Here is a 57,671-nt window from a genome sequence, read left to right on the forward strand (position 1 = left end):
CGAATTTCGGCTGCTTGGCGCCATATTGGCACAGTGACATGAACGCGTCCTGAACCATGGGCCTCGGGACAAACCCGGAGGAACCCTAGCCGGTTCCGTGGGTTGGCGGGGCGGAATGTGGCGCCATCGTGGCGGGTGAGGCCCCGCGATCGGGGTGAGACAATGGTCTAGCCGAAGTTCTGCTGCAAATTGTCGCGGATTTCGACTAGAACCAGCCGGGGACGCGGGGGCAACCGCTGCTAGCTAGTGTGATATCGGTCGGGACGCCGTCCGGAACCGACGCATTAGGGGATAGGTTCGAATGATGAGTGCTATGTTGGCCGCTGGGGCCCTGGCCGTGCTGGCGGGGCTCGGAGCGATCGCCTGGGGAATTCCGGTCAAGGAGTTCAGTGTCGGCAACACGCTGATCCTGTCGGGCACCCTCGGCGTCTGCAGCGGGCTCATCCTGTTCGGCCTGTCGGCCGTGCTGAGCGAGCTGAAGGTCATTTCTCACCGGCTGCGGACGCGCAATCCGTCCGAGACCGAGGCCAGGACGCTGCAATTGCCGGGCGCTCTGACCAAGCCTGAGCTCGACACGCCGCCGGTCCCGCCGTCCGAGGACATGTGGCGCGAGGGCGGTTCGCCGCGGCCGAGGCCGCGGATGCCGGACCTTTCGGGACCTTTGTCGTCTGCGCCGCTGTCGCCGCCTCCGATGTCGTCGGCTCTGTCGGCGACACTGCGCGCCGCGAGCGTGGAGGAGGACGCGGACGAGCCGCCGGCGCAGCCCGCCGAACGGCCCAGGCGCAACCTGCTGTTCGCCTCGAGCTCGCGACGCGAGCGGGAGCGTGCGGACAAACGCGCCGCAGAGCCGATGCCGACGGATTTCCGCTCGCCGTCGCTCAGCGAGCCGCCTGCCATGCCGATCGATGAGCCCGCGCCGGAGCCTGCTCCGCCAGCTCTCGACGACAACTGGTCGCGACCCGAGCGGACGCGCGCCTCGGACTCCTTGCGGCCGCCATTCCCGCGCCGCCTGACGCGCGCTGCGCCGGCCTTTGTGGAGCCTGAGCCCGCACCGGTACCTGAGCCGCAGGAAACGGAGGCGCCGGCAGCGAGCATCATCAAGTCGGGCGTGGTCGACGGAATGGCCTATTCGCTCTATTCCGACGGCTCGATCGAAGCCCAGATGCCCGAGGGCATGATGCGCTTCGCCTCGATCGACGAGCTGCGCACCCATCTGGAAGGTCGCGCCTGACGCACGTCAGGGTGCTTAGACTGGCATATCGGACACAGTACTGAGGCGAGGACAGACTTCTCAAGAAGAAGTCCTCACCTTATTGTCATTTTGCCAGTCATTCGCCCATATTGCTTGGAGAATTGACAGACGACGCCGGGCACTCGCACGGGTGATACTTGCGAGTGAAAGTCAGTGCGCGACAGGGGGAGTTGGGGTTTCCATGACCGAAGGGGCCGGCAAGAGCTTTATCGATCTGACGGCCGACATCGTGTCGGCCTATCTCAGCAACAATCCGACGCCAGCGGCCGAGATCCCCTCGCTGATCAGCCAGGTGCATGCGGCGCTGACCCGCGTGGCCGCCGGACGCAGCGAGCCGGCGCCTGAGCCGGCGCGGCCCGCCGTGCCCGTGAAGAAGTCGATCCATCCGGACTATCTGGTCTGCCTCGAGGACGGCAAGCGCTTCAAATCGCTGCGCCGGCACCTGCGCACGCAGTACAACATGACGCCGGAGCAATATCGGGACAAATGGAACCTGCCGCCCGACTACCCCATGGTGGCACCGAACTACGCGGTGACACGTTCGCAGCTCGCGAAGAAGATGGGCCTGGGCCAGCAGCGTCCCGAGCGCGAGAAGTAGCTGAAGAGATCAGGACGCCGCTGCGAGCGCCTCGCGGGCGTCCGAGCGGATGCGTTCGACCATCGAGCGCAGGCCGTTGGAACGCTGCGGCGTGAGGTGCTCGCGGAACCCGAGCTCATCGAACACGGCAGGCGCATCGATGGTCAGGATTTCCTGCGGCGTGCGCCCGGAATACAGCGTCAGCAGGATCGCGATCAGGCCGCGCACGATGTGCGCGTCGCTGTCGCCGAGATATTTCAGCACCGGAACGGCGCCGCTGTGATCAGGATGTTTGGACAGCCAGACCTGGCTTGCGCAGCCCTGAACCTTGTTGGCGGCGGAGTGCTCGTCCTCCGGCATCGGCGCCAAGGTGCGGCCGAGCTCGATCACATAGCGGTAGCGGTCGTCCCAGTCGTCCAGCAGGGCGAAATTGTCGCGGATATCGTCGATCGTCATGATGCTCTTCAGTCCCGTCCGAGCCCCTCATATAGGCGTTCGGCGCGACGAAAGCGACAGCCGGTTCCGGCCATCAGGGCGTCGGCGGCAGCTGCCACTCGGTGCTGAGGTCGTCCGCGGAGAGCGTGTCGGCAGGAGCCTCGTTGGCGGGAACCTGCTCGGGGATTGCGGCGTCGATCGAGCCGGTATGGTCGTTGCGGCGCTTGTCGAGGCTGGCCGGCTTCACCGGACCGATGAACTTGTCGGCGGCGCTCGGCTTCTCGGCTGTCTCGGGCTTGTCCGTGATGATCTGATAGATCTTGCGCGCGCCTTCCTCGGCGCGGTGGCCGATCACCGTGGCGGCCTGGCCGCCGACCTCGCAGGCCTGTGGCTGGCGCTTGCAGAACTGGCTCATGTCGGAGACGGCCGCGGTCGCGGCCTGCACGGCTTCGTGCGCATTGATCTGCGGCAGCTTGTCGGTGTCAGGACTCTTCTCGCGCGGCAGCAGCACCAGCACGAGCCCGAGCCAGAATGCCATGCGAAGCAGAAAGAACATCACGCAACCCCGACCGTGCTGCTGACCCCGCGTCCGTCCTCATTCGCGCAACCGGGATCGCACCTCTCTTGTTCTATGTCGCGACTGCTTGCTGTGGGCTTAATTGGTTGAGAATTAGCAAAGCGGACTCCCGAACTTTTTTCGGCGTAAATTTTTGGTTGGCGCGAACCGCATGCGGCGTGCAACCGGCTGTAGATCGCCGCGCTTTCGCAACTGCAGGCGCGGCCTGAAACGATGCATTCACCATCCCGCCCGAATGCCGTGCCTGCCGCAGTCTGGCCCTTAGCGTTCGCTTAATGCGAGTCTGACACGGTGGCCTTCGACGACAGGGGGCGTCCCGGCGCGTTCTCTCTCTTTGTTGAGAACGACCGACAGGCCGAGGCGCGAGAGCCGTGAGTGTGTTGAGTATCATCCGCGATTGTCTTGATGCGTTGCTGCATCCATCGGCTCGAACTGATGCGATGACGCGCGCGCGCCATCGCGCCTTCATCGCGCCACGGCTGCTCGGCAGCCTCGCCGCGTTCGCCGTGTTTCCCGCCTATCTGGCGATGCGCGGCGCACCGAGCGCGCTCGAGGTCGGCGCGCTGACCTGGCTGATCGCACCCATTCTGTTGTCCTGGTATCTGTCGCGCACCGGACGCTACGAGAGCGCCTGCGCGCTGTCGTCGTTGGCGCTGTCGGCTCTGATCATGGCGGTGTCGATCGAGACCGGCGGTATCGAATCCTTCGCCGCGGTGTGGCTGATCGTCGTGCCGCTGGAGGCTGCGTTCTCGGCCTCGCGCCGCGTCGTCGTGTTCTCTGCCGCGCTCGCACTGTCCTGCGCGCTGCTGTTGATCCTGATCGGCCATCTCGGCTGGCTGCCGAAGCCCGAGACGAACCCCGCCTTGCGGACCGCGCTGCTCGCCTTCGGCGTTGCCTCGGCCACGCTCTACGCGGCCGTGCTCGCCTTCGCCGCCGACACGCTCGCACGCACCAGCGTGACGTTGCTGTCGATGGAGGAGGAGCGTTATCGGCTGCTCGCGCGCAACATGAGCGATGTGATCTCGCGCCATCGCCGCAATGGCGCGGTCATGTTCATTTCTCCCGCGGCGGAGGCGCTGCTCGGAACACCGATGGCGCAACTCCATGGTCACGGCCTGTTCGAGCGCGTTCACGTCGCCGACCGGCCGGCCTATCTCACGGCGCTATCGCAGGCGGCCGGGGGCAGTGAAGCCTCGAGCGTCGAATTCCGGCTGCGGCGCGATGCGCCCGGCGAAGGCCGCGGCTCTCATCACGGCGCCGACTTCATCTGGGTCGAAATGCGCTGCCGGCCGCTCGACTATGCCGCTCAGACGCCGGCCGGGCCGGAGCATGAGGTGGTCGCGGTCATGCGTGACGTGACCGATCGCAAATTGCAGGAGCAGGCCCTCGAGCTGGCGCGAAGCGCAGCCGAGCGCGCCGACGCCGCCAAGACGCGATTCCTCGCGACGATGAGCCATGAGCTGCGTACCCCGCTCAACGCCATCATCGGCTTCTCGGAAATGCTGATGCAGGAGCAGGTGCTGGTGCTCAACGCGGCGAGGCGCCGCGAATACGCGCAGCTGATCAATGATTCCGGCCAGCATCTGTTGTCGGTCGTGAACGGCATCCTCGACATGTCGAAGATGGAGTCCGGCAATTTCGAGCTGACGCCGGAGCCGTTCGCGCCGCGTGCCGCGCTGTTCAACTGCTGCAATCTGCTGGCGCTGCGGGCGCGGGAAAACGGCGTCGATCTCTCGGCGGATGCGCCGCACGATCTGCCGCTCATCACCGGCGATCCGCGCGCCTTCAAGCAGATCGTGCTCAACCTCGTCTCCAACGCCATCAAGTTCACCGAGCGCGGCGGCCGCGTCGCGGTGTCCGCCGGTGTCGATGGCGCGCGGCTGCTGTTGCGAATCACCGACACCGGTGTCGGCATCGCCGCTGACGATCTCAAGCGCATCGGCGATCCATTCTTCCAGGCGGGCAAGACCTACCAGCGTCGTCACGAGGGAACCGGGCTCGGGCTTTCGATCGTCAAGAGCCTCGTGAACTTGCACGGCGGCGAAATGTCGATAGAAAGCAAGCTCGACGAGGGAACGACGGTCACGATCGCTCTGCCGATCAATTGCGTCGCCGAGGCGAGCACTGGCGCCACTGTCACGCCGCTGTCGCCCTCGCGGTCCGCCCAGGCCGGGCAGGTGATTCAGGTGAAGAAGAGTGCCTAGACGAGCTGCAGAGGATGATTCGGCGCCGCCGCGCCGCCGCAAGCGTGCTGCTGCCGCTGCCGCGGTGGTCGAAGCTGCCGACGAGCGCGGATTTCTGATGCGCGCCATGCTCTACAGCCCCAAGGATCTCCTGGCTGGTCTTTTGGCCTGCGCAGCGGCCAGCGCGATCATCGTCAACGCCGTGTTCCTGCAATCGGGGCCGCATCCGGCGCCGATGTTCGGTTCCATCGTGACCATTCCGCCGGTCCTCACCAGTTCCAATCCGATGCCGCGCCCACGGCCGGCGGAGGCGATCTCGCCGTTCGATCCGAAGGTGATCGAGACCCGGCCGCCTGAGACCCGCGCGACGGAGCCGAAGGTGCCCGAACAGCGAACGGCTGATGCGCGGACCGACCAGAAATACGCGGATCCCCTAGCTGATCTGGTCCGATCGGTCAGCGGCGGCCAAGGCAACACGCCGCGGCCGCAGCCCACGCAGCAGGGCGGCAATGCCCGCCGGGTCGCGGCCGTTCAGCGCGCGCTGACCGAATATGGCTATGGCCAGCTGAAGCCGACGGGCATGATCGGCTCCGACACGCAGACCGCGATCCAGAAGTTCGAACGCGAACGCAAGCTGCCGGTGACGGGCCAGGTGTCGGATCGCCTGGTGCGCGAGCTCGCAATTGTCATCGGTCACCCGATCGAATAGAGCAGGCCGGCGGCTGCGCTTGGCAGCACGCATTCACCTGGCTGAACCATCATGCGGTTGAAGACGAGCATCTGGGTCAGCGCCTATCTGCGCCGCTGCCAGTCGGCCGGCGTGTTCGGCGCCATCAGCCATCGCGGCGCGGAGGAGGCGGGCGCCGTCTTCATCAAGGTCGCGCTGATGGATCGGACCGCTCAGCTCTACGTTCCGGCGCCGCAGACCGTCTATGAGGACAGCCGGCCGTTCGAACGGCTGTTCGTTGCCGCCTCGCCGCAGCCGATGCCGGAGTTCGAGGTCGACGAACGGCTGCGCAAGGAGCTGCGTTTCGATCCCGACGCCTGGATCGTCGAGACCGAGGACAAGCAGGGCCGCCACTTTCTCGATCTCGCGCCGGAGCAGCTCTAGAGCATGATCCGGAAAACCGGAAACCGGTTCTCCGAAAAGATCATCTTCCAACACTAGCGCGCGTCAGCGTTTGAAGCCGTCCGTGCCGGTGCGCACGATCGGCTTGGCCGGCGAGGGCGTGCCGGTCCGCGCGCTGCCGCCGCGCACATGCTGCCGCTCATCGTCGTACAGCGCCGCGCGATGTTTCGCGCGCATCGCCGCGACGGCCGAGCCGCGCCACGCCGCCAGCATGACCAGCGCCGCGCGCTCGCTCAGGCGCTCGTAGAAGCGCGACAGCCGGAACACCGTCTGAACGGATTGGCCCATCTCGGGCTTCAGGAACAGCAGCACGCGCTCGAACACCGGCGCGGGCATGCCCAGCGCCTTCGCGGCGCAGGCGAGCGGCTCACCGCCTGAATCGTTCATCACCTCATGGGTGATGCGCGCGGGCAGGATCAGGCTCTCGCCGAGCTCGATGGTGAAAGTCTCGACGTCGGCGTTGAAGGCGGCCATCTCCAGTGCCTCGATCGCGTGCCGGGCGCGATGCTGCGGGATCGGCGCGGCCGGCTTCAGCGGCGCGGTGGCGAGGTTCTCCAGGATGGCGATACGCTCCTTCGAGGCGGCGCGCAGGAACATCTCGCTGAGCTCGGCCGCGTCCTTCGGCTGCATCGCGAGCCCTGCAGGCGCAGCCTCGCCGCGCGCGGGCGCCTGGGGGCGAAGGGCAGGCGGGATCAAACCGGCGAGCGGCAGCATCGCTTCGTCCTGCGCAGGACGCAGCCCGAGCCTTCTCAGGATCTCGATCGGTGTGCCCGGATAGATCGCAAGACGCGCACGAACAGCCGCGCGGGTCGTGTCGTCGACATCGTCGATGAGCCGCGACACCAGCTCGACGAATTGCCGCTCCTCATCGGCCGAATGCGTGCTCGCCTGGACGTAGAGGTCGGTCAGCACGCGCAGCAAGGTCGGCTTGATGTCGACGCCTTCGCGACGCGAGAGCGTCAACAGCCCGTCGAAGCCGGGAAACAGCGATGATCTTGTCATGTCGGGTACGCAACTTCGGCAATCGTTGCGCCGATTAGACTCCAGTTGTTTTAATGGGCCGTTAAGGAAAACAATCGGTGAAGATCGGCCGAATTTTCCCGGTGAGACAAAGGCGCAACGCCAGCGTGCCATTTGCGCGACGTCTGCACGCGATCCGTGTTCCATGGCGCTGCATTAAGATCCTCTTAACCACGTCCTGATCTTAATCGACCCGTTCGATGATCTCGCCTTGGCCTCGTCACGCCGCCGGCCTGATCTTCGCCGCGTTGGATGCCGCGTCGTCTGTCAGTGCGCTGGGCATTCGTGATCGTCAGTTTTGCGTGCTCTCTTGCCTGCGAAGTTCGGGCAACGGGGAGTTGGGGGGTAAGAACTTCGGGCACGAAAGAGAGTAGACATGGCGACCATCATTGAATTTCCGGCGGACATTGCGCGTCGCGCGCGGCCTGCCGTGACCGGCGCGCCGCAGGAGGGCATGGGAACGATCCTGATTCTTCCCGTCGTTCGGATCGAGCGCGAGAGCACGACCGACGATCGCGACCCCCGCGAGGGCGCCGCTCCGAGCCGACGCCGACGTCGCCGCTGACCTCAGGGGAATGGGAATGCCGGACGTGATGGTTCGGGTCCGGCGAGCCGCTCCGGCCGTCGCACTCATTCTTTCCAGCGGACTGCTCTGCGCCTGCAGCGGCGGCGATTTCGGCCGCACCCGCGCCGACATGCGCAACGACGACATGCACAAATGGATCGGGGCGGAAGCCACCGCCAGCGTGGGCGTCGCGCCATCGCAGTTCCAGCTGACCGACAACGAACGCCAGCTGCGCGATCTCGCTTATCCGCTGATCGAGCCGCCGCATTCGCGTCCCGCCTGGAAGGCCGTGTTCGGCGACTATCAGCCGTCGGCCTCGCCGTGGCGCCAGAAGGTCGTGTTCGATCGCACCGCCTATGGCCGCGCCCTGATCGACGAGCCGCACCGCTCGCATGCCTCGCGTTATGCGCAACTGACCGACGACGTCCGCGACGACCTCACGCGTTTCGAGCCGTTCTTTGCATCCGCCATCCGCGTGATCGATCTCGATCGCAAGCGCGACGCCAGCATGAAATTCATGACCGAGCTGTCGCCGCGCGAAAAGGCCGACGCGGTCGCCCGCATGCAGGAGAACTCGCTGATCGTGCAATGGGTGCAGATCTGCCTGGAGCAGCGCGTCTCGTCCTACCGCTGGGCCCTGGAGCGCCTGGTGCTGCAGGCGCCGGACGGAATGGCCGCCGAGGCCGATCGCCTGATCAATGAGCTTGCCGCCCAGACCGCCAATCCGCCGGTCGCCGCGCGTCCCTACATCCAGCGGCCGCTGACGACTCGTGGATGATTGCAGGCCTATTGGCAGTCACTCCGGCCTGAGCAGGCGGAAGGCCTCCTCGAGCAGATGCGGCGTGTGCTTGCCGGTCGCATCGCGACAGGCGCGCTCGAAATAGTCGTCGAGCGCCGGCCGGAAGCGTGGATGCGCCGTGTTCTCGATGATGACCCGCGCGCGCTGCTTCGGCGACAGGCCGCGGAGGTCGGCGAGCCCGCGCTCGGTCACCAGGATCTGCACGTCGTGCTCGGTGTGGTCGACATGCGTCACCATCGGCACGATGCAGGAGATGGTGCCGTTCTTGGCGGTCGACGGCGTCATGAAGATCGACAGATAGGCATTGCGGGCGAAGTCGCCGGAGCCGCCGATGCCGTTCATGATGCTGCTGCCGCGGACATGCGTGGAGTTGACGTTGCCGTAGATGTCGGCCTCGATCATGCCGTTCATCGCGATCACGCCGAGCCGCCGGATCACCTCGGGATGGTTGGAGATCTCCTGCGGCCGCAGCACGATGCGGTCGCGCAGGAATTCGATCTCGCGGTTGAACTCGATTGCGGCCTCCGAGCTCAACGACAACGCCGTCGCGGAGGCCAGATCCATCCGGCCGGAGCGGAGCAGGTTGAGCATGCCGTCCTGGAGGACCTCGGTGTAGGCGGTCAGATGCGGGAAGGGGCCTTCGTCGAGCCCGGCCATCACGGCATTGGCGACGTTGCCGACACCGGATTGCAGCGGCAGCAAATTGCGCGGTAGGCGGCCCTGCTTCACCTCGTGCGCGAAGAATTCGAGGATATGCCCGGCGATCGCGTTGGAGATCTCGTCCGGCGCGGCGAAGGTCGTGTTGCGGTCCGGTGCATGGGTTTCGACGATTGCGATCACCTTGTCCGGATCGCAGCGATAGGTGGTCTCGCCGATGCGGTCGCCCGGCGCCACGATCGGGATCGGCTTGCGGTGCGGCGGCAGGCGGGTGCCGTAATAGACGTCGTGCATGCCGAGCAGCGCCGGGTTCATCCACGAATTGACTTCGATGACGACGCGGTCTGCCAGATCGAGCCAGGTCTTGTTGTTACCGATCGAGGTCGATGGGATCAGCCGCCCGTCGGGCATGATGCCGGAGCATTCGATGACCGCGACGTCGAGATGGCCGAGAAAGCCGAACCACACGAACTGCGCGACATGGCTGAGATGGAGGTCGATGTAGTCGATGCTGCCGGCGTTGATGCGCTGGCGTGTGATCGGATCGGACTGATAGGGCAGGCGAAGGTCGATGCCGTTGGCCTTGGCGAGCGCGCCGTCGAGCTCGGGGGCGGTCGAGGCGCCGGTCCACACGCCGATGCGAAACGGCTCGCCGCGCCCATGCGCCGCTTCGATGCGGCGCGCCAGCGCCAGCGGCACGGCCTTCGGATAGCCGGAGCCGGTGAAGCCGCTCATGCCGACATGGCTGCCGGGCTTCACCAGCGCGGCGGCGTCGTCCGCCGACATGATCTTGGCGCGCAGCGCCTGCGACATCACTTGCGATGAACTCATTCTGCCAACTCCGTGCGCGATCGGTCAGACCGCAAGTCCCGCGCTGTTTAAGCTGGGCCTCCCGACGGCGGTTTGACAGGGGTCAAGGCCCGGCGTGCCTCTGTGCGGGTTACGGCCCTGCAAGGCAGGCGCGACGCAGCTCCCGGACCTTGGCGGCGCGCAGACGCTCGCTCAGCAGGTTGGCCTTGCTGTAGCGGGGATCGCCGGTGACCTCGTCGCCGACCCAGTCTGGCAGCGTCACGACCGCCGTTTCGCTCGCCAGCTCGATCTCGGCGATGACGATGCCTTCGAGTTCGCCGTGATAGACGTCGACCTCCCAGATGCCGCTCTCGCCCGGCACATAGTGGCGCGTCTTCTCCATGATGCGCCCTTCGCAATGCGCGAAGATCGCCTCCGCATGATCGCGCGGGATGTCGTATTCGAACTCTTCGCGGGACAGCCCGCGCCGGCCGCTCTTCACGCAGAGCGTCGTTCGATTGCCGTAGCAGCGCACGCGAACCTTGAGGCCGTCCTGACGCGCGACGAGACCGTCGCGAAGGTGCTCATTGTGTGTCGCCTGATCCCGCCAGGAGTCGGTCCTGACGAGAAACTTCCGTTCGATTTCGAGGGGCATGACCTGATGTTGAGCGAAGCGCCGCCGTCCTGAACCATCATAGCAACGGAGCGCGACGAACACTATGCCACGAAGGATGAAGAGCGCGTTGTTGAATTGATCGAAGGTCGCTTAACGACTTACCATTCAGCGTTTGCCGCGCGGCTTTTCAGCCTTGGCAGGCGCCTCCGCCTGCACGCCGCAGGTGGCCGACGCAAGGGAGGCCTGCGCCTGGGGCATGAGGCCGGGTTCGGCTGCGAGCGCCTTCAACACGATCAGTCCCGTCGTCGTCGGCGAATCGATGATCAGCCGGTCGGCGGCGGTCACTTCTTCGTCCTCGGGCAGATCCTCGTGCTGGGCTTCGGTCATCAGGTCGAGCTCGATGACGCGCTTGCCCGCCGAACGGTCGTTGATGGCGTAATAGGCGATCTCGTTGCGCGTGTAGAACGACACCGACGTGTAGGCCTGGCTCACGGGCACCGTCAGCTTGATCGGCCCGTCCGAGAGGTCGTAGCGGCAGATCGCCATCGCGAAGGCCGGATCCATGAACGGCATCGGCGAGTTGTTGGGATCGGCCAGCGGCAGCGGCGTGACGGCGTTGAGCTTGGTCATCGGCGTCAGCCGCGAATAGGCGTCCTGGGTCGAGATGCGCGGCAACGCCAACACGCTGACGAGATGGACCACGCCGCCGAGCAGAACGCCGACCAGGATCGTGAACAGCAGCCGGATCATGACGGGCAGCCCACGGTGGTGATCGAGGGCATCGGCGCGTCGCGCTGGGTGCGCGTCGCGACTCCGACCGGCGTGTCGTAGAGCCGCAGCATCAGCGAATAGCGCTCGATGCCGCCGGTCGGCAGCCAGTTGCCGGCGCGCGAGCGCGCGGCGACCCGGATCTCGAACGAGCCGTCAGCGCCGCGCACCAGCTCCTGGCTGGTGAAGCCGTAGCGCTGCAGCGTGTTGGCGACGAGATGGCCTTTGCGATCATACAGCGTGATCGTCCAGAAGCGCGCCGGCGGCGTCACGCCGCTGACCAGGATGTCGCAGCGGCCATCGAGCGGCTTCTTCGTGTCGTCGCTGGTGGCGGTGAAGGCGACACCGTCGCCGGTGCCGATCGGCAGCTCGCCGTTGCGGGTGATGGTCGCGCGCGCATAGGGGTCGACATCGGCGGTGCCGGTCTTCGGACGCGCGGTCCAGGCGCCGATCGTCAGCGTGCCGAACTCGGTGCCGCGGGTGGTGGTGATCCAGGTCGCGCCGACGCCGACGCCGGTGGCGATCAGCAGCGCGAGCAAGGTGATGAAGAGCAGCCGCACGGGAATTCGCTGTCGTCAGTTCTTGCGCAAGGCAGGGGTGGTCACGCTGTCGGCTGTCGCCGTGGCGTAGTTCTCAGGGAAGGCGAGCGCGCTGGAGGAGACCGGCTTGCCGGCCTTCTTCGGATCGGCAGGCGCTGCCTTTTCAGCGACGCGCGCGGCATCGTCCAGCATCTTCTCGACCTGGACCAGCACCTCGGCGCCGCGTCGCGTCAGGATCGGCGGCGGACCCGGCTTGATCTCCAGCGTTTTCGGCTGGCCGGCCTGGGCCATCGCCGCGGATGGCGGCTGCGGCAGCTTCTCGCCCATGCCGACGCCCGGCAATTCCTTGACCTCGACGCCCTGATGCGCGGCCAGCATGATGTCGTGCCACGTCTGCGCCGGCAGCGATCCGCCGGTCATGCGGTTGGTCGGAGAGTAGTCGTCGTTGCCGTACCAGACCGCGCAGGTGAAGTTGCCAGTGTAGCCGACGAACCAGGCGTCGCGATAGGCATTGGTGGTGCCGGTCTTGCCGGCGGTCGGGATGCCGTCGAGCGCGGCGCGCCGCGCGGTGCCTTCGCTGACGACGTGGCTCATCATGCCCGCCATGTCGGCGGCGACGGAGGCGGGGATCGCTTGCTTCGGCTTCGGACCGTCGCGGTCCCAGCGCCACACCAGGTCGCCGGCGCCGGTACGCACCTCGAGCACGGAGTGCGGCGTCACCGCCTTGCCCTTGTTCGGGAAGGTCGCATAGGCAACGGCATGCTCCAGCACGGTCACCTCGTCCGAGCCGATCGGCATTGACGGCGTATCGGGCAGCGGCGCCTTGAGGCCGAAACGACGGGCGACATCGACGATCTTGGCGCGGCCGGCCTTCGGGCCGTCCTTGCCGCCGAGCGCGATCGACAGCTTCACCGGCACGACGTTGATGGACCGCGTGATCGCCTGGGTGAGGGTCACCGAGCCGGAATAGGAGTGGCCATAATTCTGCGGGCACCAATTGCCGATGCAGACGGGCCCGTCGACCACGATCGAGGTCGGCTTGAAGCCGTTGAGCAGGGCGGTGGTGTAGACATATGGCTTGAACGACGAGCCCGGCTGCCGGTAGGCGTCGGTGGCGCGGTTGAACTGGCTGGCGCCGTAGTCGCGGCCGCCGACCATGGCGCGGATGCCGCCATCGAGGTCGGACACGACGGTCGCGGCCTGGGTGGCGTGATAGTCGCGGCCGAACTGGCGCAGCTGGTTCTCGATCGCCTCATCCGCCGCGTGCTGCACGGTCATGTCGATCGAGGTCCGGACCACGAACACGCGCTCGGTGTAGGACTTCGGAAACGTGTCGACCAGCTTGCGCATCTCGTCGAAGGCATAGTCGAGGAAGTAGTTGGGCGAGCTCTCGTCACGGCGGTCGACCGCGAAAGCCGGATTGCGGCGGGCGCCGAACACCTGGCCCTCGGTCATGAAGCCGGCGTCCACGAGATTGTCGAGCACGACGTTGGCGCGGGCACGCGCCGCGGGCAGGTTGATGTGGGGGGCGAACTTGGTCGGCGCCTTGAACAGGCCGGCCAGCATCGCCGCTTCCGACAGGTTGATGTCGCGCACCGACTTGTTGAAATAGAAATGCGCCGCGCCGTCGACGCCGAAGGTACCGCCGCCCATATAGGCGCGGTCGAGATAGAGCTTGAGGATCTCGTTCTTGGTCAGGCGGGTCTCGAGCCAGATGGCCAGGAACGCCTCGTTGACCTTGCGCTCGATGGTGCGCTCGTTCGACAGGAACAGGTTCTTGGCGAGCTGCTGGCTGATCGAGGAGCCGCCTTGGCGGACGCCGCCAGCCTGGGCATTGGTGACGAGTGCGCGGGCAAGGCCGGGGAAGTCGATGCCGAAATGATCGTAGAAGCGGCGGTCCTCGGTCGCGAGCGTCGCCTTGATCAGATTGTCCGGAAAGTCTTCCAGCGGGATCGAGTCGTTGTGCTTGATGCCGCGGCTGCCGATCGGGTTGCCGTAACGATCGAGGAAGGTGACGGCGAGGTCGGACTTCTTCAGCCAGTCCTCGTCGGCCGTCTCCCGGAAGGCGGGGATGGCCAGCGCCAGCATCAGTACCAGGCCGCCGAGGCCGATCGTGGCCGCTTCCGACAGCGGCTCGACGAACACCCAGCGCTTCCAGCCGCCGACATAGAAGCGGTCCATGAACGCCGAGTAGCGCTCGTAGAGTTCGCGGGTGCCGCGCAGCGAGGAGAACAGCGCCGAATCGAATCGGGCGTCGAGATCCAGGCGGAAATTGTTGATCCGCTTCTTCCAATCGTCTGGAATGATCTGCCGCACGGGAACCCTGGTCGTTTCGAAAGCGTGTCAGCGGGCTTCGAAAGCACTCAGCAAGCCGGCTGGAGCCTTCGAAGGGTCTTGCGCGTATGTTGCGGCAAACCCAAGGCACTGCAAAGTCTGAGGCCTCGACCGGAAGCGCCAGGACCCAAGCCGCTTTGCCGGCGCCGCCGCCGGAGTGACTCGTTTCTATCTAGCCGAGCGGGGGGCATAAACCAATGGTTCCCCTCAGAATTTGATCCACAAAGCTAACGTGCCGCTTGAACCGGAGAGCCGCCCCTTGCGCCGGTCGGGGCGCGCCCCCTAGATGGCCCCCATGCCGCGCCCCCTTGGAATCGCCCGATGACCGCACCGCTCAAACGTCCCTCGGGCCAGGAGGGAATGTTCTGGAAAACCAAGACCTTGGAGGAGATGTCCGAGGCGGAATGGGAAAGCCTGTGCGACGGCTGCGGGCGCTGCTGCCTCGAGAAGCTCGAGGACGAGGATACCGGCGACATCTACTTCACGCACATTTCCTGCAAGCTTCTGGACGCCGGCCTATGTGCCTGCAAGGACTACCCGAACCGCTCGGAACAGGTGCCGGACTGTGTTCGCCTGACGCCTGAGAATGTCCGCACCATCACCTGGCTGCCGCCTAGCTGCGGCTACAGGCTGGCGGCGGAGGGACGCGATCTCTATTGGTGGCATCCGCTGATCTCGGGCGATCCTCAGACGGTGCATGAAGCCGGCGTGTCCGTGCGCGGCCGGGTCGAGGGCACCGAGGACGACGTTCCGGACGACCAGCTCGAGGATCACATCGTGCAGTGGCCGGTGCTGCTGCCCAAGCGCGCCAAGCTCAGGCACCGGCCGAAATAGCGCGATCACTTCGCACTCGCACCAAGTCACGATGGTGCGACCGGTCCTGTGCTGTCGGGATACGCCCATGCGCGCGGCCCGCTGCCGCAAGGGAAAATTATGCCTTAAGTAGTTCGCTATCTGGCGAATCTGCGCGGCGCCGGCCGCGCGCGGCATAGCAATTATCCCCATGAACAAGTTTGATCGGCAGAGCCATTACCCTGCCGCGTCCCAATCCTTGCCCGAAGAGCTCGCCGCCGAGCTGCCGGCGATCCCGCCGCAGGTGCAGGCCATCGAGGATGCGCCGCCGCTCGCGGCCCAGGTGCCGCTGACCCAGGCCGAGGTCCGCACCATCCTGATGAGCCTGCTGCTGACGATGTTCCTGGCCGCGCTCGACCAGACCATCGTCGCCACGGCGCTGCCGACGATCGGTCGCGAGTTCCAGGACGTCACCAATCTCTCCTGGGTGATCACGGCCTACCTGCTGGCCTCGACCGCGGTCGCGCCGGTGTTCGGGACGCTCTGCGACATCTATGGCCGGCGCTCGATGATCATCACCGCGCTCAGCCTGTTCGTGGTCGGCTCGGTGGTCTGCGCACTGGCGCCGAACATGCCGGTGCTGATCCTCGCCCGCGGTCTGCAGGGGCTCGGCGGCGGCGGCATCATGCCTGTCGTGCAGACGGTGATCTCCGACGTCGTCAGCCCGCGCGAGCGCGGCCAGTACCAGGCCTATTTCAGCGGCGTCTGGCTGCTGGCGGGATTGCTTGGCCCCGTCATCGGCGGCTTCTTCGCCGACCACCTGCACTGGTCGATGATCTTCTGGATCAACGTTCCCCTGGCGATCGCGGCGCTCGCATTGCTGCTGCCCAAAATGGGCCGGCTGCCGGTCTATCACCGGCTGCGCAAGGTCGACTGGGCCGGCGGCCTGCTGCTGATGGCCTCGGCGGTCGTCTTCATGCTGGTGCTGACCTGGGGTGGGCACAAGCTGGCGTGGCTGTCGCCGACGCTGCTGGCGATGATCGGCAGTGCCGTGGCGCTGGGGCTCGCCTTCGTCTGGCACGCCAAGCGGGCGGATGAGCCGTTCCTGCCGCTGTCGCTGATGGGCGGCACGGTGGTGCCCTACGGCATGCTGGCGAGCGGCTGCGCGCTCGGCGCCCTGATCGGTCTGACCGTTCACCTGCCGCTGTATTACGAGCTGGTCTATCATTTGACGCCGAGCCAGGCCGGTCTCGGCCTGATCCCGATCGCGGCGATCTCGACCTTCGGCGCGGCGATCGCCGGCCGTACGATGGCCCGGGTGAAGCACTACAAGCGCGTCGCCATTGTCGGAACGCTGATCGGCACCGTCGCCGCCGCCGTGATGACGGTCACGACACCATCGCTTTGGGTGCTGATGGCGCTGCTGTCGATCTTCGGCATCGGGCTCGGCACCGCATTTCCGATCTCGGTGGTGTCGCTGCAGAACGCGGTCGACCGTTCGCAGATCGGCACCATCACCGGCGCGATGAACTTCTTCCGCTCGATGATGTCCTCGTTCACGGTCGCAGCCTTCAGCGCCATTCTCTTGATGGTGCTTGGCGCGGACATCTCGCTCGCCGAGGGCGCCCACGGCGCGGTCAGCGGCATTGCGGAGGCCGACATGATCCACGCCTTCCGCTTCGTCTACGCCGCGGCGACCGCGATGCTCGCCTGCGCCTCCGTCTGCATGATCCTGATGGAAGAGCGCCCGCTGGCCGGCCCGTCGCGCAACGAGCCGGTGGAGCTGGCGGAGTAGCAAAGTTGCAAACATCAAGCCCATTTCGGCAGTGAACGTCGGAAGATGAGCCGGTGCTTGTGAATGTGCCCTCTCCCCTTGCGGGAGAGGGCATGCACGAAAGTGCGGCGATGTCGGTCGGGTGGAGGGGTATCTCTCCGCGCACATCGCTCGCGGAGAGATACCCCTCACCCAATCTCCCGCGCGGACCGACCGGAGATGCCCTCTCCCGCAAGGGGAGAGGGCGCTGTATCTGGCAGCACGCTGGAACTTAGCTGATCGTCATCCTACTCGCGCGGCTGCACCACCTCGATGTTGTCCTGTCCGCGAGAGCCGTCGTCGAGCGACGATTTGACGAGACCTGCCTCGGCTCGACGGGAGAACTCCGTCGTGCCGCCGCTCGCCAGCTCCTTGGCCTGGCTGATCCATTGCTCGCGCTCGATCCGGCCTGCAAAGGCCAGATAGGAGCCCACCCATTTGGCGTGTTCGGCCGTCCAGGCCGCGACCTGGTCGAAGTGCCAGATGCCGAGGCCATGCAGCCGCGCCTCGTTCTGCTTGCCGATGCCCTTGATCAGCTTGAGATCGTCGGCTTGCCCGCCACGTGGAGCGGCGAGGCCGAGCGGCCGGGTGCCGGCGTGGGCCTCCTCGTTCTCGACCGGCGGCATCAGCGCCGGCAGGTGGGCCAGGAGGTAGCTGGCCTCGTCCTCGCTCAGCGGCGCATCGGCCTGGTCGTCGATGGTGATCGCGCCCGATTTCACCGCCGTCGAGTGGGCAGTGTCCAGGCCGGCGGCGAGCAGCTTGGCCTGCGCGATCCAGTGCTCGCGCTCGATGCGGCCCGGGAAAGCCATGTGGTGGCCGACCCACTCGGCATGCGGCGGCGCCCACTCGGCGATCTGGCTGAAATGATGCACGCCGATGTCGTTGAGGATGGCCTCGTTCTTCGGTCCGATGCCCTTGATGAGCTTGAGATCGTCGGCCGCGCCGTCGGGCGCAAGCAGGGACGGGGGGCGGCCATCATCGGCGCCATTGCCGTCGCTCGGCGGAGGTTCGGCCGCCGATGCCGCAACTTCGGCGGCGAGGCGATCGGCTTCCGCGTTGGCTGCGGCGTCCGCGGCGAGACGCTCGGCCTCGGCCTTGGCGGCCGCTTCGGCGGCCAGTCGATCCGCTTCGGCTTTGGCCGTGGCCTCCGCGGCCAGGCGGGCAGCCTCCGCCTCCGCCTTCGCGACGGCCTCAGCGGCAAGACGCTCAGCTTCCGCCTTCGCGGCAGCTTCCGCCGCAACACGATCGGCTTCGGCCTTTGCGGCAACTTCCGCCGCGAGACGATCGGCCTCGGCCTTTGCAGCCGCTTCAGCGGCGAGCCGATCAGCCTCAGCCTTTGCAGCCGCTTCAGCGGCGAGCCGATCAGCTTCTGCTTTTGCGGCCGCCTCCGCGGCGAGCCGATCGGCTTCTGCTTTTGCGGCCGCCTCCGCGGCGAGCCGATTGGCCTCGGCCTTCGCAGCCGCTTCCGCGGCGAGGCGATCGGCCTCGGCCTCTGCTGCGGCTTCAGCAGCGAGGCGATCGGCCTCGGCCTTTGCTGCGGCCTCCGCAGCAAGGCGATCGGCCTCGACTTGGGCCGCGGCCTGCGCGGCCGGCGACGGGCTGTCCGCCCATGGACGCGCGGGGGCCGGCGCCGTGAACGCTGCGACATTGCCAGGGCCGCCCGGGGACATCGCGCTTGAGTCACCGATCCCGACATAGTCCTTCAGCTGTCCGCCGACGAAGCAGCCGACGACGTAGCCGCCGACCATCAGCAGCGCCACCTCGAGCCACAGGCCGGCGCGGCCCGGCAGCACGCTCAGCATCGCCATCAGGGCGCCGATCAGGAAGGCCAGAATGGCCGGCAACAGCCAGGTCCGCATCCAGTCCGGCTGCTTCGCATCCGACCAGGTGCGCCAGCCGACGAAGCCGCCGATGACGATGGCGAGGAGGATCCAGAAAAAGAACGTCGTCAGGTCGTACATCATGATGTCAGCGCCTCACTTCACGACGAATTCGATGCGGCGGTTCTGCGCGCGGCCGTCAGGCGTGTCGTTGGAGGCGACCGGTCGGTTCTGGCCGTAGCCTTCCGAAGTCATCCGCGAGGTGTCGATGCCGGCCTCGCTGATGTAGCCGACCACGGCCTCCGCCCGCCGCTTCGAGAGATCCATGTTGTCGGCTTCGTCGCCGACATTGTCGGTGTGGCCTCCGATCGCGATCTCGGCGTCTTTGCAGCGCTGCGCCACGTCGACGATGTGGTCCAGCAGCGCCAGCGACTCGCGGCTGAGCTCGGCGCTGCCGGTCGCAAAGCGGATGCGCCCCTTGGCGAGCAGGCCCTCGAACGCCGGCTGGCATTCGGCCACGGGGAGCGGCGGGCTCTCCGGCTTCACCCCGATCTTGACCTCGTCGAGCTTGAGATCGCCGCCGGCGTCGGCAAGCTCCTTGCGCACCTGCTCGGCTGATTTGTCGTAGATGGCGAGCGCGTCGACCGAGACGGTCGCGTCCTTCGCCGTCAGAGATCCGGACCACAGCCGCGCCAGGGCCGGGAATGTCGCCGTCAGCGATTTGACGAAATCCTTCGGCGCGCCGTCGGCGATCTTCAAACCGTCCTCGACCGTTTCGGTGACGAAGGCCGATGTGGCCGCGCCGACGAGATCGCGGCGTGCGGCATCATCTGGCACATAGCCGCTCAGCTGGACGCGGCCGTCCTGCTTCTGCAGGCTGAAGGTGTAAGGCGAGACCGGGCCGTCGCGCACGTCCACGGCAGCGAGCGTGAACGGCGCGGGCAGCGCGCCGGCCAGTTGCTCGCGCACCGCAGCGCCGGTGACGTTGGCGAGCCCGACCCCGCTGATCGAGACCTGCGTGTCGTTGATATCGGCGCGGCCGTCCGAAAGCTTGGCGAGCTGTTGCAGCAGGCCGGCACCGACCTTGGCGACATCGCCGTCGGGCGCGCCGCGCGCGATGCCGATCTGGCTGTTGATCGGCTTGCCGTCGAACTGTCCGGTCGCCGCGCCCATGATCGCCTCGCGAGAGGCTGTGCTGGGCGCGAGACCCGACAGGCTCAGCCCGGTGCCGTTGAACTCTGCCGTCCAGCGGTACGGCTTGATCTCCGGCGGCAGAATGTCCGCCTTGGCAAGCGTCAGGCCGGCCGGCAACTTGCCGACGCCGGCCATGGCCTCGTCGTAGGCGGCAGAGGAGGGCGCCTCGCCGGAGATCGTGTAGGAGGCGTCGGTGATGACGACACGGCCCGTGCTCAGCCGCGCCAGCTCGGCCAGCGCGTACGTGGCAAAGGCATTGAAATCACCAGCGGGCGCGCCGCGCGCGATCTGCATCTGATGCATCACGGATGACCCCGGCCACGCCTTGGCCGCGGCAGTCTCGAGCGCGCGCCTGAGATCGTCGGTCGGAACGACGCCGGATAAGACGACCGATTTGTCGTCCCGCACCGCGCTCCAGATGAAGGGCTTTGCCTCCGGCGGCAGGATGGCGACCTTGTCGAGCACCGCGCCGCTCGGCAGCTGCCGCGTCGCCGCAACAGCCGCCTCATACACATCGGACGAGGCGGCCGTGCCCGCGATCGAATAGGACTTGTCCGCGAGCGCGAAGGCGCCGCCATTGAGCTTGGCGGCCTGGGCCAGGCCATGGCCGGCGATGGCGGCAAAGTTGACGGGAGCCCCCAGAGCATAGCCGAGCCGATCGACGACTCCGCCGCCGCCCGCGGAGCGGGCCGCGTTGAGAATGGCTTCGCGGACCGCGGGCGTCGGCACGCCGCCTTCGAGCACGAGCTGGTTGCCGTTGCGTGCGGCGCGGAATGCGTAGGGTTTCGGTGTCGGCAGCTTGTCGTAGCTGTCATCGACCAGGCGGACGCCGTTCACTGCTGCGGCTTCGCTCAGCCGCTCCGGCTGATCGGCGCTGAACTCGGGCCCCTCGATGCGAACGTCGCGGCCGGCGACTGACACCTTCAGCGCAGCAGTGGTATCCGGTGCGGCCGCCGCGACGGCGGCGCGCGCTCGCGGCGCAATATCGTCTTCGACGTCAGCTGTCTTGAAGCTCACCGCCGCCAGCCAGAGCACGGCGACAGCGATCAGTCCCGTCCACCATTTCGATGGTTGATGCATGTGAGAGCCCCCCGTTTCCCCACCTGCGCCGGGTTCACCCGGATCGTGCCGTTGTCGTGAACCACCCGTCGAGCGTAGCAGAATAGTTCCCGGAGACCAGCCGTCTGCGCGTTGTGTCGTTTCCTATTCACAAGCGCAGATGGCGTCGTCTTCGGCAGCCGCGCTCCGCGCGTCATCGATCTTTGTCCGATGCGACGAGGGTGCGATCGAACTGTGACCGTTCGACGACGAAGCTCTTGCCTCGTCTTCACGCCGCCGTGCGGAGCTTCACTCCTCCAGCGCCCGCCTGAGGCGGCGGATGATGACGCCGCGGGCGCGATCGTCCGCGGCCTGCTCGATGCGCGCGTGGATGTCGAGCAGCAGGCCCGACATATCATTATGCCAGTCGAGCCGGGTGACGGCCTCCGGCGCGAGCCGTCGCCTTCGTGCGGCGTCGAGCAGCGTCGGCGCGGCGCTGGTGAGCTCATAGACGTCGTCGAGCAGGGGAGAGAACACCTTGGCCGCCGGCACGATCCGCTCGCCGACGCGCGTCGCCAATGCGGCGATCGCCGCCTCCTCGCCATGCGACAGGAACAGCCCGCGCGCGATCGGCCGGCGCGCCGCGATCCAGCGCGCGATCTCGGCGCCGTCGGCGTGACCCGAATAGTCGTCGATCATGCGGATGCGGGCGCTGACCTTGATCTCCTCGCCCTGGATGCGCACCGCCTTGACGCCGTCCTGCAGGAAGCGGCCGAGCGTGCCGTTGGCCTGGTAGCCGACCAGCAGCACCGTGGCGCGGCTGTTCCACAGCCAGCGCTTGAGATGATGGCGGATGCGGCCGGCATCGCACATGCCGCTGGCGGCGATGATGATGTGAAAGCCGGTCAGCTTGGCGATCGCCTTGCTCTCGTCGACGGTTTCGGTGAAGCGCAGATGCGGCGAGGACAGCAGGCGGCCGATATCGCTGCCGCCGTCGAGGCTCTCGGTGTGCGCGCGAAACACCTCGGTGGCGTGGATGGCGAGCGGCGAGTCCAGGAAGATCGGCGCGGCCGGAATCGCGCCATGCTCCATCAGCCCGACCAGATCGACGATCAGCTCCTGCGTCCGCTCCACTGCGAAAGCCGGGATCAGCAGCGCGCCTCTGGCGGTCGCGGCGTCGCGCACCTCGCCGGCGAGACGGTCGCGGCGTTGCTCCGGCGTGATCGGCTCGCGAATGCGATCGCCGTAAGTGGCTTCCGAGATCACGTAGTCGAAGCCTTCCGGCGCCTTCGGATCAGGCTGCAGAAGCTTGGCGTCCGGGCCGACGTCACCTGAGGCGAGCAGGCGCAGCGGCGCGCCGTCGGCGCCTTGTCCGGCAAATTCGATCTCGATCGAGGCCGAGCCCAGGAGGTGTCCGGCATTCCAGTAGCGGGCGCGGACGCCCGGCATGATGTCGGTCCAGGTCTCGTAGGGCACGGCTTGAAAATATTGCAGCGACGCGATCGCATCGGCCTGGGTGTAGATCGGGCTGACCTCGTCGCGGCCGCGCGCGATGTTACGCCGGTTCAACGCCAGCACTTCCTGCTCCTGGATGTTGCCGGCGTCCGGCAGCATCCAGGAGCACAGATCGATAGTGCCGCGCGTGGCGAAGATCTTGCCGTCGAAGCCCATCCGCACCAGCTTCGGCAGCAGGCCGCTGTGGTCGATATGCGCATGCGTCAGCAGCACGGCCTCGATGTCTTCAGGCCGGAACGGGAAGTCGCCGTAGTTCAGCTCCTTCAGCGTCTTCTGGCCCTGGAACAGGCCGCAATCGATGAGGATCTGGCCCTGGTCGGTGCGGACCAGATAGCAGGACCCGGTCACGGTATGCGCGGCGCCGCAGAAGCGAAGGCTGACACTCATGCGGCAATCTCCAGACAATGAGACGAACCATGACGACGGCTCATCACGGCCGTCCGTCCGGGCCTTCGGCAAAGGCATAGCCGTGGTTGGCGCCGGCGGCCGCGAGGGCCAGATCATGCTCCGACGGATCGCAGGTGAACACGCGATACAGTGGCTCACCCTGGTCGACGCGGTCGCCGATCTTCTTGAACAGGCGGATGCCGGAGCCCTTGTTGACCGGAGCGCCGGCCGTGCGCGCCAGGCGATTCAGCCGCAGGCAGTCGATGGCGGACACGATGCCGTCGTGCTCGGCCCTGACGTCGAAAGCGAGATCGCCGAGCTCGCTGCGGCACTCCGACGGCCCCTGCGCATCGATGATCTTCAGCATCTGCTTCAGCGCCGCGCCGCTGTCGAGCAGCTCGCGCGCCCGTGCATAGCCGGCGCCGCCGCGCAGCTTCGGATCATATTCGAGCAGATGCGCCGCGAGCCGCAGCGACTTCTCGCGCAGGTCCGCCGGCGCCGTGGGCTCGTTGCCGAGCACGGCCATGACGTCTCGTGCTTCCAGCACCGGGCCGATGCCGTTGCCGATCGGCTGGCGCCCGTCGGTCGTGATCACCTCGACCTTGAGCCCGAATCGGTCGCCGACGAACTCGAACAGCTTGCGCAGCCGCATCGCCTCCGCGCCGCTGGTGAGTTTGGCCGTCGGTCCGACCGGCAGGTCGAGCAGCAGATGCGTCGAGCCGGCGGCAAGCTTCTTGGAGAGGATCGAGGCCACCATCTGCTCGCGGGTGTCGAGGCTGAGCGGCCGCTCGACCGAGATCAGGATGTCGTCGGCCGGCGACAGATTGACGTGGCCGCCCCAGATCACGCAGCCATTGCAGGCCGCGACGATCGACTTCATCTCCTCGGCGCCGACATTGACCCGCGCCAGCACCTCCATCGTATCGGCGGTGCCAGCCGGCGAGGTGATCGCGCGCGACGAGGTCTTCGGGATGGTCAGGCCATGCGCCGCGACGATCGGCACCACCACCATCGAGGTCCGGTTGCCGGGAATGCCGCCGATGCAGTGCTTGTCGACGACCACGGGCTCAGGCCATTTGAGCTGGGTGCCGGCATTGGCCATCGCGCGGGTCAGCGCCAGCAACTCGCCCGAGGTCATGAAGCTCGCGGAGCCGATCAGGAAGGCCGCGATCTCCATGTCCGAGTAGCGGTAATGGGCGAGGTCGTCGATCACGGCGGCGATCGCCTGGTCGCTCAAGGTCTCGCCGCGGATCTTGGCGCGGACGGATTCCAGGCTCTCGGGCGGGGTGGCCGGCGACACCGTGGCGAGCGTCCCTTCCGGCTCGGCGAATCGCCGCAGCGCCGGCTCCGACAGGCCGATCTCGTTGGGTCCCACCAGGGCGTCGTCGTCGGTGATCAGCAGGGTGGCGAGCAGGGTTCGCGAATTGCAGCGCAGCTCGACCCGGCTGAAGCCGCTGAACACCTCGGGCCGCAGCGCACGCGAGCGCCGTGAGATCACGACGACGTTCTCGCGCCCGGTATCGAGCGCGACGCTGCGGATCTTGAGCTGGGGGCGGGTGGTGTCTGATGCGGCGGTCATGGCGTTCAGGATAAACCCTATGCGGTGCGCCGCCAGGGCCGTTGACCCAGATCATGCCATGGAATCCCCAGGTGGGATCTTCGGGTGCATCTTGAGATGCCATCTGCCGGACAAGCCGAATTTTTTCTAAATGTATCGCATGAGAATTCGGAAGCAGCGAAGAGGTTCGGCCGATCCCCCAGGGCCGGCGAGCCGAAAACAAAACGCAATGAAGTCAGCTGCTTGTGATGTCTTTTGAGCATGCCGGGACAACGCAGGCGCGAGCTCGCCTTGGCCTCGCGCGTTGATGTCCGGACGCCGCGGCTCCCTTGTCGGGTTAACCCATTGTTCAAGCCGATGACGCAGGGTTTCCGCGGGGCGTCCGTCCCGGCCTTGGCGCGCCCTTCCGGCGCATCAGATGATCGAGCCCGACCGGAGTGGTAGATGCGGCAGTTGATTGCGAGCTTTCTCAAAGATCAGGCCGGTGCGACGTCGATCGAATACGCCATCATTGCCGGCGGCCTCAGCATCGTGATCCTGGCGGCGGTCAACGGCCTGGGGTCCGGCCTCAGCAGCAAGTTCACGTCGATCAACAGCTCGATCAAGTAATCGACCTCGCTGCCGGAACGCACGCGCCTGCTCATAATATCCTGATGTGATCGATCCCTTGGTGCGATCGATCCGGTGTCCGAATGAAGCACGAGCTTCCGGCGGGGCATCGCCGGAAGCTCGTGGCCTGTTCGGAGGTTCGATCGTCCAGCGTCAGAAGTTGCGCTGGGCGCGCAGCAGCATGCTCACGGTGTCCTGGTCCTTGAGCTGGTAGATCGCGGCCGGCTTCGCCGTGCTGGCGACGGTCGGAGCGTTCGCCGTTCCCGAGAACTTCTGGTCGAGATGGCTGTAGGTCACGTCGGCCGAGAAGGTCAGGTTCTTGACCGGCACCCAGCGCGTGATCAGGCCGATCTGCGACAGGTTGAAGTCTGGGTTGCAGGTCGAGCCCGCCGTGAGCAGTCCGGTCGCCGCGATCCGCGTGCAGATCAGATCCGAGCCGGTCTGGCCGTAGCGGACCTGGGCGTAGGCGCCGTACAGCGCCGTGTTCCAGTGCGGATCCCAGTTATGGGTGAAGGCGCCGCGCATGCCCCAGGTCTGCACGGTCGACAGGCCCGTGCCGTTGCCGAACACCGCATCGGCAACGCCGGCAAAGCCGATGCTCTGGTAGGCGCCGGCGACGCCGGTGCTGCCGTACATCGAGTAGGACGTCGAAGCCAAGCTCTGGAAGTTGTAGCGGCTGGCGCCGTCGGTATAGACCGCCTGCAGGTTCAGGACGTCGCCTGGACCGGTCGGGATGTTCTTGATCGACAGCGACAGCTGGCCGGCCCAGCCCCATTTGTCCGACGGATGACCGGCGGTCTCGACGCCCGGAGAGTAGTAGCCGGCGTGGTTGTCATGCGCAGCGAACGACGCCTGGAACAGGCCCCAGGCCTGATCGACGCGCACCATGCCGATGATGTCGGGCGCCACGTTGCCGCCGATGCTGTTCGTGCCATAGGCGCCGCCCAGCACGCCGGACGAGGTGATGCCGGACGTGTTCCAGATGTTGCTGGTGAAGAACTGGCTCTGGTCCTCGACCGAGACCGCAGCCGTGATGCCCTGGCCGAAATCGGCGGTGTAGGTGAACTGGTTGACGCCGTTGTTCGAGCCGCTGCCGCCGACCAGGCCGTCGAAATTGTTGCCGGGGTAGTTGGTCCACGGCGCGTCGAACGTCGACACCGCCTTGCCCATGGTGAAGCCGGCGAACTGGATGAAGGCGTAGTAGACGCCGAGCGAGCCGCCCGAGATGCCGTCATTGCTGAGACCGTTGACGGAGGTCAGGGCGGTCGTGCTGGCGGAGCCGGTGTTGTACTGGGTGCCGCCATTGCCGACGCCGGCATAGGTGCCCGACGTCCAAGTCAACACCGCGTCGAAATAGGTGCGGACCACGCCGTACTCGGTCGCGGTGCGCGTATCGATGTTCAGATCCTGGCGTGCGCGGGTCTGAAGCCGGTTGCTGAGGCGATTGTCCGCGCCGCCCTGGGCGGAATAGGCGCCGCCATAATTGCTGTTGGTCCACATCGCGGTTTCCGCGCGCACATAGCCACCCAGCTTGATGCAGGTGTCGGTGCCGGGAATGTAGTAGAAGCCCGTGCCGTAGAGCGAGCAGACCTTCACGTACTCGACGGCCTTGGCCTTGATCGGAAGATCCGCGGCCTGAGCCGCTGCGGCTGACAAAATCACTGCTCCCGTTCCGAGAAGCAGGCCCCTCATCGTCTTCATTCTATGTCTCCGGTTGATCGGCGCCCACACGGCCCCCCGCGTGTCGCCCCTGGCGTCGCCAGACTTCATGTCCCCACACCGATACGCTCGGCTCTCGGATCGCGTGAACGAATTGTCCACGAGCCCATTTCAATTTGATGAAAGTTGCTCGTTTGCTCGGGTTCCGCTCGATCGTCGTTAACGCGCTCTTCGTTCGCACGCGCTTCGACGCGATCACGCCATCCTTCTGACCTGTCGATGGCAATCTGTTAATGATGTTATTCGTGAATAGGGTAGATGGGAATCCCGAACAATCCCGGTGGTGATGCTCTGCACGTCATCGTGCTTCGGCAAGTCCCTGACCCACCCGCAGAAACGCTCTTCTCGCGCGACGTCTCATCGGCCCGACTCGATCTGAGCCGATACCCGATGTGACGGTGTGACGACAAGCGCGTTGCCGCCTAGTCTCGTGATGGATGCGATCGGCTGTCGCATGGCGTCGCCTCGCCAACGCTTCACGAAGTCGAGAAACACCTGCAAAGGCATCGGCGGCTGTCGCCGACTCGGATGATACAGAAACAGTCCTGGAGTCGCGTAGTTCCAGTCGGGCAGCAGACGCACCAGGCGTCCGTCCGCCAGATGCGGATCGACCATCGGCTCGACGAGATAGGCGACACCGACGCCGTCCAGCGCGGCATTCAGGGCCAGATCAAAATCGTTGACGATCAGCGAGCCGTCCACGGCGATCTCCGCCCGCTGCTCGCCCTTGTCGAAGATCCACGGCTGCAGCGTGTCATCGGCCGGAAAGCGATGCCGGATGCAGTTGTGTGTCTGAAGCTCTTCCGGATGGGACGGCGCCGGACGGCTCGCGAGATAGTCCGGCGAGGCGACGGCGATGAAATTGCAGTCGTCGAACACGCGGATCACCTTCATGTCGCGCTCGACCCGATGACCGGATCGGATACCGGCATCGAAGCGATTGCGGACGATGTCGCTGTTCGTATCGTCGACGGCGAGCTCGAGCTGAATGGACGGATATTCGGCGAGGAACGACCTGATCAGCGGCCCAAGGCCTCTGAGGGCGAACACGCGCGACACCGCCAGCCGGAGCGTGCCCACGGGCTTGTCTCGGAAGGCGTTGATGCTCTCGATCGCCTGATCGACACGTTCGAGAGCCGGCTGGATCTCCGCGAGCAGCCGTACGCCGGCTTCGGTCAGCGCGACGCTGCGCGTGGTCCGGTTGAACAGCCTGACGTCGAGCCGCTCCTCGAGACTCTTGATCGTCTGGCTGATGGTCGGCAGCGAGCAGCCGATGTGAGCGGCAGCCTTGGTGAAGCTCAACGTGTCCGCGACGGCCGCGAACGCCGAGAGCTCGGACAATTGGACTCGCGCCATGCCCTAGTCCAGCCGCGCCTGATCCTGTCTCTCATCGCGCTGAAACATGCACACCCCCTGACACACTGCGTCGTGCAGCCGGAACGACTCCGCCAAGATCGTTCCACCATCCGGACCAGATGCACCGACTCGACGCGCGCCCGATCATTCACCCGCGCCGCAGAGCTAGGCGCGACGTGCTCATTCCGCAAGCATCGACGCCGCCTCATCGTGATCACAAATCCGCGTCTGACAATGGCAAATGGCTGACCGACTCAGCTGATTCCGAGGGCCAGGCGGGGATCGCTGCTGCTCGCAGATGAGTGCGAGGCGTCGCCTGGGTTGTGGCCGATAGGGATGGGGAAGGGCCTGGACCTTCGCGAGACCGAGCTCGTCAAGCTCCGCGGCGACCTCGGAGAGCGTGCCGCGTGTTTCGAAGACGGTGGATCGTCTCGGCGTGTCAGCTCGCCTTGCGCGAGCGCGCGGTCGTCCGAACCGGCTTCTCGGCCTTCTTCGGCTCCTCCGCCTTCTTCGGCTCGTCCTTGGCCTTCTTGCCGCTGATCGGCAGCAGCATCTCGCGCTGGCCCTCGACCCGCTTCTTCGGCTTCTTGGCCTTGGTCTTCGGAGCAGGGGCCGACGCGGCGGGCGCCTTGTCGCCTTCGTTGGCCAGGCTGCGCTTCAGCGCATCCATCAGGTTGATGACGTTGCCGCTCGACTTCGGCGCCGCCTTGGCGGTGATGGTCACGCCGTTGCGCTTCTTGTTGATGAGTTCGACCAGCGCGGCCTCGTAATGGTCTTCGAAGTTCTCCGGCTGGAAGTCGGCGGATTTCTTCTCGACGATGTGCTTGGCGAGATCCAGCATGTCGCCCGTGATCTTCACGTCCTGGATGTCGTCGAAATATTCGTCCTCGTTGCGGACCTCGTAGGGATAGCGCAGCAGCGTGCCCATCAGGCCTTTGCCGAGCGGCTCCAGCGCAATGATGTGCTCGCGGTTCGTCAGCACCACGCGGCCGATCGCAACCTTGTCCATGCTGCGGATCGTCTCGCGGATGACTGCGAAGGCGTCATGGCCGACCTTGCCGTCGGGGACGAGATAATAGGGGCGGATCAGATAGCGGCTGTCGATGTCGGCGCGCGGGACGAACTCGTCGATCTCGATCGTATGCGTCGAGTCGAGCGCGATGTCCTCGAGCTCGTCCTTGGTGACCTCGATGTAGGTGTCGGTGTCGACCTTGTAGCCCTTGACGATGTCCTCGTTGGCCACTTCCTCGCCGGTCTCGGCGTCGACCCGGCTGTATTTGATACGATGACCGGTCTTGCGGTTGATCTGGTTGAAGGAGACCTTCTCGGACTCCGACGTCGCCGGATAGAGCGCGACCGGACAGGTCACGAGCGACAGCCGCAGAAAACCCTTCCAATTGGCGCGCGGGGCCATTCCTCAACTCCACTCAACTGCGAACTGACGGGCGGACTCTCCGGGGACCGGGCTGCTGCGGACGTAGTTGTCGCCAGCGGCCGCGAGGATAACATCGCAGGCCCTGGATTCAACAAGCGTAGCTGCAGATTCTGAGAGCGGCGTTAACTGGTCGCAGCCGTGCCGGTCCCCGGAACATCATCTGGCGGTCGACGTTGCCAACGGGAGCAACTGAGGGAGCGCGATACCGCGCTCGATATCGAAATAGCAGCGAGCTGAGGGCGCCATGGCAACAAGACGAGGGTCGCAGATCGTCGAAACTCCCACCGAAGCGCGGCAGGGTGAACCCGGCCCGTCGGTCCTGGCCATGCTGGCCATCTCCACGGGGCTGGCGCTGCTGGTCCTGGGCCTCGTGTGGTTCGTGTTCTTCCATACCTGAAGGCGCATCGGCCGACCGCGGGACGCAGCAGTCGCCACCCATCACCAGCTCCAGCCCGGCCATCCCCATGGCCGGGCTTTTCATCGTGGTGTCCCAGAGCTTATATCCGCCCCAATTCTGTCGGCCCTTGCCGACGGTCCGGGCCGAGATGACCAAAAAGTAACCCCATCGGTCGGGTTCCGTTCATGCGCGGTTCACGGCCTTCCGGTTCATCTTGAGGGCGGAAATCGTGCAGTTCAGCTTTGGAGGCAAGCGTGCGTCTGCTCGTTGTCGAGGACGATCCGGATCTCAACCGTCAGCTCACCACGGCCCTGAGCGACGCCGGCTACGTCGTGGACCGTGCGTTCGATGGTGAGGAGGGGCATTATCTTGGCGACAGCGAGCCGTACGACGCGGTCGTGCTGGATATCGGCCTGCCCAAGATGGACGGCATCTCGGTGCTGGAAGCGTGGCGGCGCAATGGCCGCGCGATGCCGGTCCTGATCCTGACCGCACGGGATCGCTGGAGCGACAAGGTGCAGGGCTTCGATGCCGGCGCCGACGACTACGTCGCCAAGCCGTTTCACCTCGAAGAGGTGCTGGCGCGCATCCGCGCGTTGCTGCGCCGCTCTGCCGGCCATGCCCAGAGTGAGCTGACATGCGGACCGGTCACGCTCGATACCCGCACGGGTAAGGTCAGCGTGTCGGGCAATCCCGTCAAGATGACCTCACATGAATACCGCCTGCTGTCCTACCTGATGCATCATTCCGGCCGCGTCGTGTCGCGCAGCGAGCTGGTCGAGCATCTCTACGACCAGGACTTCGACCGCGACTCGAATACGATCGAGGTGTTCGTCGGCCGAATCAGGAAGAAGCTCGACTGCGACGTCATCCAGACCGTGCGCGGCCTCGGCTATCTCTTGACTCCCCCGCCGGCCGCCGGCGCCTGATCCGAGCTCGGCGCCCGCCATTGATGTGGCCGGGCGCCGGCCGTTTCGCTAATTTGCGGTCATGCGCCAGAGTTCACTTGCCACCCGGTTGTTCCTGTCCGCGACCGCGTGGCTCGTGGTCATCCTCGCCATCACCGGCATCGTGCTGTCCTCGGTCTATCGCAATGCGACCGAGCGCGCCTTCGATCGCCGGCTCAACCTCTATCTCCGCACATTGATTGCCGAGGTCGCCACGCCTGACGACCCGCCGGACCGGCAATTCCAGTCGCTCGGCGAACCCTTGTTCGAGCTGCCATTGTCCGGCTGGTACTGGCAGATCACCCGCACCGATACCGAGAAGCCGGAGGTGCGGGCCTCGCGCTCGCTCTGGGACAAGAAGCTGCCCAAGCTGGAGGAGCAGGGGATCGAGCTGACCGCGGCTGGTATCCGGATCGGCTACGTCGAGGGACCGGAGAATCAGGATCTGCGCATGGTCGAGCGCCCGGTCGATCTCGGCTCCGACGGCAAATTCCTGGTCAGCGTCGCCGGCGATGCGTCGGAGATTTTCGACGAGACCCGCAGCTTCGACTATTACCTCGGCGGCACCTTCACCGCGCTCGGCATCGTGCTGCTGCTCACCACGGTCTTCCAGGTCAATTATGGTCTGGCGCCGTTGAAGCGCATCTCCGAATCGATCGCCGACATCCGCTCCGGCCGCGCCGAGCGGCTCGAAGGCGAGTTTCCGGTCGAGATCGCGCCGCTGGCGCGCGAGACCAATGCGCTGATCGACGCCAATCGCGAGATCGTGGAGCGGGCGCGCACCCATGTCGGCAATCTGGCCCATGCCATCAAGACGCCGCTGTCGGTCATCGTCAACGAAGCGACCACCCATGCGGCAGATCCGTTCGCGGCGAAGGTGATGGAGCAGGCGGATGTGATGCGCGACCAGGTCGCCCATCATCTCGAGCGGGCGCGGATCGCGGCCCGCGTCACCATCGTGTCGACGGTCACCGAGGTCGCGCCGGCGATCGAGGCGCTGCGCCGCACCATGGAAAAGATCTACCGCGAGCGCAGCATCGCGGTCGAGGCGACCGCGGATGCCGCCGCTCGGTTTCGCGGCGAGCGCCAGGACCTGGAGGAGATGGTCGGCAATCTCGTCGACAATGCCTGCAAATGGGCGGCGTCGCGGGTGTCGGTGGAGGTCGCGGTGCAGCCGCCGGCCCAGGCGGGGGCGTCGCCGATGCTCCGTATCGTCGTCGATGACGACGGCCGTGGCCTGTCGGCGGCCGAGCGCGCCCAGGTGTTGCGGCGCGGTCAGCGGCTGGATGAGTCCAAACCCGGCTCAGGGCTCGGCCTGTCGATCGTGAGCGATCTGGCTGCGCTGTATGGTGGCCGCCTGACCCTGGGCGATGCCCCGATCGGGGGCTTGCGGGCGGAGCTGGTCCTGCCCGGCGTTTGACGGGCCGGCGAATTCCGCCATCCTAAAGGTGTTCTTAATACCGCGGCGGCTATGGTGGGGGCCGGGGTGCGCGATGTGCGCTCTCGCCGTGGAAATTTGCACGTCGGCGCATGGGTCAGACAGCTCACGAACGGTTGAGGGAATATCTCGGGCAGCTGCCGCCGAGCGCGCAGTCGCTCTTGATGCGCGAGTTCGAGCGCGCGATCGAGCGCGGCCAGGACGTGGCCGTGGCCACCATGGTGCTCGAGCAGTTGCGCAAAGTTGTGCGTCCCCCGGCACCCGCTGTCGCTCCGCCCGCCGCAGCCGAACCGGTTCGTCCGCCAGCAGCCGTCGAGGTCGCCCGTCCGCAGGCGCGCGAGGAGCGCCGCCAGAGCGGCGATGGCCCGCGCCGGCTGTTCCGACCGCTCGAGCCGTTCCTCACCGATTCCACCGGCTCTCTCCGTCCCGGCCAGATCCGCCGCGCCTCGCTGCTGGCGGTCTGGCAGTGGCTTGGCCGCGAAGGCGCGCCGGAGCGCTATGCCGAGTTCGACGCCGCGATGTCGGCGGGCGGCGACAGCACGCGCGAGGTCGACATGGCCGCTCGCAAGCTGCAGCTCGCCGCCGCAGAGGCCTTGATGAAGCTGGTCGGTCCCAATGCGACCGGCGACCGCCAGCGCCTGCTCGCCCGCATCGGTGCGCCCAGCGTGATCGAGGACCTGCTGCCGATCGCGCTAGTGCTGCAGAATCGCGAGGCGCTCGACGGCCTCAACGGCCGGCTGCCCGGCATCATCCGCGTGCTCGGCGATTCGCAGATCGCCTCGGTCACCGAGGCCATCAACGTGCCGTCGCTGCAGACGCCCGCGATGCTGCCGTTTGCGCTGTCGCTGGTGATGCAGCGCCTCGCCGCGCCCTGGCAGATCATCCGCCTGGCCACCAAGATCGCGGCATCCGACGACGAAATCCGCGTGGCTGCGACCCCATTCGGCGTCGCCGTCACCATTGCGCTCAACGATCTCGCGAACCTCGCCTCGGTGCTGCGCGCCGACATTCGGCGCGGGCACTTTTCCAATCTCGGCGACACGCTGAAGACGCTGCATGACGGCGTCCGCGGCCTGCGCACAGAGCTCGACCTGCGGTCGGAGTCGAACTGGGGCAAGCAGCTCACGGCCATCCGCGCCGACATCTCCAACGCCTTGCAATCTGAGATTGATAGCGTGCCGGGCCGGGCCCGCCGCATCCTCCGCCAGCGCGCCGACAAGGACATTCCGGCCGGCGCGGGCGTCGATGCCGGCGAGGTTGAGGAGGTGGCGGCGCTGATCGAGTTCGTCGCGGTGTGCCGCAACTATGCCAGCGAGCTCGCGATCAACGAGGTCACGCTGCGCACCTATACCGACCTGCAGCAATATGTCGAAAAGGCCACCGAAGCGCTGGTGCAGTCGCTGCGCTCGGGCGATGCGCGGGCGCGCGCCTATCGGCAGTCCCAGGTGTCGGCGGCGATCCGCTTCTGCCATGTTCTGTTCGGTAACGACTACGCCCAATTGATGAGCCGGTCGGCCGACAATGCCATGAACGGCGAGCGAAAATCCTCGCGCGCCGGCTGAGTTTTTCTGCTATTCTGTCTACGTTTTTGATTGTGCAATTTTAGGTTGACCCCACGCCGGGGCGTGCATAGGTTCCCGCCGGTTCCATCTTTTCATCAAGACCATGATTTCCGTCATCAGATTCGTCGAAGTCGAGAATCGCGTGGTCAGCGCGACCTATCGCAACCTCATGATCAAGGCCAAGGTCGTGCTCGTCGACAAGACGAGCGGGACGCAACTGCCTGATCCCGTCACGACCATCGCCTCGCCGGTCCCGGCGGGCTCGCTGCGGATCCGGCTGAGCCAGGAGGTTCGGCCGGGCACCTATTTCCTGGTGGCGTTCAACGGCCACGGCAGCTACCTGGCCAAGAGTGCGGAGTTCGAGGTCCGCTAATTACGTAATCCTCCTGAGTTTTTCGGCGGGGGCGGCTGGGGTACCAGGGCGGCAATTGTGAATTGCCGCCGGGAACGGTGCTGGTTAAAAGCTCCCGCAACCCGCGTCCGCCGGTGGGCGCTGCCTGGAACTCTCTCCGATGACGCGTTGGGTCCGATGACGCTGTGGTTCGTGTTCGCCGTGATGACGGCTGCGGCGATCTTCGCCGTGCTGCTGCCGCTCGGGCTCGGCGCGCGCTCGCCGTCGGACGGCCGCGAAGCCGCCGTCTACAAGGACCAACTGGCCGAGATCGAGCGCGACGTCGAAACCGGCCTGATTGGCAAGGTCGAGGCCGAGGCGGCCAGGGTCGAGATTGGCCGCCGCCTTCTGGCTGCCGCCGATCAGGAGAGCGAGCCATCGGCCAAGCCGCGCGTCGGCCTGCGCCGGGTTGCCGCGGTGCTGGCGCTGATCGGCGTGCCGATCGTGGCGCTCGCGGTGTACCTGCCGCTCGGCTCGCCGCAACTGCCTGATTTTCCGCTCACCGCCCGCGCCAAGCCGGCCGACGGCTCGCAGCCGCTGGAGAACCTCGTCTCCCAGGTCGAGCAGCATCTGCAGAAGAACCCGACCGACGGCCGCGGCTGGAGCGTGCTCGCCCCGGTGCTGGCGCGGCTCGGCCGCACCGAGGACGCGATCCGCGCCTATCGCAACATGATCAATTATGCCGGGGACGGCGCCGCCAAGCGGGCCGATCTCGGCGAGGTCATCACGGCTGCCGCGGGCGGCGTGGTCACCGCCGAGGCCAAGGCCGAGTTCGAGCGCGGCCATGCCCTCGATGCCGACGAGCCCAAGGCTAATTACTATCTCGGGCTGGCCGCCGAGCAGGACGGCCGCAAGGACGACGCCGCCAACATCTGGCGCGCCATGCTCAGCAAGGGCCCGGCGGATGCGCCGTGGCGGCCGCTGGTGGTTGCCGCGCTCGCCCGCGTCGGCGGCGGTGAGGCGCCGGCGTTGCCGAACGAGGCGATGGCCGCCGCCAAGGACATGAACGACGGTGACCGCGAGGCGATGATCCGCGGCATGGTCGACCGGCTCGCGACCCGGCTGAAGCAGAACGGCGACGATGTCGAGGGCTGGCTGCGTCTGGTGCGCGCTTATGTCGTGATGGGTGATCTCGACAAGGCCAGATCGGCGTTATCCGATGCGCGGCAGGCCGTGAAGGATGCCGATCGGTTGCGCCAGCTCAACGAGGGCGTGAAGACCTTCGGGCTGGATGGATAGATGAGCGGCGCGTCGGCCGCGAACGGGATAATGGGATGACACGCAAGCAGAGGCGTTTGACGATCATCGGCGGGGCGCTGTTCGTGCTCGCGGTCGCAGCCGGGCTGGTGCTGAATGCGCTGCGCGACTCCATCGTGTTCTTCTCGACGCCGACCATGGTCGCCGAAAAGCACGTCGCGCCGGGCAAGCGCTTCCGCCTCGGCGGCCTGGTGCAGCCGGGCTCGCTGAAGAAGGGCGACGATCTCGCCGTCACCTTCGAAGTGGCCGACGGCGGCGCCAAGCTGCCGGTCGCCTACAAGGGCATCCTGCCGGACCTGTTCCGCGAAGGGCAGGGCGTCGTCGCCGAGGGCGCGCTCGATGCTAACGGCGTGTTCAAGGCCGACACCGTGCTCGCGAAGCATGACGAGACCTACATGCCGAAGGAAGTCGCCGACAGCTTGAAGAAGCAGGGCCACTGGAAGGACGATTACGGCAAGCCGCAAGGCGGCGCCAAACCGGGGCCCGTGTCGATGCGCGAGGGCGAGAAGACGGCGGCAGGAGCGACGCAGTGATTGCAGAAAGCGGACATTATGCCCTGGTGCTGGCGCTCGCGCTGGCGCTGATCCAGTCGACCGTGCCGATGCTCGGCGCCGCGCAACGCGACGTCGCGCTGATGAATGTCGGCCGCTCGGCGGCGCTGGCGCAATTGCTGTTCGCCGGCCTCTCCTTCATCGCGCTGATCACCTTGCACGTGACCTCGGATTTCTCCGTCGCCAACGTGTTCGAGAACTCGCACTCGATGAAGCCGCTGCTCTACAAGATCACCGGCGTATGGGGTAACCACGAAGGCTCGATGCTGCTGTGGGTGTCGATCCTGGCGCTGTTCGGCGCCATGGTCGCAGCCTTCGGCAACAATCTGCCGCTGTCGCTGCGTGCCCGCGTGCTCGCGGTGCAGGCCTGGGTCGCGAGCGCGTTCTATCTGTTCATCCTGACCACCTCGAATCCGTTCGCGCGCCTCGCCACGCCGCCGATCGAGGGCCGCGACCTCAATCCGGTGTTGCAGGACATCGGGCTGGCCGTGCATCCGCCGATGCTCTATCTCGGCTATGTCGGCTTCTCGATCTCGTTCTCGTTCGCCATCGCCGCTTTGATCGAGGGCCGCATCGATGCGGCCTGGGCGCGCTGGGTGCGGCCGTGGACCCTGATGGCCTGGATATTCCTCACGCTCGGCATCGCCATGGGCTCGTACTGGGCCTATTACGAGCTCGGCTGGGGCGGCTGGTGGTTCTGGGACCCGGTCGAGAACGCCTCGCTGATGCCCTGGCTCGCCGGCACCGCGCTCTTGCACTCCGCGCTCGTGATGGAGAAGCGCAACGCGCTCAAGGTCTGGACCATCCTGCTCTCGATCCTGACCTTCTCGCTGTCGTTGCTCGGCACCTTCCTGGTGCGCTCCGGCGTCATCACCTCGGTGCATGCGTTCGCCAGCGATCCGACGCGCGGCGTCTTCATCCTCGGCATTCTCGTGCTGTTCATCGGCGGCAGCCTGACGCTGTTCGCCGGCCGCGCCACCGCGCTGAAGCAGGGCGGGCTGTTCGCGCCGATCTCGCGCGAGGGCGCGCTGGTGCTGAACAATCTCTTGCTCACCGTGTCCTGCGCCACCGTGCTGTTCGGCACGCTCTATCCCGTGATCATGGAAGCGCTCGACTTCAAGCTCTCGGTCGGCGCTCCCTTCTACAACCTCACCTTCGGCCCGCTGTTCGCGCTGCTGCTGCTGATGGTGCCGTTCGGCCCGATGCTGGCGTGGAAGCGCGGCGATCTCTTAGCTGCCACGCAACGGCTGCTCGCCGCCGGTGTCGCCTCGCTGGTGGCGATCGCGATCGCCTGGGCCTGGGCGCGTGGCGGCAGCGCGCTGGCGCCGCTCGGCATTGGCCTGGGCGTGTTCGTCATATCAGGCGCCATCGTCGATCTGGTCGAGCGCAGCGGCATCACCCGCGTGCCGTTCAAGACCGCGCTGCATCGGACTAAGGGTCTGCCACGCTCGGTGTGGGGCACGGCCTTTGCCCATGCCGGCCTGGGCGTGGCGCTGCTCGGCATCGTCTGTGAGACCACCTGGAACAGCGAGCTGATCTCGACGCTCCGTCCCGGCGACGTCCGCGGTCTCGCCGGCTATGAGATCAAGTTCGACGGCATGACCCAGCGCCAGGGGCCGAACTTCACCGAGGTCGTCAGCACCTTCGTGATCAGCGAGGACGGCAAGCAGCTCGCGGTGATGACGCCGAGCAAGCGCAGCTTCTCCACGCGCGGCATGTCGACCACCGAAGCGGCGCTGCTGACGCGCGGCGTCAGCCAGCTCTACGTCTCGCTGGGCGACACCACCCCGGATGGCGGCCTCGCCGTGCGCATCTATCACAAGCCGCTGGTGCTGCTGATCTGGTTCGGCCCGGTGCTGATGGCGTTCGGCGGCTTGCTGTCGCTGTCCGATCGCCGCCTGCGCGTCGGCGCCCCGCGCCCGGCGCGGGCGGCGCGCGCGCTGCAGCCGGCGGAGTAGGGCGGATGCGACGTCGTCTCAGCTCGCTGATGCTCGTGCTAGTGCTGCTCGCGGCCCCCATGGCGCATGCGGTGCAGCCCGACGAGGTGATGTCGGACACCGCCAAGGAGCAGCGCGCCCGGGCGCTGTCGCGCGAGCTGCGCTGCATGGTCTGCCAGAACCAGTCGATCGACGATTCCGACGCGCCGCTGGCCCGCGACCTGCGCCTGCTGGTGCGCGAGCGCCTCGCCGCTGGTGACAGTGACAATCAGGTGCTCGATTTCCTGGTCGCCCGCTACGGCCAGTTCGTGCTGCTCAAGCCGCGGTTCGAGCGCCAGACCTGGCTGCTCTGGCTGTTGCCTCCGGTGCTGCTGCTCGGCGGCGGCCTGGCGCTGTGGTGGCAGGTCCGCCGCCGCGGCCAGCGCGGCACGGACGCCACGCCGAAGCTGACGGCCGAGGAGGAGGCGCGGCTGGCCGCGCTGATGGCGGCGGAGAAGCAGCCGCCGGCGGCGTGACGCGCTCGGCCTAGGGTTGATGTGCCGCGCCAAGATCGGAGCTTCCCTCTCCATGAACACGCCTCTCGGCGCGTTCATGGTCGGTGTGCAGGACCCCCTTAGGTGCCAACCCCTCATGGTGAGGAGGCGCGCAGCGCCGTCTCGAACCATGAGGCCACCGCGCGGGCCTCGCCCTTCGGGACGCCCGCCTGCGGCGGGCTCCTCAGGGTGAGGGGCGGGAGCGGTGCTGTGTCTTGCTAAGCGTTAGCGACGGCGACTGGGATCAAACAAACATCCCAGCTCGCAACTCGCGCCCCCCCCGTAAAATCCCGTGCTCTCCCGTGCTCCACCCGTCCTCCGGCTTTCATCTTATTTTACCATTGTCTGGAAGGTTGCACAGGACATTCCGTCTGACGCGTCCGGGCAAGCTCCATGTTCTCCAACAGCAATCTGACGATCCGCTTCCTCGTGGGGGGCGTCGTGGCCGCGCTCCTGATGCTGCTGGCGATCGGCGGCGGCACCGGCTTCATTGCGGTGCTCTATCTCAACAACCAGATCACCAGCCTGTCGTCGGACTTCGCCAGCCTCAGCGGCCCGGCGCGCGACCATGCGACCCTGATTTATCAGCAGGCGCAGTCGGCGTTCTCCTGGTTCCTGATCGCCTGCGTCGCCATCGCGGTGTTCGCCAGCGCGGTCTGCCTGATGACCTACGCCGCCGTGCAGAACGGCATTCTGCGTCCGCTCGCTGCGATGGTCTCGGCCATGCGCGACGTCGCCGACCAGAAATACGCCACGCGCATTCCCGGCCTCGGCCTCTCCAACGAGATCGGGCAGCTCGCCGGCGCGCTGGAGGTGTTCAAGACCAACGGCATCGAGCGCCAGCGCCTCACCGAGCGCGAATTGCAGGAGGCGCAGCGCCAGGGCGAGCGCTCGCGCTTCCTCGACGGCCGCATCCACTCCTTCAACGAGCTCGTCGCCAGCGTCGTCAGCAGCGTGGCGTCGTCGGCGGTCCGCCTGAAGAGCAACGCCGAGACGCTGTCGCGCGCCGCCAACGACACCTCGGCGAAGGCGAATGCGGTCGAGGCCGCCGCCAACCACGCCAATCGCAGCGTGCAGACGGTGGCGGGCTCCACGGAGGAGATGACCAGCTCGATCGGCACCATCAGCCGCCGCGTCTCCGACGCCACCCAGCGCGCCGAGGGCGCGGCCTCGCAGGCCGAGAAGAGCAAGAACACCATCCATTCGCTGTCGGATGCCGCCGAGAAGATCGGCACCGTCGTGCAGCTGGTGCAGGCGATCGCCGCGCAGACCAACCTGCTGGCGCTCAACGCCACCATCGAGGCGGCGCGTGCGGGCGAAGCCGGCAAGGGCTTCTCGGTCGTGGCCTCGGAGGTGAAGAACCTCGCCGACCAGACCAGCAAGGCGACCGACGAGATCTCGGCCCATGTCGCCAGCATCCAGGGCATCACCGCGGAGACCCGCGGCGCCATCGACGGCATCTCGACGACGCTCTCCGAGATCAGCGCCATCATGTCCGGCATCGAGGTCGACACCTCGCAGCAGCGCAACGCCACCCAGGACATCTCCAAGAGCGTCCAGGAAGCCGCCCGCGGCACCCTCGACGTCTCCAACCACATCGCCCAGATCACCTCCACCTCGGCCGAAACCGGCCGCCTCGCCACCGACGCCCGCGACGCCGCCGGCGATCTCTCGCAGCAGGCCGAGACGCTGAAGCGCGAGGTGGATGCATTCATCGTCAGCGTAAAGGCGAGCTGAGGGCAGGCGCGCCGCTCCTCAGCCAGCCGAATGACGGCGGCGAGAGGCTTCGCCGTCCACCGTCCATCGTCGCGCGACGTCCCCGCCCAGTCCTCCGCTGTCGTCCCTGCGAACGCAGGGACCCATAACCACAGGGAGAGGTTGTTGTGCGGGATGTGGGACCAGTCATGTCTCACGACAACCGCCGCGGAGTATGGGTCCCTGCGTTCGCAGGGACGACAGCGGAGTCTGCCGAGGCCGCTCGCGCGATACGGGCGGAAAGTAGGGCGGATGAGCGCAGCGTCATCCGCCATTCCCTCACGATGGACAGCAACTGCCGCGCGGCGGCTTACGCCTGCGGCTAAGCCGCCCTACAAGCTTTCGTCATGAGGCACGCTCCTACCCAGTCCTCCGGCGTCGTCCCGGCGAACGCCGGGACCCATAACCCCAGGGAGAGGTTGTCGGGCGGGATGTGGGCCCAGTTGTGTCTCACAATAACCGCCGGGGAGTATGGGTCCCTGCGTTCGCAGGGATGACAGCGGAGCATGTCGAGGCCGCTCGAGCGACACGTGCAAAGGGGAGGGCGGACGAGCGCAGCGTCATCCGTCATTCCCTCACGACCAACCGCGATTTGCCGTGCGCCGGCATATGCCTCCGGCCCAAGCTGCCCAACGATCCCGCATCCCGAGCTGCGACGGTCGACCACGCAACTCATCGCAACTACGTAGCTCCGCAAACGCCATCATCCCCGGAACTTCACGGGCCTCTCTAACCGGCTATTAGCAAATACCCTTCATCGTGCACATGCTCTGCTGGGAGGAGTCGTCGCGCATGCGGCGGATGCTGTGCGGGCAGGCGCCGTGACATCGGACGCCCGTTGACCGCACAAGGGAAGGGGCCAACGGGAATGATGAGCTTCGGGTTGAAGATCAGGGGTCGTCTCTACGCCGGTTTCGCGGCGCTGGTGGCGGTGGGCATGATCATGGCGGCGGTCGCGGTGTGGAATCTCCGCGCCGTCAGCGACCAGGTCGCGAGCATGTCGGCGCTGTCGGACGCAACCGCGCGCATCCTGCAGATCTCCAACCACCTCCAGGCGATCCAGCGCGCCAACCTGCGCTACATCCACGACGCCAACGAGCCCGCGCTGAAGGAGGCCGCCGACCGCGAGGCCGCCGCGACCGAGCTGCTGCAGGCCGCCGGCAACGGCCCGCTCTCCGCCGAGCGCCGCAAGGCCTTTGCCGATCTGCTGACCGACATCGCGCAGATGAAGACGCTGCGCGATCAGTTGCAGGACGCCGTCAGGCAGATCAAGTCCGGCCGCGCCGCGCTGCTGCCGGGCGGCGAGGACCTCGCCGCCAAGACCGCCAAGCTCTCGATCTCCGCGCGCATCTCCAAGGAGCCGGAGGTGATGACCGCGGTCGCCGACATCGACACCCGCCTGCAGCTGGTGCGCATCGCGACCTGGCGCTTCCTGGCGCTGCGCGACGCCAAGGCCGCGTCCGCCTTCCGCGCCGGCGTCGACAATGTCGAGCAGCGCCTCGCCACCTTGGAGGGCAACTCGCCGCCGGCCAGCGTGCTCGCGGCGATCGCGCCGGTGAAGGCCTCGCTCGACCTCAACAAGAACGCATTCGAGGCCACCGCCGCCGCGACCTTGAAGTCGGAGGAGGTCTACGCCAACGCGATCGAGCCGCTGATCGCAAGGAGCATCGAGACCCTCAAAGCCGCCGAAGCAAGCATCAACTCCGACTATCACGCCGCGCGCACGACCGCGGAAGGCGCGATCGGCCACACCATCTCGTTGCAGATGCAGGTCGGCGCCGCTGCCGTGCTGTTCGGCTGCCTCGTCGCGTTCCTGATCGCGCGCGGCATCGTCGGCCCGCTCGCCGCGATGACGCGGGCGATGGGGCGGCTGGCGAGCGGCGAGGTCGCCGTCGAGATCCCCGGCCGCGGCGCCCGTGACGAGATCGGCGCCATGGCCACGGCGATCCAGGTGTTCAAGGACAACATGGCCGAGACCGAGCGCCTCCGTGCCGAGCATGCGGACGCCGAGGCGCGGCAGGAGCACGCGCGCAAGGCCGACATGGCCCGGCTCGCCCATCAGTTCGAGCAGGCCATAGGCGAGATCATCGATGCGGTGTCGCATGCGTCCGCCGAGTTAGAGGCCTCCGCCGGCACGCTGACCAGCACCGCCGCGCGCGGCCAGGACCTGTCGACCGAGGTCGCCGCCGCCTCGCAGGAGGCCTCGTCCAACGTGCAGACGGTGGCCTCCGCCGCCGAGGAGCTGTCCTCTTCAGTGAGCGAGATCTCCCGCCAGGTGCAGGAATCCGCGCGCATCGCCGGCGAAGCCGTGGCGCAGGCCAACCGCACCAATGAGCGCGTCGGCACGCTGTCGAAGCAGGCCGCGCGCATCGGCGACGTGCTCGAGCTGATCTCGAGCATCGCCGGCCAGACCAATTTGCTGGCGCTCAACGCCACCATCGAGGCTGCCCGCGCCGGCGAAGCCGGCCGCGGCTTCGCCGTGGTCGCCGCCGAGGTCAAGGCGCTGGCCGAGCAGACGGCGAAAGCCACCGGCGAGATCGCCCAGCAGGTCTCCGGCATCCAGGCCGCCACCGAGGAGTCGGTCGGCTCGATCCAGGAGATCGGCAACACCATCGGCCGCCTGTCCGAAATCTCCGCCGCCGTCTCCGCCGCCGTGGAAGAGCAGGGCGCCGCCACCCAGGAAATTTCCCGCAACGTCCAACACGCCGCCAACGGCACTCAGCGCGTCTCGCGCAACATCGACGACGTGCAACGGGGAGCATCGGAGACGGGGTCAGCGTCGGCCCAGGTGCTGACGGCGGCACGTTCGCTGTCGGCGGAGAGCGGGCGGTTGAAGCGAGAGGTAAGCCGGTTCCTGGGCTCGCTGCAGGCGGCGTGAGGCAGGGCGAGGTGTTGCGCTAACCGCCGACGCGTAGGGCGGATTAGCGCAGCGTAATCCGCCATCCCCGCCCAACAAAGAGCGGCGGCTTACGCCTCCGGCTAAGCCGCCCTACGGACCGCCGATTGGGCGGGCCGTCCCTGTAGCCCTGATGAGCGCAGCGACATCCGAGTCACACGAGCTTTAGAGATGCCCCCGGATGTCGCTGCGCTCATCCGTGCTACCCCGCTAGTCACCCGCCGTCGTATTGTGCCGACCCAAATCAATACCCTCGTGGACCGCACGTAAGCGCACATAGCCCCGCATGATATTTTCGCGAAAGGCGTACCATCCGGAGCCGAACCCAACGACAATACGGCCGTGCGTATCCTTTCGAAGGGCCAAGTAACGTTGATTAAGTCTATCGCGCGGCAAACGTACACGTGCGCGTTTGGCTACAATCCACGTGTACGAACTTTCATAGATCTGTGCGATCTGCCGGCTGTCGGCTGTGCTATCAGCAAGCGCCCAAAGCGCATCCTCATAGTCGGCTGTATTGCGCGTCTTTCGCGTAGCTTTTTCATATTGCGCTCTTAGCATCGCCTCGGTTCGTTGAAGCGCGCCCTCGATTCCTGTCTTGAAGTGGGAGGCGTTAGATATTGTTACTAGTTCTGGATCGTCGAACATGCTCCAGAATAGGGACTCACCAATCAGGTGAACGTAATGGGGAAAACCGTCGCTGATTTGCCCTATCCGAATGAGCGCGTCTCGTTGGATTTTAACTTTAAGCCTGTCAGCAACGACCGTAATAATTTGCCATAGATCACTATGGTTCAAGCGCTCAAGTTTTATCGTTTCCAGTATCCTGCCAGCGGAGGCATGTGCCTGTAGAAGCTCCGTAAGGTCATGTCCAATACCGCAGAAGATGAAACGAAGGTTGTCCGGCATCTCTTGGAGATTCTTGATAAACTCCGCAAATTTTTCTCGCTCATCGGCCGAGCTTACACGCTCCATCTCATCGATGATTACGACTTGCTTCCCTTTGGCGACCTGAGCCACATAACGAACGATGTCCAACGCCTCGTTGAGCGACTTAGGCGCTTCCATGGAGCCAGTACTGACCGTTGGTCGGGTGAAGCCCACTCCACCAATTCCGCCCGGTAGGTTGAAGTTAAAGCCGCCGCCTGTTGCTCGCTCTCCAAGCCGACGCTCCACTGGAACTGTTGCAGCTCCAATCGCATGGATGACTTCGGCGAAGGTGCTATGTGCACCGCACATTACATGTATCGGTTTTAATGTGCTATCTGTGTGCAGGTTTGCTGCAGTGAGCGCCAATGACGTCTTTCCTACGCCTCGATCTCCGTGAATGAAGATTTGCCGCCCGGGAGAACTCAGCGCCCGATCGATAGTGCGAAGGTTTTTGGTTCGACCGAACAGCCGCTCCGGCGTTTGGATTGACTTAGAAGGTGTCAGGTGCTCGGCGAGCAGCTCTTTTAGTAGCTCGTCACTGATGCCGTTAAGCGACATTACGTTCGGCTCCCAGATCTATCCAGAGGCTAACCTAAAGGCGACTCACACGCATGGCCCATGACTATAGCTGCCTCGCTCTACTCGAGCGCGGCTAGAAGCGAAATTGCTGGATTCCACATAATACCGAGCTCACGAAGATCGCTCCCCCAGATCACATCACCTTCCAAATCCGACGAAATATTCCGAAAATCAAAAATCCTCTTGCCTGCCACCCCAAATCACCCGTATCTTCCGCCTCGTTCCGTTCCACCGAGGGGGCGTATCGCGATCGTCACGGACGTCGGATGCGGAATGCGATGGACGCGGGCTGCTGCATGCGGGGCTTTGGCCTCGCCGACGAACGGCGGCGTGCGGACGTGAAATCGTGTGGTCCTGGTCGCCCGGTGCTGCGGCCAAGCCGGCGGGGATGATCCGCCAGGCGACGGGGTCAAGAGCCGGTCCCCGGGGAGAGCACGTATAAGCGTTAACACCATCGCACAGGGAGGGCCGGGCGTGTTCGGCCAGACCTGTGGTGACTGCCGCCTGCTTTTTGTTTGCAGGCGGGCCACGGGCGCGGCCAGCGCCCGGCCTTCCCTGTGCCCTCGCTGTGAGGGTGCGAGTTTGACGGGCATGACTCGGGCGCGGGATGCGCGGCGAGGATGTGGAGGCGCGACTCAGTGTTGGGTGTGTCCGGCCGCTGTTAGGTGTCTCCAAAGGCTGTTTGACAATGTAGATCGCGATGTTGTCTCGCGCTTCATCTCCAGCAAGGCGCGCTTCGCTCGCAATGACGCAGCTTGTTGGAGGCGGGGCATTCAACAAACACAGTGTCGTCCCGGCGAACGCCGGGACCCATACCCCAGGGAGCGGTTTGAGGCAGGCTGGTCATTGGCTTTTTCGCCCACATGACGGCTGCGGCGTATGGGTCCCTTATCGGCGCCGTGCCGCGCTTTGCGCGTCACGGCTTGTCCGGGACGACGACGATGGGTGCGGCGGCTTGCGCGACAACGGCAGGGGCGGGAAACCGCATGTCGCTTCGCTCATGCGGGCGACGGGGACGGTGGCTCTGGGGCCGTTGAGGGGTGGCGGGTTACGCCTGCGGCTAACCCGCCCTACGGGAGTTCATACTTTTGGATGGATGGTCATAAACATGGCCGGCCTCGGGCACAGGAGAATCCCCCAACCCATTGTCTGGAAATGCCTTTTCCCCGCCGCTCTGCCATCTGCGCCATTCTGCCGCAGTCTGTGTGTCCGTCCATTACAGAAGTTTAACGCCGCAGCCAGCACGCCGTAAGGCGGCGCGCCCCATGTTCACTGGCGAACGGGGCGAACAGCCCGGGACACACGATTTAGACCTTGACCAAAATCACTTGCGGAGAAAACCGTATGACTGACCGTCCGACCGACCTGTCCTCGCTTCCCTCCTATCGCCAGCCCCGGCGTGGCCTGTTCTCGGCGCGCAAGTTTGCGCTGATGGCCTCCGTCGTCGCGGGCCTCGGCGTCGCCGCCTATGGGCTGTCGCCGCAGGGCGCGCCGCTGAACCTGTTCTCGACCTCGGCGCATGCGCAGGTCGCCAACGAAGTCAGCAAGGTCGCGCGCCCGGTCGGCTTTGCCGACATCGTGGAGCGGGTGAAGCCGTCGGTGATTTCGGTCAAGGTCAACATCGCCGAGAAGGTCGCCAAGAACGACAATGACGACGACACGCCGTTCCAGCCGGGCTCGCCGATGGAGCGCTTCTTCCGCCGCTTCGGCGGTGAGAACGGCATTCCCGGCATGCCCGGCCGCGGCGGCCGTGGTGGCGGTCGCGCCGTGACCGGGCAGGGCTCCGGCTTCTTCATCTCCGCCGACGGCTATGCCGTGACCAACAATCACGTGGTCGACGGCGCCGACAAGGTCGAGGTGACGACCGACGACGGCAAGACCTACAGCGCCAAGGTGATCGGCACCGACCAGCGCACCGATCTCGCGCTGATCAAGGTCGAGGGCGGCTCGAACTTCCCGTTCGCGAAACTCGCCGACGGCAAGCCGCGCATCGGCGACTGGGTGCTGGCGGTCGGCAATCCCTTCGGTCTCGGCGGCACCGTGACAGCGGGCATCGTCTCGGCCGTGGGCCGCGACATCGGCAACGGCCCGTATGACGATTTCATCCAGATCGACGCGCCCGTGAACAAGGGCAACTCCGGCGGTCCGGCGTTCGATGTCGACGGCAACGTGGTCGGCGTGAACACCGCGATCTATTCGCCGTCCGGCGGCAGCGTCGGCATCGCGTTCTCGATCCCGGCCTCCACGGTGAAGAGCGTGGTGGCGCAGCTCAAGGACAACGGCTCGGTCAGCCGCGGCTGGATCGGCGTGCAGATCCAGCCGGTGACGCAGGACATCGCCGACAGCCTCGGCATGAAGAAGGCCGAGGGCGCCCTGGTTGCCGAGCCGCAGGCCAACGGCCCGGCGGCCAAGGCGGGCATCGTGTCCGGCGACGTCATCACGGCCGTCAACGGCGAGCCGGTGAAGGACGCGCGTGAGCTCGCCCGCACCATCGGCGGCATCGCGCCGGGCGCGGCGGTCAAGCTCAACGTGCTGTCGAAGGGCCAGGACAAGACCGTCAACCTCACGCTCGGCAAGCTGCCGAACACCATCGAGGCCAAGGCCGACACCGGCGGTGACAACGACAACGCGAATCCTACTCGCGGCGCCGATGTGCCGAAGCTCGGCATGACCGTCGCTCCCGCGTCGAGCGTGGCCGGCGCCGGCAAGGACGGCGTCATCGTCACCCAGGTCGACCCCAAGAGCGCCGCAGCCGACCGCGGCTTCAAGGAAGGCGACGTGATCCTCGAAGTCGCCGGCAAGTCGGTGACCTCGGCCGGTGACGTCCGCGAGGCGATTAATGCCGCCAAGGCCGACAACAAGAACAGCGTGCTGATGCGCGTGAAGAGCGGCGGCCAGTCGCGCTTCGTCGCGGTGCCGCTGGCGAAAGGCTAAAGGCGTTCACGAGATGGAGGGTCGCCGGCCTGTTGCCCCCGCGCCGGCGGCTCTTCCTGGGGGCGGGCTTCAAGTCCCGCTCCCGCAACCCTTCCGTCAGGAACAATGCCCCCCTCCGTCGGAAGGAACTCGGGCGGTGAAGTCCCCCAGCTTCACCGCCCACTTTCCTGTCGATCGCCCCCGCGCTGACGCCGCCTTGCACGGAAACGGCAGCCGGGCCATGTAGATGGACATCCAACCGTGACCGTCGCCCCCGTTTCCGCAATGCGCCTCCTGATCATCGAAGACGACCGCGAGTCCGCCGACTATCTGGTCAAGGCGTTCCGCGAGGTCGGACATGTCGCAGACCTCGCCAGTGACGGCGAGGAGGGGCTCGCCATGGCCGAAAGCGGCGATTACGACGTGCTGGTGGTCGACCGCATGCTGCCCAAGCGCGACGGCCTGTCGCTGATCGGCGCGCTGCGCGACAAGGGCAACCGCTCGCCGGTGTTGATTCTGTCCGCGCTCGGCCAGGTCGATGACCGCATCAAGGGCCTGCGCGCCGGCGGCGACGACTATCTGCCCAAGCCTTACGCCTTTGCCGAGCTGCTCGCCCGCGTCGAGGTGCTGTCGCGCCGCCATGGCGGGCCGGCTGAGGAGACGACCTACAAGGTCGGCGATCTCGAGCTCGACCGTCTGTCGCATCGCGTCGCCCGCGGCAAGGACGAATTGACCCTGCAGCCGCGCGAGTTTCGCCTGCTCGAATATCTGATGAAGCATGCGGGGCAGGTTGTCACGCGCACGATGCTGCTGGAGAACGTCTGGGACTATCACTTCGATCCGCAGACCAACGTGATCGACGTCCACATCTCGCGGCTGCGCTCCAAGATCGACAAGGGTTTTGACCGTCCGCTGCTCCACACCATCCGCGGCGCGGGGTACATGATCCGTGACGGGCTTCGCTAGACCATGGCGACCGACCGCGGGGTCGGCCGCCAGCCTCGCTGATCGGAGCGCCTTAGCTGGCGCGCGCGAGCTGAGCGTCGGCCGTTTCGGACTTGAGCTGACTGCCGGAGACCATGCCGGCGGCGTCGACCGTGACCTGGATGTGCAGGATGCCGCTGCCGCTCACCGGCACCGCGACCTGCTGCCCGGTCTGCACATTCTGGAAAAAGATCGTCCAGTTGTTATCCCAGACCCACCACTCGCCGGCCGATGTGAGGAGCGCCTGGTCCTTGAAGTTGCCCGTGACGTCCCAGCCGAAGCCCTGGTCGGGGGCGTTGGGCGCGAAGGCCCAGGAGGCCCAGCCGGTCGGCGTTCCGCCCTTCTTGCCGACGTAGGCCACAGGAGCCGCGGATTGATTGGTGATCTTGTCGATCGTGGTCGTCATTCTCAATTCTTCCCTTCTGAAATGATGGTCTGCGACAATGAAGGTCCAACGTTTGCGTCGGACGTGAACTCAGTAGACGTTGGTTCCGGCGCAGTCGGTGAACCCGTTCACAAAGCCGGCGATCGGCACTTCAAACGTTCGTGAGGCTTGCTATGCACCTTGAGATAGAGAGCGACGCAGGCGGTCCGGTGAAGGAATCCGGATCGTGGAGCGCCGCGCGCCTCGGCGGGGCGAGGACGTTTCCGTGACGGCCTTCGGCAAGCTGATCCGCACCACGGCCTTCCGGCTGACGCTGGTCTATCTGTTGTTGTTTGCGCTGTTTGCCGCCTCGCTGCTCGGCTATTTCGCCTGGAACACCCGCCGCCTCATCACCGAGCAGATCTCGACCACGGTCAGCTCTGAGATTGGCGAGATGACCGATATCTACACCCGCGGTGGCCTGCGCTGGATCGTCGGCACGATCCAGAGCCGCGCGCTGCGCCCCGGCGCCAATCTCTATTTGCTCACGACGCCCACCGGGCAACAGGTCGCCGGCAATGTCGACGCTCTGGCGCCGGGCGTGATGGGCAGCTCCGGCTGGTCGGAGACGTTCTACCGGCGGCTGGATGATTCCAGCGAGCAGAACCATCGCGCGCTGGTCTATGTCACGCAACTGTCGAGCGGCTTTCGGCTTTTGATCGGCCGTGATCTCGAGGAGCGGCGGCGGCTGTTCGGCATCGTCGCCAAGGCGGCGCAATGGTCGGTGCTCGTGGTCATCGTGCTCGGCATCGGCGGCGGCATCTTCGTGGCGCGGCGTGTGCTGGTCCGGATCGACGCGATGACCGGCACGACGCGGCGGATCATGGACGGCGATCTGTCGGGCCGTCTGCCGGTCGGCCGCAGCGGCGACGAGCTCGATCGTCTCGCCGAAAATCTCAATGCGATGCTGGAGCGCATCGAGGCGCTGATGACCGGCCTCAAGGAGGTCTCCGACAACATCGCGCATGACCTCAAGACGCCGCTGACGCGGCTGCGCAACCGCGCCGAGGAGGCGCTGTCGAAGTCGCGCTCGGAGGAGGAGTATCGCGGCGCGCTGGAGCGGACGATCGAGGAATCCGATGGCCTGATCCGGACCTTCAATGCGCTGTTGATGATCGCGCGCGCGGAATCGGGGCAGGCGCGCGGTGACATGGTCGAGTTCGACGCCGCAGAGGTCGCCGGCGGCATCCACGAGCTGTATGAGCCGCTCGCCGAGGACAACGAGATGACCCTGCGCGTCAAGGCGGCGGCTGCGCCGGTGCATGGCAATCGCGAGCTGATCAGCCAGGCGCTCGCCAATCTCGTCGAGAACGCGATCAAATACGGCAAGCCGGCGGCGCTGCCGCTCGATGCCAGCGCCGCGGCGGCGAGTCGCGAGATCCTGATCGAGGCGCGGCGCGAGGGCTCCCAGGTGCTGCTCAGCGTCACCGACCACGGCGAGGGCATCCCCGAGGCCGAGCGCAAGCACGCGGTCGAGCGCTTCGTGCGGCTTGAGGCGAGCCGGACCTTGCCCGGTTCCGGCCTCGGCCTCAGTCTCGCCTCCGCGGTGGCGACGTTGCATGGCGGCGAGCTCCGGCTCGGCGATGCCAGACCCGGGCTGATCGCGACGCTCGTTCTGCCCGCCGGCGCAGGCGTGCCCGCGAAGCTTGCGGCGCCGACACAGGATGTGCCACAGAAGGCCGCATGACCTCATCCGCGCCGGGAAACGCGGACGGGCAGAATCTGGCCGGGCGTTTCGTTGCCGGCCCGCATGTCCGTGCGCCCGACAAAGCCGAACACCGTCTGCAAGACTGGCTCGCCGAGCTCGAGCCCTCCCTGGCCGCCTCGCTCGGTGCGCTGCTCGGAGAAGGCTGGGCGCGCACGATCCTGCTCGGCATCGCCGAATGCTCGCCCTATCTCTCCGATCTCGTCCGCGCCGACGGGCAACGTCTCGACCGCCTCTTGCGCTGCGAGCCGCAGGCGCATCTCGACGAGCTGATCGCCCGCACCGGCCGCGAGGTGTTCGCCGCGACCAGCGAAGCCGACGTCATGCGCCTGCTGCGGCAGTTGAAGGCGGAGGCGGCGCTGCTGATCGCGCTGTGCGACATCGGCGGCGTCTGGCCGGTGATGCAGGTGACGGCAGGGCTGACCGATGTCGCCGTGTCCTCGGTGCAGATGGCGCTGCGCTATCTGCTGCGGCAGGAGACCGCACGCGGCCGGCTCGCCCCACCGGATGTCGAGCGGCCGGAGCAGGGCATCGGGCTGTTCGTGCTGGCGATGGGCAAAATGGGCGCGGGCGAGCTGAACTATTCCAGCGACATCGACCTGATCGTGTTCTTCGATCCCGAGGCGAATTCCCTCGCACGCGACATCGAGCCGCAGCCGTTCTTCGTCCGCGTCACCCAGGCCATGGCGCGGCTGCTGCAGAGCCGGACCGCGGACGGCTATGTGTTCCGCGTCGACCTCCGGCTGCGGCCGGATCCCGCCTCGACGCAGGTGGCGATGTCGACCGAGGCGGCGCTGCATTACTACGAGCGGGAGGGCCGCACCTGGGAACGTGCCGCGATGATCAAGGCCCGCATCTGCGCCGGCGACGTCGCGGCGGGCGAGGCGATGCTGGCCGAGCTGTCGCCGTTCGTCTGGCGCAAGCATCTCGACTTCCAGGCGCTGACCGACGTGCACGACATGAAGCGGCAGATGCAGGTCTATCGCGGCCAGAGCGAGATTGCGGTCGAAGGCCACAACGTCAAGGTCGGCCGCGGCGGCATCCGCGAGATCGAGTTCTTCGCCCAGACCCAGCAGCTGATCGCCGGCGGCCGTCACCCGGAGCTGCGCGTGCGCCCGACCTTGCAGGCGCTCGATGTGCTGACCGCGAGCAAATGGATCACCGAGCAGGCGCGCGACGAGCTCACCGCGGCCTATGAGTTCCTGCGCCGCGTCGAGCACCGGCTGCAGATGATGGCCGATGAGCAGATCCACAGTCTTCCCGACGACGTCGAGGGTGTGAGCCGCTTCGCCTGCTTCTTCGGCTACGACAGTCGCGAGCGCTTTGCGACCGACCTGCTGTTCCACCTCAACATCGTGCAGGGACACTACGCGCGGCTGTTCGAGGGCGATCCCACCGGCACCGTGAGCCTGCCGCCGGTGAACTACGGCGCCGGTCCCGACGAGCCGCGCCTGATGGAGCATCTCGCAGGCCTCGGCTTCCGCGATCCGGTCATGGTCGCCAAGACGCTGCAGCAATGGCTCGCCGGCGAGTACCGCGTGTTCCGCACCGACACGACGCGCACAGCGTTCAACGAGTTCCTGCCGGCGCTGATCGTCGGGCTCGCTCATGCCGACGAGCCCGATCGCGCCGTCGTCGCGTTCGACCGCTTCCTGCAGGCGCTGCAGCTCGGCGGCCGGCTCATCACCCTGCTCGGACAGAACCGCGATCTCGTCGCGCTCGTAGCCCTCGTGCTTGGCGCGGCCCCCCGGCTCGGCGACATGCTGGCGCGGCAGCCGCGGCTGATGGACGGCCTGATCGATCCGCGCTTTTTCGGCGCGATCCCCGACAAGCGCGAATTGTCGGAACGTCTGGCCGCGACCCTGCAGGATGCCGGCACCTATGAGGAGTTTCTCGACCGCCTCCGGCTGTTCGGCCAGGAGAGCCTGTTCCTGATCGGCACGCGCATTCTCTCGGGCACGGTGTCGGCCCAGCAGGCCGGCACGGCCTTCGCCGACGTTGCCGAGGGCATCGCGCACACGGTGCACGGCCTCGTCACCGATCGCTTCGCCGCGCAGCACGGCCGCATCAAGGGCCAGGAGACCGCGATCATCGCCATGGGCCGGCTCGGCGCGCGCGAGATGACGGCGTCGTCCGATCTCGACCTGATCCTGCTGTATGACTTCGACGCCGACGCGCCCGACTCCGACGGTGAGCGGCCGCTGCAGGGCGCGCATTACTTCGCCCGTTTCACGCAGCGGCTGATCTCCGCCTTCACCTCGCGCACCAATTACGGCGTGCTCTACGACATCGACATGCGGCTGCGTCCCTCGGGGCGCGCCGGCCCGCTCGCCTCGCACATCGATTCCTTCGCGCATTATCAGGAGCAGGAGGCCTGGACCTGGGAGCACATGGCGCTGACGCGCGCGCGCGTGATCTCGGCCTCGCCGGCGTTCCGCGCCCGCATCGAGGAGATCATCCAGACCGCGCTGCGCCGCAGCCGCGATGCCCAGGCGATCGCGCGCGATGTCGCGGACATGCGCCGCGCCATCGCTGCAGAGAAGGGCGAGACCGATCTGTGGGACCTCAAGCACGCCGCCGGCGGCATGGTCGATATCGATTTCGTCGCGCAATATCTGCAACTCGTCCATGCCGCGACGACGCCCGAGATTCTCGACGTCAGCTCGCTGACGGTGCTCGACAATGCCGAACGGCTCGGCGTGTTGGCGCGCGCGGAAGCCGTGATCCTGCGCCAGGCGGCGCGGCTCTATCATGACCTCACGCAGATCCTGCGCCTGTGCGTCAGCGACAAGTTCAAGCCAGACCAAGCCGGCGAGGATCTGTTGCGGGTGCTGGCGCGGGCCGGCGACGCGCCGGATTTCTCGGCGCTGGAGGCGCGCGTGCGCGAGACGCAGAGCGAGGTGCGGCGGGTGTTCACGGCGCTGCTCGAAGGCTGACCGCTGCATCGAAAGCGGCGCTCACTTTCGATGCGTGCGACATCGGCATGCTCCGTCCATCATCTTCAACCGGTCAAACAGCAAAGCAAGCAACAACGCATCCGCGGCGCGATCGCGCCCGGAGGATGCGGAAGGCGTCCGCCCTCGAACGATGATGAGGGCGCAGGGAATGCCGGGTGAAGGCCTCACCCATGGCCCGCCTGCAGCAAGAAAAGCAGGCGGCAGTCACCACAGGTGCAGCCGATTCGACCCGGCATTCCCTGCGCGATGGTTTTAACGCTTATACGCGATCTCCTCGGTGCACCGGCTTGTTGGCCACCGTTCGCCGCACTGCGCTTGCGCGCATTGCGCGGGGGACACCAGCTTCGGGGTGTCAGGACCACGCGACTTCACGTCCGCGAGCCCATCATTCGTCCGCGCCGTAAAGCGCGCTGATGCCCTCACGTCCACCGCATTGCCGGCCCAACGTGTCGTGACGACGCGTACGTCCCTCATCCGGACCGGAACGGGGAGAGAATAGACATGACTTGCTGATTTTCGGAAGCCCTTTGTTTTGCGCGATCCTCTTGAAAGCAGCGATGTGACTGAGGCGGATGGCGAATTAAGTTTTTTGGCGCAGGCGACTTCGATAGCAGGATGATGGCCGTCGGGCCGCGTCTGCGTCACGAACGCTGCTCGTCGGGCAAATCAACGAGCCTCCGCCAAGGATGTCGAAACTAGGCGCGCCGCGACGGCGACTCTCTCCTTTGCCGTTGTCTGCCGGAATCGGAGCGGTGGGCGTCAGCATGCCCACACGCAGCGGCTTAAGCCTTGCGGACCTCATGCCTGAGGGTGTGCCGCAATTGCAGGCAACGGATGCCTCGCGCGTGAGTGTATATTTCGCAATGCGGTATGTGACACTCATGTCACAGTTACGCATATACCGACTCCAAGATATAATATGACTATTCAAAGGCACCCGAGCGCTTGCTAGGCTGACCATCCAATCTCAGGTTGACAAATTCGCCTAACAAATGGGCGGCGACTGGGGTTGAGCCGTGGGGAAGCGCGTGCCGGGCGGAGGCTCTGGACCGGACGCGTCAGATAACAGCCAGAGCCTGGGGCGCTGCGAGGAGCAGGAAAATGAGTGGGTTTGTGACGACCGCGCGCATGTGCGGCGCAGGGGTCGCGTTGTCTTGTTTGATGGGGAGTGGGGCTGTCGCGGCAGATCTGCCGACGAAGGCACCGGCACCGGTCCCCTATACCGATGATTTTTGGACGCGGCCGTATCTGTTCGGCGATCTCGGCCGGACCAAGCTGAAGGAGCAGGGCATCTCGCTCGCGCTCACGCTGGGTGACGAAGCTGTCACCAATCTGTCGGGCGGATCCCGCAAGACGTCAGCGAATGCCGGGCAATTGTGGTTCGAGGCCAAGTTCGACATGGCCAAGCTCGCCGGCATTCCGGGCGGCCTGATCGGCGTGACGTTGGTCGATCGCTTCGGCAAGAATCTCAACAGCGAAGCCGGCATTCCGGCGCTGATGCTGACCAACGAGGTGTTCGGCCGCGGCAACATCCTGCGCCTCACCGAGCTCTACTATCAGCAGAAGCTTTTCGATGACCGCCTCGTGCTGAAGGGCGGCCGGCTGCCGGTCGGCTCGGACTTCTTCTTCGGCCAGTGCGAGTTCATCAACCTGACCTTCTGCGGCGGCCAGCCCGGCAACATCCAGGGTGGCTACATCTACAACTGGCCGGTCAGCCAGTGGGCCGGCGTGGCGCACTACAACTTCACCAAGGAGTGGAAGCTGTCGGTCGGTGTCTACGACGCCAATCCGAACTACCTGACCACATCCGACGCCGGCGTCTATCTCGCGCCGGGCATTGCGCGCTCCAATCCGGCCTCGGGCGTCCTGGTGCCGGTCGAGGTGGTGTATGAGCCGAGCGGTCCGCTCAACGGCACCTGGCGCTTCGGCGGCTGGTATGACAGCGCTTCGACCATCGATGGCGGCCTGCCTGGCATCACCGGCGTCTACGTCGGCGGTCCGGGCGTGGGCGACCAGAACCTCAGCAGCTCGCGCGGTCGCTATGGGATCTACGAATCGATCCTGCAGCGCTTGACCGTCGAGGGGCCGAAGGCGCAGGGCTGGTACACCTTCCTCAACACCAGCGTCGCCGATCACCGCACCGCGTATCAGGACTACCAGGTCTCCTGGGGCATCAAGCACACCGGAACATTCTCGTTCCGGCCTGAGGACGAGGTCGGCTTCGCGGTCGGCACCACGCATGTCAACTCGGCGGCGCTGACGCCGAATGCCGGCGGCAACGAAGTCCCGCTCGAGGCCTGGTACGGCTGGCAGGCGACCGGCTGGATGAACCTGAAGTTCGACGCCCAGTACGTGATCAATCCGGGCGGCCGCGGCTTCAATGCCGCCGGTGTGAAGACCGGCAATGCCGTCGTCCTCGGCCTCCGCACCGTGGTCCACTTCTGAGCTGCAAATCAGGCGAGGGGCGGATGTCCAGCATCCGCCCCTCTTCGTTTGCCGATGCGCGCGCTCAGTCCGCCCCTACCCATCCGGGTGGGGGCGCGATGCGTTGGTATCGGTTGACTCTTTTGCGCTGCGACACGACATCTCCCGGGGCATTGCCGAGCCCGCCCAGGAGACCGCCATGACCGCAACCGACGCCCATCTCGCCCCCGGCCAGCGCCTTGGCGACGAGGTCGTGGACTGGCTCACCAACGGCACCCACGACGAACGCTTCATCGACAACATCTTCGCGCAGATGTGTCTTCGGCTGCAGCGCGCCGGCATCCCGGTGAAGCGGGCATCCTTGCATGTGCAGATCAATCATCCGCAATGGCTCGGCGCGCGCATCCTGTGGAGCGACGGGATGGAGAGCTCCGAGATCAACCGCGTCGACTACGACGTCGGCGAGCGGGCCGAATTCATCGGCAGCCCGGTGAGCGAGGTCTATCACGGGGCGGACGAAATCCGCGAGAATCTGGCTGGTGATGCCGCGCTGGGCCGGCAGCACGGCGTCTATGACGACATGCGGGCGCAGGGCCTGACCGACTATGTCGCCTGGCCGATCCTCCACACCCTCGGCAAGCGGCACTGCGTCACTTTCGCGACCGATAGTGAGGGCGGTTTCGATGATGCCGAGATCGATGCGCTGAAGCGGCTGTTGCCGGTGCTGGCGCTGGTCAGCGAGATCCGCATCAAGAACCGGCTGGCGCGCACATTGCTCGAAACCTATGTCGGGCCCCATGCCGGCGAGATGGTGCTGGCCGGCGCGACCCGGCGCGGCAGCGGCGAGACCGTACGCGCCGCGATCATGATCTGCGATCTCCGCGACTTCACCAAGATCTCCGACAACTGGCCGCGCGATGACGTCATCGATCTGCTCAACGGCTATTTCGACGCGATGGTCGAGCCGATCACCCAGCATGGCGGTGAGATCCTGAAATTCATCGGTGACGGCCTGCTGGCGATCTTCCCGCTCAGCCAGCCCGGCGCTTGCGAGAACCTGCTGCACGCCGTCACCGGTGCCAGGCAGGCCATGGCGGAGCTGAACGAGCGTCATGCCGAAGGCGGCCGTGCGCCGCTGCGCTACGGCATCGGCATCCATGTCGGCGACGTCATGTACGGCAATATCGGCTCGCGCACGCGGCTGGATTTCACCGTCATCGGACCGGCGGTCAACATGGCCTCGCGGATGGAGGCGCTGACCAAGCAGGTCGGCCGCCCGGTGCTGATGTCACGCGCCTTCGCCGAACTCGTCGAAGGGCCGTTCGCGCTCGAGCGTGTCGGCGAATTTCCGGTGCGCGGCTTCAGCGACCCGATCGAGCTGTTTGCGTTCGAAGGGTAGGGGCGCGGCGTTCTTGTAGGGCGTGGAGAGCGGCCGCCGCCAGGCGGACGCGTGCCCACCGTCGATCGCAATTCGCGGTGAGACGGTGGGCACGGCGTCACGGCGATCTCATATGACGAGATGGCGCGGCCGCGCCTTTGCCCACCCTACGCGTCCTCGCGCTGGTCGAAGATGGTGAACACGCTGCCCCGTGCACACCGTATCGCTCAGCTGCCG

At 66.3% G+C, this 57,671-nt stretch carries 45 protein-coding genes (1 of these 45 cut by a window edge); 27 read left to right on the forward strand and 18 right to left on the reverse strand.

The window, feature by feature from the left end; all coding sequences use genetic code 11:
* Positions 1-301: 301 nt before the first annotated feature.
* Positions 302-1,231 carry a hypothetical protein gene (locus tag NLR35_RS04100; RefSeq protein WP_257165293.1) on the forward strand — a complete coding sequence of 310 codons (930 nt, stop codon included), beginning with the start codon at positions 302-304 and terminating at the stop codon, positions 1,229-1,231.
* Between the two features lie 202 nt (positions 1,232-1,433).
* A complete protein-coding gene (locus NLR35_RS04105; RefSeq protein WP_006614570.1) occupies positions 1,434-1,850 on the forward strand; it encodes a MucR family transcriptional regulator in 417 nt (138 codons plus the stop codon).
* Between the two features lie 9 nt (positions 1,851-1,859).
* Here the strand turns inward: NLR35_RS04105 and NLR35_RS04110 are convergent, their stop codons facing one another.
* Positions 1,860-2,285, reverse strand: coding sequence for a SufE family protein (locus NLR35_RS04110; protein WP_257165294.1), 426 nt, complete (start codon positions 2,283-2,285; stop codon positions 1,860-1,862).
* 73 nt (positions 2,286-2,358) lie between these two features.
* The gene (locus NLR35_RS04115) at positions 2,359-2,820 is read right to left on the reverse strand and encodes a DUF5330 domain-containing protein (protein WP_257165295.1); all 462 of its coding nucleotides are present in this window, start codon (positions 2,818-2,820) and stop codon (positions 2,359-2,361) included.
* Between the two features lie 461 nt (positions 2,821-3,281).
* Here NLR35_RS04115 and NLR35_RS04120 point away from each other — a divergent pair, with 461 nt between their 5' ends.
* The 3 genes from NLR35_RS04120 to NLR35_RS04130 are packed head-to-tail and all read left to right on the forward strand — an operon-like array spanning position 3,282 to position 6,135.
* On the forward strand, positions 3,282-5,045 hold the full coding sequence (locus NLR35_RS04120; RefSeq protein WP_257165296.1) for an ATP-binding protein: 1,764 nt from the start codon (positions 3,282-3,284) through the stop codon (positions 5,043-5,045).
* Positions 5,038-5,733, forward strand: coding sequence for a peptidoglycan-binding domain-containing protein (locus NLR35_RS04125; RefSeq protein WP_257165297.1), 696 nt, complete (start codon positions 5,038-5,040; stop codon positions 5,731-5,733). Before NLR35_RS04120 ends, NLR35_RS04125 begins: the two co-directional genes overlap by 8 nt.
* A gap of 51 nt (positions 5,734-5,784) precedes the next feature.
* Positions 5,785-6,135, forward strand: a complete 351-nt coding sequence (locus NLR35_RS04130) for a DUF1491 family protein (protein WP_257165298.1) — start codon at positions 5,785-5,787, stop codon at positions 6,133-6,135.
* Positions 6,136-6,198: 63 nt separating this feature from the next.
* On the opposite strand, the gene NLR35_RS04135 is transcribed toward NLR35_RS04130, so the two are convergent.
* Positions 6,199-7,155, reverse strand: coding sequence for a DUF2336 domain-containing protein (locus tag NLR35_RS04135; protein ID WP_257165299.1), 957 nt, complete (start codon positions 7,153-7,155; stop codon positions 6,199-6,201).
* 394 nt (positions 7,156-7,549) lie between these two features.
* Between NLR35_RS04135 and NLR35_RS04140 the strand changes: the two genes are divergently transcribed.
* Complete coding sequence (locus NLR35_RS04140; RefSeq protein ID WP_257165300.1) at positions 7,550-7,738, forward strand: hypothetical protein; 189 nt, start codon at positions 7,550-7,552, stop codon at positions 7,736-7,738.
* Positions 7,739-7,766: 28 nt separating this feature from the next.
* Entirely contained in the window at positions 7,767-8,516 is a 750-nt protein-coding gene (locus NLR35_RS04145; protein ID WP_374940789.1) for a hypothetical protein, read from the forward strand.
* Between the two features lie 18 nt (positions 8,517-8,534).
* Here NLR35_RS04145 and NLR35_RS04150 read toward each other — a convergent pair whose 3' ends face one another.
* The 5 genes from NLR35_RS04150 to NLR35_RS04170 all read right to left on the reverse strand — a co-directional run bounded on the left by NLR35_RS04150 (position 8,535) and on the right by NLR35_RS04170 (position 14,222).
* On the reverse strand, positions 8,535-10,025 hold the full coding sequence (locus tag NLR35_RS04150) for an acetyl-CoA hydrolase/transferase family protein (protein WP_257165302.1): 1,491 nt from the start codon (positions 10,023-10,025) through the stop codon (positions 8,535-8,537).
* 109 nt (positions 10,026-10,134) lie between these two features.
* Positions 10,135-10,638 (reverse strand): CYTH domain-containing protein, encoded by a 504-nt coding sequence (locus NLR35_RS04155; protein ID WP_257165303.1) that lies wholly within the window; start codon positions 10,636-10,638, stop codon positions 10,135-10,137.
* 126 nt (positions 10,639-10,764) lie between these two features.
* Positions 10,765-11,349: a DUF1254 domain-containing protein gene (locus tag NLR35_RS04160; protein WP_006614559.1), complete on the reverse strand. Its 585-nt coding sequence runs from the start codon at positions 11,347-11,349 to the stop codon at positions 10,765-10,767.
* Positions 11,346-11,927: a DUF1214 domain-containing protein gene (locus NLR35_RS04165; protein WP_257165304.1), complete on the reverse strand. Its 582-nt coding sequence runs from the start codon at positions 11,925-11,927 to the stop codon at positions 11,346-11,348. The genes NLR35_RS04160 and NLR35_RS04165 overlap by 4 nt, the downstream gene beginning before the upstream one ends.
* Before the next feature lie 15 nt (positions 11,928-11,942).
* Positions 11,943-14,222, reverse strand: coding sequence for a PBP1A family penicillin-binding protein (locus NLR35_RS04170; RefSeq protein WP_257165305.1), 2,280 nt, complete (start codon positions 14,220-14,222; stop codon positions 11,943-11,945).
* A gap of 339 nt (positions 14,223-14,561) precedes the next feature.
* Here NLR35_RS04170 and NLR35_RS04175 point away from each other — a divergent pair, with 339 nt between their 5' ends.
* Together NLR35_RS04175 and NLR35_RS04180 are read left to right on the forward strand one after the other, a co-directional pair.
* Positions 14,562-15,074 carry a YcgN family cysteine cluster protein gene (locus NLR35_RS04175; protein WP_257165306.1) on the forward strand — a complete coding sequence of 171 codons (513 nt, stop codon included), beginning with the start codon at positions 14,562-14,564 and terminating at the stop codon, positions 15,072-15,074.
* A 169-nt stretch (positions 15,075-15,243) separates the two neighbouring features.
* On the forward strand, positions 15,244-16,827 hold the full coding sequence (locus tag NLR35_RS04180) for an MDR family MFS transporter (protein WP_257165307.1): 1,584 nt from the start codon (positions 15,244-15,246) through the stop codon (positions 16,825-16,827).
* A 266-nt stretch (positions 16,828-17,093) separates the two neighbouring features.
* Here the strand turns inward: NLR35_RS04180 and NLR35_RS04185 are convergent, their stop codons facing one another.
* The 4 genes from NLR35_RS04185 to NLR35_RS04200 all read right to left on the reverse strand — a co-directional run bounded on the left by NLR35_RS04185 (position 17,094) and on the right by NLR35_RS04200 (position 24,378).
* Positions 17,094-18,809, reverse strand: a complete 1,716-nt coding sequence (locus NLR35_RS04185) for a cell envelope biogenesis protein TolA (protein WP_257165308.1) — start codon at positions 18,807-18,809, stop codon at positions 17,094-17,096.
* A gap of 12 nt (positions 18,810-18,821) precedes the next feature.
* The gene (locus NLR35_RS04190) at positions 18,822-20,939 is read right to left on the reverse strand and encodes an OmpA family protein (RefSeq protein ID WP_257165309.1); all 2,118 of its coding nucleotides are present in this window, start codon (positions 20,937-20,939) and stop codon (positions 18,822-18,824) included.
* A 267-nt stretch (positions 20,940-21,206) separates the two neighbouring features.
* The gene (locus NLR35_RS04195; RefSeq protein WP_257165310.1) at positions 21,207-22,799 is read right to left on the reverse strand and encodes an MBL fold metallo-hydrolase; all 1,593 of its coding nucleotides are present in this window, start codon (positions 22,797-22,799) and stop codon (positions 21,207-21,209) included.
* Positions 22,800-22,842: 43 nt separating this feature from the next.
* Entirely contained in the window at positions 22,843-24,378 is a 1,536-nt protein-coding gene (locus NLR35_RS04200) for a thymidine phosphorylase family protein (RefSeq protein ID WP_257165311.1), read from the reverse strand.
* A 423-nt stretch (positions 24,379-24,801) separates the two neighbouring features.
* Between NLR35_RS04200 and NLR35_RS04205 the strand changes: the two genes are divergently transcribed.
* Entirely contained in the window at positions 24,802-24,966 is a 165-nt protein-coding gene (locus tag NLR35_RS04205; protein WP_035648307.1) for a Flp family type IVb pilin, read from the forward strand.
* Between the two features lie 153 nt (positions 24,967-25,119).
* On the opposite strand, the gene NLR35_RS04210 is transcribed toward NLR35_RS04205, so the two are convergent.
* The 3 genes from NLR35_RS04210 to NLR35_RS04220 form a co-directional block, all read right to left on the reverse strand.
* Positions 25,120-26,667: a porin gene (locus tag NLR35_RS04210; protein ID WP_257165312.1), complete on the reverse strand. Its 1,548-nt coding sequence runs from the start codon at positions 26,665-26,667 to the stop codon at positions 25,120-25,122.
* A 375-nt stretch (positions 26,668-27,042) separates the two neighbouring features.
* The gene (locus NLR35_RS04215; RefSeq protein WP_257165313.1) at positions 27,043-28,041 is read right to left on the reverse strand and encodes a LysR family transcriptional regulator; all 999 of its coding nucleotides are present in this window, start codon (positions 28,039-28,041) and stop codon (positions 27,043-27,045) included.
* A 439-nt stretch (positions 28,042-28,480) separates the two neighbouring features.
* A complete protein-coding gene (locus NLR35_RS04220; RefSeq protein WP_257165314.1) occupies positions 28,481-29,455 on the reverse strand; it encodes a Ku protein in 975 nt (324 codons plus the stop codon).
* A gap of 265 nt (positions 29,456-29,720) precedes the next feature.
* Between NLR35_RS04220 and NLR35_RS04225 the strand changes: the two genes are divergently transcribed.
* The 11 genes from NLR35_RS04225 to NLR35_RS04275 all read left to right on the forward strand — a co-directional run bounded on the left by NLR35_RS04225 (position 29,721) and on the right by NLR35_RS04275 (position 43,122).
* On the forward strand, positions 29,721-29,873 hold the full coding sequence (locus NLR35_RS04225) for a hypothetical protein (RefSeq protein WP_009027687.1): 153 nt from the start codon (positions 29,721-29,723) through the stop codon (positions 29,871-29,873).
* A gap of 254 nt (positions 29,874-30,127) precedes the next feature.
* Entirely contained in the window at positions 30,128-30,802 is a 675-nt protein-coding gene (locus tag NLR35_RS04230; RefSeq protein ID WP_006614547.1) for a response regulator transcription factor, read from the forward strand.
* Positions 30,803-30,863: 61 nt separating this feature from the next.
* Complete coding sequence (locus NLR35_RS04235; RefSeq protein WP_257165315.1) at positions 30,864-32,240, forward strand: sensor histidine kinase; 1,377 nt, start codon at positions 30,864-30,866, stop codon at positions 32,238-32,240.
* 110 nt (positions 32,241-32,350) lie between these two features.
* A complete protein-coding gene (locus tag NLR35_RS04240; RefSeq protein WP_257165316.1) occupies positions 32,351-33,820 on the forward strand; it encodes a hypothetical protein in 1,470 nt (489 codons plus the stop codon).
* A 103-nt stretch (positions 33,821-33,923) separates the two neighbouring features.
* Positions 33,924-34,193 (forward strand): hypothetical protein, encoded by a 270-nt coding sequence (locus NLR35_RS04245; RefSeq protein ID WP_257165317.1) that lies wholly within the window; start codon positions 33,924-33,926, stop codon positions 34,191-34,193.
* A 156-nt stretch (positions 34,194-34,349) separates the two neighbouring features.
* Positions 34,350-35,450 carry a c-type cytochrome biogenesis protein CcmI gene (gene ccmI, locus NLR35_RS04250; RefSeq protein ID WP_257165318.1) on the forward strand — a complete coding sequence of 367 codons (1,101 nt, stop codon included), beginning with the start codon at positions 34,350-34,352 and terminating at the stop codon, positions 35,448-35,450.
* Between the two features lie 35 nt (positions 35,451-35,485).
* The gene (gene ccmE / locus NLR35_RS04255) at positions 35,486-36,001 is read left to right on the forward strand and encodes a cytochrome c maturation protein CcmE (RefSeq protein WP_257165319.1); all 516 of its coding nucleotides are present in this window, start codon (positions 35,486-35,488) and stop codon (positions 35,999-36,001) included.
* Positions 35,998-37,977 (forward strand): heme lyase CcmF/NrfE family subunit, encoded by a 1,980-nt coding sequence (locus NLR35_RS04260; protein ID WP_257165320.1) that lies wholly within the window; start codon positions 35,998-36,000, stop codon positions 37,975-37,977. Before ccmE ends, NLR35_RS04260 begins: the two co-directional genes overlap by 4 nt.
* A gap of 5 nt (positions 37,978-37,982) precedes the next feature.
* A complete protein-coding gene (locus tag NLR35_RS04265; protein ID WP_257165321.1) occupies positions 37,983-38,471 on the forward strand; it encodes a cytochrome c-type biogenesis protein in 489 nt (162 codons plus the stop codon).
* Positions 38,472-38,882: 411 nt separating this feature from the next.
* A complete protein-coding gene (locus tag NLR35_RS04270; RefSeq protein ID WP_257165322.1) occupies positions 38,883-40,226 on the forward strand; it encodes a methyl-accepting chemotaxis protein in 1,344 nt (447 codons plus the stop codon).
* A gap of 886 nt (positions 40,227-41,112) precedes the next feature.
* Entirely contained in the window at positions 41,113-43,122 is a 2,010-nt protein-coding gene (locus NLR35_RS04275; protein ID WP_257165323.1) for a methyl-accepting chemotaxis protein, read from the forward strand.
* Positions 43,123-43,350: 228 nt separating this feature from the next.
* Here the strand turns inward: NLR35_RS04275 and NLR35_RS04280 are convergent, their stop codons facing one another.
* Positions 43,351-44,628: an ATP-binding protein gene (locus NLR35_RS04280; RefSeq protein WP_257165324.1), complete on the reverse strand. Its 1,278-nt coding sequence runs from the start codon at positions 44,626-44,628 to the stop codon at positions 43,351-43,353.
* A gap of 1,365 nt (positions 44,629-45,993) precedes the next feature.
* On the opposite strand from NLR35_RS04280, the gene NLR35_RS04285 reads away from it, so the two are divergent.
* Complete coding sequence (locus NLR35_RS04285; protein ID WP_257165325.1) at positions 45,994-47,583, forward strand: Do family serine endopeptidase; 1,590 nt, start codon at positions 45,994-45,996, stop codon at positions 47,581-47,583.
* A 264-nt stretch (positions 47,584-47,847) separates the two neighbouring features.
* Positions 47,848-48,528 (forward strand): response regulator transcription factor, encoded by a 681-nt coding sequence (locus NLR35_RS04290; RefSeq protein WP_257165764.1) that lies wholly within the window; start codon positions 47,848-47,850, stop codon positions 48,526-48,528.
* Between the two features lie 52 nt (positions 48,529-48,580).
* On the opposite strand, the gene NLR35_RS04295 is transcribed toward NLR35_RS04290, so the two are convergent.
* On the reverse strand, positions 48,581-48,952 hold the full coding sequence (locus NLR35_RS04295; protein ID WP_257165326.1) for a hypothetical protein: 372 nt from the start codon (positions 48,950-48,952) through the stop codon (positions 48,581-48,583).
* Positions 48,953-49,196: 244 nt separating this feature from the next.
* Here NLR35_RS04295 and NLR35_RS04300 point away from each other — a divergent pair, with 244 nt between their 5' ends.
* The 4 genes from NLR35_RS04300 to NLR35_RS04315 all read left to right on the forward strand — a co-directional run bounded on the left by NLR35_RS04300 (position 49,197) and on the right by NLR35_RS04315 (position 57,455).
* Positions 49,197-50,657, forward strand: a complete 1,461-nt coding sequence (locus tag NLR35_RS04300; protein ID WP_257165327.1) for an ATP-binding protein — start codon at positions 49,197-49,199, stop codon at positions 50,655-50,657.
* The gene (locus tag NLR35_RS04305) at positions 50,654-53,611 is read left to right on the forward strand and encodes a bifunctional [glutamine synthetase] adenylyltransferase/[glutamine synthetase]-adenylyl-L-tyrosine phosphorylase (protein ID WP_257165328.1); all 2,958 of its coding nucleotides are present in this window, start codon (positions 50,654-50,656) and stop codon (positions 53,609-53,611) included. The genes NLR35_RS04300 and NLR35_RS04305 overlap by 4 nt, the downstream gene beginning before the upstream one ends.
* A gap of 1,122 nt (positions 53,612-54,733) precedes the next feature.
* Positions 54,734-56,077 (forward strand): carbohydrate porin, encoded by a 1,344-nt coding sequence (locus NLR35_RS04310; RefSeq protein ID WP_257165329.1) that lies wholly within the window; start codon positions 54,734-54,736, stop codon positions 56,075-56,077.
* 178 nt (positions 56,078-56,255) lie between these two features.
* Positions 56,256-57,455: an adenylate/guanylate cyclase domain-containing protein gene (locus NLR35_RS04315; protein ID WP_257165330.1), complete on the forward strand. Its 1,200-nt coding sequence runs from the start codon at positions 56,256-56,258 to the stop codon at positions 57,453-57,455.
* 206 nt (positions 57,456-57,661) lie between these two features.
* Here NLR35_RS04315 and NLR35_RS04320 read toward each other — a convergent pair whose 3' ends face one another.
* On the reverse strand, positions 57,662-57,671 hold the final stretch of the coding sequence (locus tag NLR35_RS04320) for a hypothetical protein (protein WP_257165331.1). Its footprint extends 1,001 nt past the window's final position; the window shows 10 of its 1,011 coding nt (coding positions 1,002-1,011); the start codon falls outside the window, past its right edge; it ends in the stop codon at positions 57,662-57,664.

Source organism: Bradyrhizobium sp. SRS-191 (genome assembly GCF_024586915.1).
GTDB lineage: Bacteria > Pseudomonadota > Alphaproteobacteria > Rhizobiales > Xanthobacteraceae > Bradyrhizobium.

Bases quoted from the DNA above. Each gene is read 5' to 3' on its own strand.
- NLR35_RS04100 (WP_257165293.1), top strand. From the start codon at position 302: ATGATGAGTGCTATGTTGGCCGCTGGGGCCCTGGCCGTGCTGGCGGGG.
- NLR35_RS04105 (WP_006614570.1), top strand. From the start codon at position 1,434: ATGACCGAAGGGGCCGGCAAGAGCTTTATCGATCTGACGGCCGACATC.
- NLR35_RS04110 (WP_257165294.1), bottom strand. From the start codon at position 2,285: ATGACGATCGACGATATCCGCGACAATTTCGCCCTGCTGGACGACTGG.
- NLR35_RS04115 (WP_257165295.1), bottom strand. From the start codon at position 2,820: ATGTTCTTTCTGCTTCGCATGGCATTCTGGCTCGGGCTCGTGCTGGTG.
- NLR35_RS04120 (WP_257165296.1), top strand. From the start codon at position 3,282: ATGACGCGCGCGCGCCATCGCGCCTTCATCGCGCCACGGCTGCTCGGC.
- NLR35_RS04130 (WP_257165298.1), top strand. From the start codon at position 5,785: ATGCGGTTGAAGACGAGCATCTGGGTCAGCGCCTATCTGCGCCGCTGC.
- NLR35_RS04135 (WP_257165299.1), bottom strand. From the start codon at position 7,155: ATGACAAGATCATCGCTGTTTCCCGGCTTCGACGGGCTGTTGACGCTC.
- NLR35_RS04140 (WP_257165300.1), top strand. From the start codon at position 7,550: ATGGCGACCATCATTGAATTTCCGGCGGACATTGCGCGTCGCGCGCGG.
- NLR35_RS04145 (WP_374940789.1), top strand. From the start codon at position 7,767: ATGGTTCGGGTCCGGCGAGCCGCTCCGGCCGTCGCACTCATTCTTTCC.
- NLR35_RS04150 (WP_257165302.1), bottom strand. From the start codon at position 10,025: ATGAGTTCATCGCAAGTGATGTCGCAGGCGCTGCGCGCCAAGATCATG.
- NLR35_RS04155 (WP_257165303.1), bottom strand. From the start codon at position 10,638: ATGCCCCTCGAAATCGAACGGAAGTTTCTCGTCAGGACCGACTCCTGG.
- NLR35_RS04160 (WP_006614559.1), bottom strand. From the start codon at position 11,349: ATGATCCGGCTGCTGTTCACGATCCTGGTCGGCGTTCTGCTCGGCGGC.
- NLR35_RS04175 (WP_257165306.1), top strand. From the start codon at position 14,562: ATGACCGCACCGCTCAAACGTCCCTCGGGCCAGGAGGGAATGTTCTGG.
- NLR35_RS04180 (WP_257165307.1), top strand. From the start codon at position 15,244: ATGAACAAGTTTGATCGGCAGAGCCATTACCCTGCCGCGTCCCAATCC.
- NLR35_RS04185 (WP_257165308.1), bottom strand. From the start codon at position 18,809: ATGATGTACGACCTGACGACGTTCTTTTTCTGGATCCTCCTCGCCATC.
- NLR35_RS04190 (WP_257165309.1), bottom strand. From the start codon at position 20,939: ATGCATCAACCATCGAAATGGTGGACGGGACTGATCGCTGTCGCCGTG.
- NLR35_RS04195 (WP_257165310.1), bottom strand. From the start codon at position 22,799: ATGAGTGTCAGCCTTCGCTTCTGCGGCGCCGCGCATACCGTGACCGGG.
- NLR35_RS04200 (WP_257165311.1), bottom strand. From the start codon at position 24,378: ATGACCGCCGCATCAGACACCACCCGCCCCCAGCTCAAGATCCGCAGC.
- NLR35_RS04205 (WP_035648307.1), top strand. From the start codon at position 24,802: ATGCGGCAGTTGATTGCGAGCTTTCTCAAAGATCAGGCCGGTGCGACG.
- NLR35_RS04210 (WP_257165312.1), bottom strand. From the start codon at position 26,667: ATGAAGACGATGAGGGGCCTGCTTCTCGGAACGGGAGCAGTGATTTTG.
- NLR35_RS04215 (WP_257165313.1), bottom strand. From the start codon at position 28,041: ATGGCGCGAGTCCAATTGTCCGAGCTCTCGGCGTTCGCGGCCGTCGCG.
- NLR35_RS04220 (WP_257165314.1), bottom strand. From the start codon at position 29,455: ATGGCCCCGCGCGCCAATTGGAAGGGTTTTCTGCGGCTGTCGCTCGTG.
- NLR35_RS04225 (WP_009027687.1), top strand. From the start codon at position 29,721: ATGGCAACAAGACGAGGGTCGCAGATCGTCGAAACTCCCACCGAAGCG.
- NLR35_RS04235 (WP_257165315.1), top strand. From the start codon at position 30,864: ATGCGCCAGAGTTCACTTGCCACCCGGTTGTTCCTGTCCGCGACCGCG.
- NLR35_RS04240 (WP_257165316.1), top strand. From the start codon at position 32,351: ATGGGTCAGACAGCTCACGAACGGTTGAGGGAATATCTCGGGCAGCTG.
- NLR35_RS04245 (WP_257165317.1), top strand. From the start codon at position 33,924: ATGATTTCCGTCATCAGATTCGTCGAAGTCGAGAATCGCGTGGTCAGC.
- ccmI (WP_257165318.1), top strand. From the start codon at position 34,350: ATGACGCTGTGGTTCGTGTTCGCCGTGATGACGGCTGCGGCGATCTTC.
- ccmE (WP_257165319.1), top strand. From the start codon at position 35,486: ATGACACGCAAGCAGAGGCGTTTGACGATCATCGGCGGGGCGCTGTTC.
- NLR35_RS04265 (WP_257165321.1), top strand. From the start codon at position 37,983: ATGCGACGTCGTCTCAGCTCGCTGATGCTCGTGCTAGTGCTGCTCGCG.
- NLR35_RS04270 (WP_257165322.1), top strand. From the start codon at position 38,883: ATGTTCTCCAACAGCAATCTGACGATCCGCTTCCTCGTGGGGGGCGTC.
- NLR35_RS04275 (WP_257165323.1), top strand. From the start codon at position 41,113: ATGATGAGCTTCGGGTTGAAGATCAGGGGTCGTCTCTACGCCGGTTTC.
- NLR35_RS04280 (WP_257165324.1), bottom strand. From the start codon at position 44,628: ATGTCGCTTAACGGCATCAGTGACGAGCTACTAAAAGAGCTGCTCGCC.
- NLR35_RS04285 (WP_257165325.1), top strand. From the start codon at position 45,994: ATGACTGACCGTCCGACCGACCTGTCCTCGCTTCCCTCCTATCGCCAG.
- NLR35_RS04290 (WP_257165764.1), top strand. From the start codon at position 47,848: ATGCGCCTCCTGATCATCGAAGACGACCGCGAGTCCGCCGACTATCTG.
- NLR35_RS04295 (WP_257165326.1), bottom strand. From the start codon at position 48,952: ATGACGACCACGATCGACAAGATCACCAATCAATCCGCGGCTCCTGTG.
- NLR35_RS04305 (WP_257165328.1), top strand. From the start codon at position 50,654: ATGACCTCATCCGCGCCGGGAAACGCGGACGGGCAGAATCTGGCCGGG.
- NLR35_RS04310 (WP_257165329.1), top strand. From the start codon at position 54,734: ATGAGTGGGTTTGTGACGACCGCGCGCATGTGCGGCGCAGGGGTCGCG.
- NLR35_RS04315 (WP_257165330.1), top strand. From the start codon at position 56,256: ATGACCGCAACCGACGCCCATCTCGCCCCCGGCCAGCGCCTTGGCGAC.